Below are 56,420 nucleotides of genomic sequence, written 5' to 3'. Positions count from 1 at the left end.
TGAGTTGCAGGGCGAACTGTTTGCCTGACTGCTGTCAGTACGCATACCGCAACATCGTATGCGGTAAATGCCTCAGCACGAAGAATCCGAACAATGCCAGCAACGCCGGCAATACCAGCCACCAGACCTTGGGAGGCAAGGCGTTGAGCGGTTCCTTGCGCTGGATCAGCCACAGGCTCGCCGCACAGACACACGCCGCCAGCATCGCGCCGGCCAATACATCCGTCGGCCAATGCGCTCCGAGGTAAACCCGCGAAAGCGAAATCGCCATTGCGGGCAGGCAACCCACCAACAACCAGGTCAGGCGCATCCGGGGCGGTTGCCCACGGCCGGCCAGGACGGCGAGGGTCAGGAACAGCGCGAAAGATCCTGAAGCATGGCCGCTGGGCATGCTGTAGCTGGTCAGCGGGTCGCTCAACACTTCGGGGCGCACGCGGGCGAAAAAGTACTTGGTCGCGGTATTGGCCAGTGCCGTGAAGAGCAGCGTGCCGCCCGCGAAAATCGCGTGCCGCCATTGCCGCATCAGCAGCAGCAAACCGGTCAGCAGCGCACTGAACAGCAACATGTTGCGGAATTCGCCGACCAGCGTGAAGACCACCGCCACTTCATCCAGCATCGGGTTACGATGTTCCTGCACCAGTGTCATGACCCCTTGATCGAGTGCAGACAGGTGCGAGTAACCGATAAACAGCCCCGCCAGAATCAGCAGACTCATCCCGGTAATGAACAACGTCGCGTGGCGATGCCGACGCAGGCTGCTGGTCGCACTCAAGCCGACCATCACCGCAATGCTACCGGCAACAACCCCGGCCTGGAGCCAGAAACCTTCAGGCAGCGGCAAGCGAATGGCCGCGCCCGTGGCCCAGCCAGGCAGCAGATAAGCCACCGACCAACCCGCGCCGGCCAACAGGCTGACAGCGAAGAAACGCGGGAAAGGCATGTCGCACATGCCGGCCACCATCGGCAGCATTGGCCGCAGGGGCCCGATAAAGCGCCCGACCAGCAGGCTGGCGATGCCGTAGCGCTGGAAGTATGACTCGGCCCCGGCGATCCATTCCGGATGATGGCGCAAGCCCGGCAGGCGCCGGATGTTCTGATGGAAGTGCCGCCCCAGAAAATACGAAATGACGTCTCCCAGCACCCCGGCGACGAAACCCAGCAAGAGTGTCTCACTGAGCGTCAGCGCGCCACTGCCTGCCAGTACCGCCACGGCGAACAGCAACACCGTGCCAGGAACGATCAGCCCGGCAATCGCCAGGCATTCCACAAAGGCCACGATGAATACCGCTGCTGCCAGCCATTGCGGGTTGACCGCCAGCCATCCGGTCACGCTATCGAGCCATGGGCCCATAAAAACCACTCCATCAAATGTTCAATTTTCTACTTGTGGGAGCGAGCCTGCTCGCGATAGCGCACTTTGAGTCAACAGTGATGTTGATTGTGCTGACCTCATCGCGAGCAGGCTCGCTCCCACAGGGGATTCCTTCAGTTTCAAAATCCGGATCAATCTCAGGACAGCACAAAATAATCGCGACCTTCGATCTGGCCCCGTCGTAGCGGGTTGCGCGTGCAATAAGCCACATAGGCAGCGTCGACAAAGCGGTACATCAGGTGCTCATCGCGCCCGTGGGGAATGCCCAGCCGAGTGGTCTGGATGATGTGGGCAGGCGTCTGGCCGACGTGTTCTACCAGCAGCACTTCATGATCGAAGCGTTTGGCGTCCCACACCGGTACTTTCAGGCCCAGTGCCTTGCACAGCAGGGTTTGCCCGGCGCAGAGTTTTTGTGACGGGCGAGGGCGGCCCTGGGCATCGGGGTTGTTCAATAGCATCTGTGCCAGGCTGCCCGGTCCGCTCAATTGATCGACCCACGGGTAGGCGGATTTGATCAGCACAGCGTTACCCGGCCCTTGGGCGCTGAAATTCAGTGAATCGCCGCCCCGGGCGTAATACATATAGATGTGGCCGCCATCCAGAAACAAAGCCTTACGCTTTTCTGTGTAGCCGAGGGACGCGTGGCTACCCTTTTCTGCGCAGTAATAGGCCTCGGTTTCTATGATTCGGGCGCTGAGCCACAGATCACCAACCCGATGGCGAATGACTTTGCCCAGTAAATCCCGGGCCAGAATTTGCGCGTCACGGTCGAAAAACGCGTCCGGGAGGCCCGTAGGCAGGCTTGCGGCGGACGCTCGAACAGTCAGGTTGGACATGATGACCGGCATTTGTCAGGGCTGAATGAGTCGTGATGATAACAATTTGCAGCTTAATCCCGGCTGAACATCGGCAAATTGCCCTCATTTCGACCATCCGCCCGTCACCGCTGTTAGTCGGTGGGCGCGACAGCTATAATCTGTCGCTTTACTCTTTACCAAGACCTAATCAAAGACCACGCCAGACCATGACTGAGTCCGTTCTTGACTACATGACCCGCTTGGGTCGCGCTGCCCGCGAAGCCTCCCGCGTGATCGGCCGTGCCAGTACCGCGCAGAAGAACCGCGCCCTGCAGGCCGCCGCCAACGCGCTGGACGCTGCCCGCGCCGAGCTGACGGCGGCTAATGAGCAGGATTTGGCTGCCGGTCGCGCCAATGGTCTTGAGCCGGCCCTGCTCGAACGCCTGGCGCTGACCCCGGCGCGTATCGACGGCATGATCGTCGGCCTGCGTCAGGTAGCAGCGCTGCCGGACCCGGTCGGCGCGATCCGCGACATGAGCTTCCGTCCGTCCGGTATTCAGGTCGGCAAGATGCGCGTGCCATTGGGCGTGATCGGAATCATTTACGAGTCGCGGCCGAATGTGACCATCGATGCCGCGAGCCTGTGCCTGAAGTCCGGTAACGCGACTATCCTGCGTGGCGGTTCCGAGGCGATTCATTCCAATCGCGCCATCGCCGCCTGCATTCAGCGCGGCCTGGCCGAGGCCGATCTGCCGGCCGCGGTGGTGCAAGTGGTCGAAACCACCGACCGTGCCGCCGTCGGCGCGCTGATCACCATGCCTGAGTACGTTGATGTCATTGTGCCGCGCGGCGGCCGTGGCCTGATCGAACGCGTCAGCCGTGACGCCCGCGTCCCGGTGATCAAGCACCTGGACGGCATCTGCCACGTTTACGTGAGCGAGCACGCCGACCTGGCCAAGGCCCAGCGCATTGCGTTCAACGCCAAGACTTACCGTTATGGCATCTGCGGTGCCATGGAAACGCTGCTGGTGGATCAAGCCGTTGCCAAGGATTTCCTGCCGGCGATGGCGGCACAGTTCCGCGAAAAAGGCGTCGAGCTGCGTGGTTGCGAGCGTACCCGGGCGATCATCGATGCCGTGCCGGCCACCGAGGAAGACTGGAGCACCGAGTACCTGGCGGCAATTCTGTCTATCCGCGTGGTGGACGGACTGGACCAGGCCATCGAGCACATCAATCATTACGGCTCCCATCACACCGATTCGATTGTCAGCGAACACCAGGGCGACACCCGGCGTTTCGTGGCTGAAGTCGACTCCTCGTCGGTGATGATCAATACCCCGACCTGCTTCGCCGATGGTTTCGAATACGGATTGGGTGCCGAGATCGGCATTTCTACTGATAAGCTGCACGCCCGTGGCCCGGTGGGCCTCGAGGGACTGACCTGCGAGAAGTACATCGTGGTCGGTGACGGGCAGCTGCGCGGACAGGAGCCGGCCTGACTTGGGCGACTTCGACCCGTCAGCCCCGGTCACCGTCAGCGAGCCAGTCCCTCGCCGCATTGGCGTGCTGGGCGGAACGTTCGACCCGGTGCACATCGGCCATTTGCGCGGTGCACTGGAAGTCGCCGAAACCCTGGCGCTCGATGAGTTGCGCCTGACACCCAGTGCCAGGCCACCCCATCGAGACAAACCGCAGGTGTCGGCAAAAGACCGTCTGGCGATGGTCGAGTGCGCGGTGGCCGGTGTGGCGCCGTTGGTGGTGGACGCCCGCGAATTGCAGCGGGACAAACCGTCCTACACCATCGATACCCTGGAACTGATGCGCGCCGAACTGGCCGCGGATGACCAGGTTTTTCTGCTTTTGGGCTGGGACGCTTTTTGCGGCCTGCCCACTTGGCACCGCTGGGAAGAGTTGCTCCAGCATTGCCATATCCTGGTGTTGCAACGCCCGGATGCCGACAGCGAACCGCCGGATGCCTTGCGCAACCTGCTGGCAGCGCGCTCGGTGAGCGACCCGCTGGCCCTCAAAGGGCCGAGCGGACAGATTGCATTCGTCTGGCAGACACCGCTCGCGGTATCCGCCACCCAGATCCGTCAACTGCTGGCCAGCGGTAAGTCGGTACGTTTCCTGGTGCCCGACGCGGTCCTGGCCTACATCGATGCGCACGGACTCTACCGTGCGTCGAACTGAATAGGAGTGCCTCAAGGCACGTGGCAACAACGTGTATTGAAGCGCCCGAACAAACGAGCAAAACGAGTTTTATATGACGAGCAACAACGAAAGCAAAGTAAAACGCAAAGGCACATTCAAGAGTGCCCCGCTGCCGGAAAAGGTCTTCGCTGCCGAGCCGCCTAAAGGCGACGAGCTGGTCAAGATCGCCGTAGCCGCCCTGGAAGACGTCAAGGCCCAGGACGTGCTGGTGATCGATGTTCGCGACAAGCAGAGCATCACTGACTACATGATCATTGCCACCGGTACCTCCAACCGCCAGATCGGCGCGATGCTGGACAAGGTTCGCGAGGCCGTCAAAGCCCTGGGTATCAAGCCGCTGGGTGAAGAAGGCAAGGGCGACAGCGACTGGGTGCTGTTGGACATGGACGACGTGATCGTTCACATGATGACCTCCAACGCCCGTCAGTTCTACGACCTGGAGCGCCTGTGGAAAGGTGCCGAGCAGAGCCGTGCGGCCGATGGCAAGCACCACAGCCCTGAAGTGGGTCACGAGCACTTCAACAAGCTCAACAAAGACCAGGAATAAGGGACCGCTGTGCGACTGCGACTGATCGCCGTCGGTTCACGCATGCCCAAATGGGTGGAAGAAGGCTGGCATGAATATGCCAAGCGTCTTCCGTCCGAACTGGCGCTGGAACTGGTGGAAATTCCGCTCAATACCCGTGGCAAGAACGCCGACGTGGCCCGTTTCATCCGTCAGGAAGGCGAAGCCATGCTGGCCAAGGTCGGACCGAACGAGCGGATTGTCACTCTCGAAGTCCATGGCAAGCCCTGGAGCACCGAGCAACTGGCGGTCGAACTCGATCGCTGGCGGCTGGACTCGCGCACGGTCAACTTCATGGTCGGCGGCCCCGAAGGGCTGGCGCCGGAAGTCTGTGCCCGGGCTGACCAGCGCTGGTCGTTGTCGCCGCTGACCTTGCCGCACCCGCTGGTGCGTATCCTGATCGGCGAACAGATGTACCGTGCCTGGACCGTGCTGTCCGGTCACCCTTACCACAAGTAGCTCTGCCCTCATGTCCCAGCCGATCCGCATCAAGGACCACGAAAAAGACGCCCGTCTGGTGCGTGGCCGCGTCGTGTTCGGGGCCATTGCAGTGGTGGCGCTGATTGGGGTGCTGATCGCGCGCCTGTATTTCCTCCAGGTGATTCAGTACGAGTATCACTCGACACTCTCGGAAAACAACCGCGTCCATGTGCAGCCGATTCCGCCGCCCCGTGGGCTGATTTTCGACCGCAACGGTGTCGTCATTGCCGATAACCGGCCCAGCTTCAGCCTGAGCATGACCCGCGAGCGCTCTGGCGATTGGCAGCAAGTGCTCGATGTAATCGTCCAGGTGCTGGAGCTGACGCCTGAAGATCGGGTGGTTTTCGAGAAGCGCATGCGCCAGGGGCGTCGGCCGTTCGAGCCGGTGCCGATCCTGTTCGAGTTGACCGAAGAGCAGATCGCGCGAATTGCCGTGAACCAGTTCCGCCTGCCAGGCGTGGAAGTGGTCGCGCAACTGGTCCGTCACTATCCGCAGGGTGCGCATTTTGCGCACTCGGTGGGTTACATGGGGCGGATCAACGAGAAAGAGCTGAAGACTCTGGATCCGGTGAGTTACAGCGGCACCCATCAAATTGGCAAAACCGGCATCGAGCGTTTCTACGAGCCGGAGTTGCACGGCCAGGTGGGTTACGAGGAAGTCGAGACCAACGCCCGGGGCCGCGTACTGCGGGTGCTCAAGCGTACCGATCCGATTCCCGGCAAGGACATCGTCCTGAGCCTGGACATCAAATTGCAGGAAGCCGCCGAAGCTGCGCTCGGTGGTCGTCGTGGCGCGGTGGTAGCGCTGGACCCGAAAACCGGCGAAGTGCTGGCGATGGTCAGCCAACCGAGTTTCGACCCGAACCTGTTCGTCACCGGCATCAGCTTCAAGGCCTATTCCGAGCTGCGCGATTCCATCGACCGGCCGCTGTTCAATCGCGTGCTGCGCGGTCTGTATCCACCAGGCTCGACCATCAAGCCGGCGGTAGCGATTGCCGGCCTGGATGCCGGCGTGGTGACGGCGTCGACCCGAGTGTTCGACCCCGGTTACTACATGCTGCCCAACTACGATCACAAATACCGTAACTGGAACCGTACCGGCGACGGTTTTGTCGACCTCGATACGGCGATCATGCGTTCCAACGACACCTACTTCTACGACCTGGCCCACAAGCTGGGGATCGATCGGCTGTCGGCATACATGACCAAGTTCGGTATTGGCCAGAAGGTCTCCCTGGACATGTTCGAAGAGTCGCCGGGGCTGATGCCGTCCCGCGAGTGGAAGCGTGCGACCCGTCGCCAGGCATGGTTCCCGGGCGAGACGCTGATTCTGGGGATCGGCCAGGGCTACATGCAGTCGACTCCGTTGCAGTTGGCCCAGGCCACTGCGTTGGTGGCCAACAAAGGCATCTGGAATCGTCCGCACCTGGCCAAGACCATCGAGGGCGTGAAACCGGTGGATGAGAATCCGATGCCGGACATCATCCTGCGCGACCCGTCGGACTGGACCAAGGTCAATCACGGCATGCAGCAGGTTATGCACGGTGCCCGTGGTACGGCGCGCAAAGCCTCGATCGGCGCGCAATACCGGATCGCCGGCAAGTCGGGTACGGCCCAGGTGGTCGCGATCAAACAGGGTGAGAAGTATGACCGTTCCAAGGTTCAGGAACGCCATCGCGACCACGCCTTGTTCGTCGGCTTCGCGCCGGCCGACGACCCGAAAATCGTAGTATCGGTGATGGTCGAGAACGGCGAGTCCGGCTCCGGCGTGGCCGCGCCGGTGGTGCGTCAGGTCATGGACGCCTGGCTCCTGGACCAGGACGGTCGGTTGAAGCCCGAATACGCCAGCCCTATCAGTGCAGAGGCTACCGCCCGTGATGAATAACTTCGATCGCATGCTCTCCAGTGAGGATGTGATGCGTCGCCGTGCGACGCTGCTGCAACGCCTGCACATTGACGGCCCGCTGCTGATCCTGCTGTTGACCCTCGCCGCCGGCAGCCTGTTCGTGCTGTATTCGGCCAGCGGCAAGAGCTGGGATCTGCTGGGCAAGCAAGCCACTTCGTTCGGCATCGGCCTGGTGTCGATGATCGTCATTGCCCAGTTCGAGCCGCGATTCATGGCGCGCTGGGTGCCGCTGGGCTACGTGGTCGGAGTGATGCTGTTGCTGGTGGTGGACATCATGGGCCACAACGCCATGGGCGCTACCCGCTGGATCAACATTCCCGGGGTGATCCGCTTCCAGCCCTCGGAATTCATGAAGATCCTGATGCCGGCGACTATTGCCTGGTACTTGTCCAAACGCACCTTGCCGCCCCAGCTCAAGCATGTGGGCGTCAGCCTGATGCTGATCGGCGTGCCGTTCATTCTGATCGTGCGCCAACCGGACCTCGGCACTTCGCTGCTGATCCTGGCCGGCGGCGCTTTCGTGCTGTTCATGGGTGGCCTGCGCTGGCGCTGGATCCTCAGCGTGCTGGCCGCCGCCGTTCCCGTGGCGATTGCCATGTGGTTCTTCATCATGCACGACTACCAGAAACAGCGGATCCTGACGTTCCTCGACCCGGAGAGCGATCCGCTCGGTACGGGATGGAACATCATCCAGTCCAAGGCAGCCATCGGCTCCGGTGGTGTGTTCGGCAAGGGCTGGTTGCTGGGCACCCAGTCACACCTGGACTTCCTGCCGGAAAGTCATACCGACTTCATCATTGCCGTATTGGGCGAAGAGTTCGGCCTGGTGGGGATCTGCGCGCTGTTGCTGATCTACCTGCTGTTGATCGGCCGCGGCCTGGTGATTACCGCCCAGGCGCAGACATTGTTCGGCAAGTTGCTCGCGGGCAGCCTGACCATGACGTTTTTTGTTTATGTTTTCGTCAACATCGGTATGGTCAGTGGCCTGTTGCCGGTGGTGGGGGTGCCGTTGCCGTTCATTAGCTACGGAGGAACTTCGCTGGTGACGCTACTGTCAGCGTTTGGGGTTTTGATGTCGATCCATACCCATCGCAAGTGGATCGCGCAGGTTTGAATAAGGTGAAATTTTCAATGCAGGTAATGCGTGGCTGGGCGACTCGATACGCGCCATGGGTCGGCCTGGTAAGCATCCTAGGCACCATGCAGGAAGCGTTGGCCGGCGACTACGAAGGCTCACCCCAGGTGGCTGAATTCGTCGGTGAAATGACCCGCGACTACGGTTTCGCCGGTGAACAATTGATGGGCGTGTTCCGCGAAGCCGAGCGCAAGCAGTCGATTCTGGACGCCATCTCGAAGCCCGCCGAACGGGTCAAGCAGTGGAGCGAGTATCGCCCGATGTTCATCACCGATGCGCGCATTGCCCGGGGTGTGGATTTCTGGCGTCAGCACGAAGCGGTGTTGGCCCGTGCCGAGCAGGAATACGGCGTGCCGGCCCAGGTGATTGTCTCGATCATCGGCGTTGAAACCTTTTTCGGCCGTAATACCGGAAATTTCCGGGTGATCGATGCCTTGTCGACCCTGGGTTTCGACTATCCTCCCCGTGCCGAGTTTTTCCGCAAGGAATTGCGTGAGTTCCTGCTGCTGGCCCGTGAAGAGCAGGTCGATCCGTTGACGCTCAAAGGCTCCTACGCCGGCGCCATGGGATTGCCGCAATTCATGCCGAGCAGTTTCCGCGCCTATGCGGTGGATTTCGACGGTGATGGCCATATCAACATCTGGACCAACCCGGACGATGCCATCGGCAGTGTCGCCAGTTACTTCAAGCGTCATGGCTGGGTCGCCGGCGAACCGGTGGTCAGCCGCGCCGATGTCCGTGGCGATCATGTCGACGAAGGCTTGACCACGGGAATCGAACCGACGAAAACCGTCGGGGAGTTGCGAGCCCTGGGGTGGTCAAGTCATGATGCGCTGCGCGATGATATGCCGGTTACTGCGTTCCGCCTGGAAGGCGACAATGGCTCCGAGTACTGGATGGGCCTGAAGAATTTTTACGCGATCACGCGATATAACCGCAGCGTGATGTACGCCATGGCCGTACATCAACTGTCTGAACAGCTGGTCCAAGCACGGGGCGTCAAGTAATGCGGGCATTGCCTATCAATAAACCCCTGAAGCTGATGGCATTCGCCGCGCTGGCAATGCTGGTCGCCAGTTGTTCGACCAGCCGCGCGCCGGCCCAGAAGGCCAGCAGCACCGCCGTGCGCACGACGCCGGGGCTGGACATCAACCGCGCCCACAAGGATGGCGCGCCATGGTGGGATGTCGATGTTTCGCGTATCCCGGACGCCACGCCGACCCTGCATACCGGCCCGTACAAGGCCGCTCCATACTCAGTGCTAGGTAAAACCTACTTTCCGCTGCAAGAGTCCAAGACTTACGTGCAGTCGGGTACGGCGTCCTGGTACGGCACCAAATTTCACGGTCAGAACACCGCCAACGGCGAAGTGTATGACCTGTACGGCATGAGTGCCGCACACAAGACTTTACCGCTGCCGAGTTATGTCCGGGTGACCAACCTGGACAACAACAAGACCGTGATCCTGCGAGTCAACGACCGCGGTCCGTTCTATTCGGACCGGATCATCGACTTGTCCTACGCTGCCGCCAAGAAACTCGGTTACGCCGAAACTGGCACCGCGCGGGTCAAGGTCGAAGGCATCGACCCGCAGCAATGGTGGGCTGCCAAGGGCCGTCCGGCACCATTAATGCTCAATGAACCGAAAGTCGCGCAGAATAGCGCCCCGGTGATCACGGCGTCGGCCGGCACTGTCGAGCAATGGACGCCACCGCCGCAGCAACACGCCGCCGCCGTCGTTCCTGTTCAACTTGCCGACGCAAAAAAAAACGCTTCTGCACAAGCGTCTGGCCAGTATCTGCAGGTGGGCGCGTTCGCCAACCCGGACGCTGCAGAACTCCTGAGATCGAAGCTCAGCGGGATGGTGAGCGCTCCGGTGTTCATCAGCTCGATCGTGCGCAATCAGCAGACCCTGCATCGGGTTCGCCTGGGCCCGATCGGATCGCCGGGTGAAATCCAGCAGGTGCAGAATAGTGTGCGGCTGGCCAATCTCGGTTCGCCAAGCGTTGTAACTGAGTAATACGTAGGACTTGATTGACGGTTCATCTGCGGTTTTGGGGGGTGAACCAGGTTGTTGGCTCTTCGAAGAACAAAAGCCCGGCAAAGGGTGATTGGAGTGAGCAACTGAACACGCGATGACTCGTTAGAAAGTCATCTGATTAGTTTTGCCCTTGGGCAGTTTCCATTAGCGATTTCGAGAGACGGATGAACATCACCACCTTTGCCAAACGCCTGTTCCTGCTAGTCCCGCTGCTCCTCTCACCCGCCGCATTCGCGGTCGAGATGATGCCTTCGCCACCACAACTGGCTGCCAAGGCCTATGTGCTCATGGATGCCAGCAGCGGCAACGTGCTGGTCGAGAACAACGGTGACCAGCGTCTGCCGCCGGCCAGCCTGACCAAGCTGATGACGGCGTACATCGCTACCCTGGAAATCCGTCGTGGCCAGATCGGCGAAAACGATCCGGTGACCGTCAGCGAGAATGCCTGGCGTACCGGCGGTTCGCGGATGTTCATCAAGGTCGGCTCGCAAGTCACTGTCAGCGACCTGCTGCACGGCATCATCATCCAGTCGGGCAACGACGCCAGTGTCGCGCTCTCCGAGCACATTGCCGGTAGCGAAGACGCCTTTGCCGACCTGATGAACAAGACCGTCGCCGACCTGGGCATGACCAACACCCACTTCATGAACCCGACCGGCCTGCCGAACCCTGAGCACTATTCGTCGGCTCACGACATGGCTGTGCTGGCTCGCGCGATCATCCACGAAGACCCGGCTCATTACGCGATCTACTCGCAGAAAGAGTTCTTCTGGAACGGCATCAAGCAACCGAACCGTAACCTGCTGCTGTGGCGCGACAAGACTGTCGACGGTCTGAAAACCGGCCACACCGACGAAGCCGGCTACTGCATGGTGTCCTCGGCCGTACGTGATGGCATGCGCCTGATCGCCGTGGTCTTCGGCACCAACAGCGAAGTGGCCCGTGCCGCCGAAACCCAGAAGCTGCTGACCTACGGTTTCCGCTTCTTCGAAACCCAGACCTTCTACCAGAAGGGCACCGAGCTGGCTCAGGCTCCGGTCTGGAAAGGCTCGACCAACCAGGTCAAGGCCGGCCTGGCGCAAGACCTGACCATGACCCTGCCAAAAGGCCAGTTGAAAAAGCTCGCTGCCAGCATGACCATGAACCCGCAGCTGATCGCGCCAATCGCCAAGGGCGACGTAATCGGTAAAGTCGAAGTGAAACTGGACGACAAGGTGGTGCACAGCGCCGATCTGATCGCTCTGGACGCTGTCGAAGAGGGTGGTATCTTCCGCCGCATGTGGGATAGCATCCGTCTATTCTTCTACGGCTTGTTCAACTGATAGTGTGCACCTGCATGGCCCTGCGCTGATCCGGCGTGGGGCTTTGCCGTCGCCACGGCTTACGCTTACGAGGCCGTTACGCCATGACCGATACCGAAGTAAAGGCGCCAAAGATCGAATTCCCTGCCAATGATTACCCGGTTAAGGTGATCAGCGACACCGGCGTGGGCAACAAGGACAGGATCATCGACATCGTTCGCAAACATGCAACGATCAACGATGAGCGTGTTGACGAGCGCCAGAGCAGCAACGGTAAATACACCACCATTCAGTTGCACATCGTCGCGACCGACCAGGACCAGCTGTACAACATCAACAGCGAACTGCGGGCAACCGGTTTCGTGCACATGGTGCTGTGATGTCCGGTGTGCTGGGCTTTCGCGAGCTCGGCCAGATGGCTTACGAGCCTGTCTGGCATGCCATGCAACGCTTCACCAACGAACGCGGCAACGATGCCGCCGACGAGGTCTGGCTGGTTGAGCATCCTGCGGTGTTCACCCAGGGCCAGGCCGGCAAGGCCGAGCATCTGCTGCTTCCAGGTGATATTCCGGTGGTGCAGGTCGACCGTGGTGGTCAGGTGACCTATCACGGCCCAGGCCAACTGGTGGCTTATCTGCTGCTGGACGTGCGCAAGCTCGGGTTTGGCGTGCGCGATCTGGTCAGCCGGATGGAGCAATGCCTGATCGAGCTGCTGGCCAGTTACGGTGTCACCGCCGTGGCCAAGCCCGATGCACCGGGTGTCTACGTCGACGGGGCGAAAATCGCCTCCCTGGGTCTACGGATCCGCCATGGTTGTTCCTTTCACGGCCTGGCCTTGAATGTGGACATGAACCTGGAACCGTTTCGACGGATTAATCCCTGCGGCTACGCCGGGCTGGCGATGACCCAGCTGAGCGATCACGCAGGATCGATTGAATTTGCCGAGGTAAGTGCCCGGCTGCGTGCGCAGCTCGTCAAACACCTCGACTATGCTGAGCAGACGACCCTCACGGGCGGAATCGACTGATATGACTACTGATGCAGTGCAAACCATGATCCCGACGCTCGATGTCACCGAGCGCCCGGCCCCGCGTCCCAAGGTTGAAGCCGGCGTCAAGCTGCGCGGCGCCGAAAAGGTTGCACGCATCCCGGTGAAGATCATTCCGACCACCGAACTGCCGAAGAAGCCGGACTGGATTCGCGTACGCATCCCGGTTTCGCCGGAGGTCGACCGCATCAAGGCCCTGCTGCGCAAACACAAGCTGCACAGTGTGTGCGAAGAAGCCTCCTGCCCGAACCTGGGCGAGTGTTTCTCCGGTGGCACCGCGACTTTCATGATCATGGGTGACATCTGCACCCGTCGCTGCCCGTTCTGCGACGTCGGCCACGGTCGTCCGAAGCCACTGGACGTCAACGAGCCTGAAAGCCTGGCCATTGCCATCGCTGACCTGCGCCTGAAGTACGTGGTGATCACCTCGGTGGACCGCGACGACCTGCGTGACGGCGGTGCTCAGCACTTTGCCGATTGCATCCGTGAAATCCGCAAGCTGTCGCCGAATGTGCAGCTCGAAACCCTGGTCCCGGACTACCGTGGCCGCATGGATATCGCGCTGGAAATCACTGCCGCCGAGCCACCGGATGTGTTCAACCACAACCTGGAAACCGTGCCGCGCCTGTACAAGGCTGCGCGTCCGGGTTCGGACTACCAGTGGTCGCTGACCCTGCTGCAACGCTTCAAGCAGATGATGCCGCACATTCCGACCAAGTCCGGTCTGATGCTGGGCCTGGGCGAGACCGACGAAGAAGTCATCGAAGTCATGAAGCGCATGCGCGAGCACGACATCGACATGCTGACCCTCGGCCAGTACCTGCAACCGTCCCGCAGTCACTTGCCGGTGCAGCGTTTCGTGCACCCGGATACCTTCGCCTGGTTCGCCGAGGAAGGCTACAAGATGGGCTTCAAGAACGTTGCCTCCGGTCCATTGGTACGTTCCTCGTATCACGCCGACGAGCAGGCCAAGCTGGTCAAGGCCGAGCTGATGTCGTCCTGATCGACGCAATGAAATGAAAAGCGCCCGCACGGCACCCAGCCTCGCGGGCGTTTTTTTGCCTGGCCGGTGGCAATGGCTGTTTTTTCCTGCAACCTGCGGGGCAACGGTTCCTCTTCTGTTTGTCCCCGTTCCTGACTACTGTGTGCTGAAGATTTCACGCAGGGAGATTCACGGATGACCGCTCGACCGACCCACACCCTTTGCCCTCATGCTCCCGTCCCGGCATTGCCGTCGGAAGGCATGATCGGCGTCATCGCACCTGCCGGTCCCGCGCCGCTGGACACCGACAAGGCGGTGCAATGGATGCGCGCCCGGGGTTATTCACTGAAAGTGTATCCCGGGGTCTACGAAAAAAACGGCTACCTGGCCGGTAGCGACGAGGTGCGACTCGGCGATCTGCATGCAGCGTTCGCCGATAGGGAGGTGGATGCCATCATCTGCCTGCGTGGGGGTTACGGCACGCCGCGACTGCTCGACCGCATCGATTTTGATTTGCTGCGTGACAACGCCAAGCCGTTCGTCGGCTACAGCGACATCACTGCGCTGCATTTGGCGATCAGTCGTTATGCCGGCTTCGTGACCTTTCATGGTCCGATGCTCAATGCCGACCTGTTGGGTGACAAGCAAATACCTACGGAGTCTTCGTTCTTCAACATGCTGCGCGGGCAGGTGAGGGCGGGCACGGTGCTGGCTCATCCGGTGGCTTACCCGCTGACCACGATCGAACCGGGCGTGGCTCATGGGCGTTTGCTCGGAGGCAATCTGGCCATGATCGCCGCGACCATGGGCACGCCTTACGAGATTGACGCCGAGGGCGTCATTCTGTTGATCGAGGACATCAACGAGCCGCTGTATCGCATCGATCGGTTGCTCACCCATCTGCGTCTGGCAGGCACGTTGCACAAGCTGCGCGGTGTGTTGGTCGGGGATGTGGCGGGGGTTGAGGTGGCAGCGCTGGACAGGTTGCTCAAGCAGACCTTCGAGCCATTGAAGATTCCGGTGCTGTCCGGGTGGCGCAGCGGGCATTGCGACCCGAACCTGACGCTGCCCATGGGGGCGTTGGTCAGGCTGGATGCGGGGAGCAAGGAATTGGTGCTGGAGCAGGATGTGGTGGTCAGGCGCTAGATTTTTATCGCCTGTTAGTCAGTCATCGCGAGCAGGCTCGCTCCCACATTGATTTGTGTCGTTAATATGGGAGCGGGCTTGCCCGCGAAGCTTTTAGCGGTTACGCAAGCCTTCCAGCAACTTGTGCGTCGGATACCCGTCCGCCGGCCAGCCAAACGACTGCTGGGCGCTGCGGATCGCCTTGCGGGTGTTGGCGCCGATGATCCCGTCGGCGGTGCCGGCGTCATAGTTTTGCGCGCTCAGCAGGTTCTGCAGCTCGATCCGCTCGGTACGGCTCAGAGGCAGGTCATCCTTTGGCCACGTACCGCTGATCAGGCCCGTGCCGTTGAAGCGTTCCGATAACAGGCTCACCCCCAGGGCGTAGGACGACGAGTTGTTGTACTTGAGAATCGCACGGAAGTTGTCGAGCACCAGGAAGGCCGGGCCGCGGTAACCGGCCGGCAGCAACAGTGCGGCGGACAACTGCTCCGAGCCTGCCGGGACCTGGCCGCCGTCGGGCAGCGTAACGCCCAGTTGGCGCCATTCGGCGACACTCTTGCGAATCGTGCCATCGGCCAGCAGGTAATTGAAACCGCTCGGCAGCTGGACTTCAAAGCCCCACGGCTGTCCTCTCTGCCAGCCGGAGCTTTGCAGGTAATGCGCGGTCGAGGCCAGGGCGTCAGCCGAACTGCCCCAGATATCGCGACGGCCGTCGCCATCGAAGTCGACGGCGTGGGTGTTGTAGGTGGTCGGGATGAACTGGGTCTGGCCCATGGCGCCGGCCCAGGAACCCAGCATCTTCTCGGGTTCGATGTCGCCTTGTTGCAGGATTTGCAGGGCCGCGATCAATTGCGCGTGGGCGAAGCCGGGACGGCGGCCTTCGTAGGCCAGGGTCGCCAGCGAGTTGATCACCGACTTGCTGCCCTGGAATTGCCCGAAGTTACTTTCCATTCCCCAGACCGCCACCAGTGCCTGGCGATCGACGCCATAGCGCTGCTCGATACTTTGCAGGACGTCAGCGTACTGGTCGACCAGCGACTGGCCTTTGCGTACCCGCAGCGGCGACAAGGCACCGTCCAGGTATTCCCACACCGGTTTTGCGAATTCCGGTTGGCTGCGGTCGGCGCGAATCACGCTGGGGTCGAAGCTGACATTGGCGAAAGCGCGATCAAACAGATCGGCGCGGATACCGGCGGCCAGGGCATCCTTGCGGAAACCCGCCTGCCATTCGGCGAAGGTCTGGGTCGGCTGGATGTCGAGGTTCTCACCGGTCGGAACCACTGGCGGAACAACCGCCGGGGCGGTAGCGACAGGAAGCGTCTGAAGCGGCTGAGCGTCGGCTGCGGTCGGTTTTTCCGCACAGGCGACAAGCAAAACAAGGCTGGAGGCAGCGATCAATTGGCGTAAGTGCCAACGACGGGAAAGACAAAAGGGCATGCACGGGTCCAGGGAATACGAATCAGGTACAGACCTTAACATGTCGAAGGGGTGTTCTGCTTTATGCAGCCAGAAAGTAAGAAGCCTCCCAGCTGTCAGACTGGAAGGCTTCGCGGCGGTAACTGCCTTTGCCCTTGGCCGGGCGTTCCAGGCGGCTGCGGAACAATGGCTGGGCGATGATGGATTTGGCCTTGTTTGGGCCGTGTTTCGACGGCTTTTTGCTCATGGTGACTTCTCGCAAGTGAATGGATTTTGCGAGGCGAATCATCGGCCGAAGTTGAAAGGCTGTCCAGTCCCGATGTCTGTCTGAAAAAGCGCCGCTCTTTGTAGGAGCGAGCTTGCTCGCGAAGCACTTGAGGGCGCCGCGTTAAATCAGAACGTCTGCGTTATCGTTAACGACCTTCGCGAGCAAGCTCGCTCCTACAAGGAGCGGGGTTACTCAGCGGGCAGGGTCAGGCGCTGCCCAGCCATCAGCAACGTCAACCGGCTCAAACTCATCCACGGCGAACCGGCCGCCTGGCCCTTGATCTGCGCATCAATGCGTTGCGCTTCGAGCAGCAGTTGTGCCCAGCGTTGTGCCGAGTAGCGCTGCAGGGCTTTGCTCACCAACGGTTTACGTTTGTCCCAGACCGGCGGTTTGGCCTGACTGAAGGCCTTGTCCAATGGCGTACCCTGGCTGTATTGCAGGGAAATATTGGCCAGCAGGCGCAACTCCCGGGCCAGGGCCCAGAGAATCACCGGCGGCTCGACGCCTTCACCGCGCAACCCTTCGAGCATGCGCAACGCGTGGGCCGCTTCACCATTGAGCACCGCATCGGTCAGGCCAAAGACGTCGAAGCGCGCACTGTCAGCCACCGCGGCCTGCACGGTTTCAACAGTGATCTGGCCGCCTTCGGCCATCAGTTTGAGCTTTTCGATTTCCTGGGCGGCGGCCAGCAAATTGCCCTCTACCCGCGCCGCGATCAGCTCAACGGCGTCCTGGCTGGCGGAAAGCCCGGCCTGGGACAAACGTTGGCGGATCCAGCTTGGCAACTGGGCAACATCGACCGGCCAGATCTGCACGAACTGGGTCTGCTGTCCTTCGACCAGCGCTTTGCCCCACTTGGTTTTCTGCGCGCTGCCATCGAGTTTCGGCAAGCTGATCAGCAGTATGGTGTCGTCGGCCGGACGCGAGCAGTACTCGATCAGCGCGGCGGCGCCCTTGTCGCCGGGTTTTCCGGAAGGCAGGCGCAGTTCCAGCAGGCGCTTTTCGGCGAACAGCGACATGCTGGCACCGGCTTGCAGCAGCGTCCCCCAGTCGAAACTGGCGTCGGCGGCAAACACCTGGCGTTCATCGAATCCCTGCTGACGGGCGGCAGCGCGAACAGCGTCGGCCGCCTCCTGGCACAACAACGGGTCATCGCCGCTGATGATATAGACCGGCGCAAGGGCGCCTTGCAGGTGTTTGGCGAGTTGGGCGGGGGCGAGCTTCATAAGAGGGGGCGAACGGGGCGCCCGGGCGCCCCGTAAGTCTTACTGCTGCGGCAGTTCGACAGGCGACTGACGCGGGGTATCCGCTTCAGCCTTCTTTGCCGCTTCCAGTGCCGCGGCATCAGCCTTGGCTCTGGCTTCGGCGGTCTGCTGCAACTTGTTCAGTTGGGTCGGGCTCAGTTGTTCCAGGCGCAGCATCATGCGCTGGACCATCTCCCGGCGACCTTCTGTCCGGGCTGTTTCAGCTTCCTGGTCAGAGCCCACCAGGTTGTTGCCGTCGTGCATGTAGATTTTCTGCACTTCGATTTTGTCGCTCAGCAGTGCCAGATCACCGCGACCAAGGATGTCGTAGTTCAGCACGGTGGTGATCTGGTACTCGCCGGCATGACCGGCCCCTGCGTAACTGAGGATGCGCTGGGTTTCCTGTTCATTGGTCAGCACCAGCTTGTAAGGAGCGCCGTTATAGACCTTGACGCCGCTGCCAGTCAGTACCTGACGCAACTGGGTAACGGTTGGGCCATAAGCGTTACGTGCGCTCAGGTCGAGTTCCTTGATCGCCAGTTCATTGGTGCCGGTGCCGCGCAGCTGGAAACCGCAGGCGCTCAGCAGAACCGCGAGGCCCATCACCAGCAGATTGCGTTTGATCATCTTGTTGCTCCCCTTGAAACCATGTGGGCCGATCAAGCGGCCCGAAAGGTTTTACTCGGCGCCAGGCTCACCTGGCGCCTGATCCAATTAGCTGGCGACGATATTGACCAGTTTCCCGGGCACTACGATCACTTTACGAATGGTCAGACCGTCGACGAAGCGCAGCACGTTCTCGTTGGCACGGGCGGCGGCTTCGACTTCTTCACGGCTGGCGCTGGCCGGCATTTCGATGTGGCCACGCAGCTTGCCGTTGACCTGAATCACCAGTTGCAGGCTGTCCTGTACCAAAGCGCTGTCATCCACCACCGGCCAACCGGCGTCGATCACGGGTTCAGCGTGACCCAGTTGATTCCACAGCTCGTGGCTGATGTGCGGCGTGATCGGAGCCAGCAGCAGGGTCACGGCTTCCAGGCCTTCCTGAACCAGAGCGCGATCCTGTTCGGTGCCTTGCGCGGCTTTTTCCAGTACGTTCATCAGCGTCATCACCTGGGCGATGGCGGTGTTGAATTTGTGGTTCTGGCCGACGTCCTGGCTGGCCTGCTTGATGGCCAGGTGGATCGAGCGACGAACGGCTTTTTGCTCGTCATTCAGGCCAGCGACGTCCAGTTTGCCCGGCAGACCCTGGGTGACGTGGGCTTGAGCCAGGCGCCAGACGCGCTTGAGGAAACGGTGCGAGCCTTCGACGCCGGAGTCGGACCATTCCGCACTCATGTCGGGTGGCGAGGCGAACATCATGAACAGGCGGCAGGTATCTGCGCCGAACTGGTCGATCATCGACTGAGGGTCGACGCCGTTGTTCTTCGACTTGGCCATCTTCTCGGTGCCGCCGATTTCCACCGGCAGGCCGTCAGATTTCAACTTGGCGCTGATGACCTTGGCCTTGCTGTCACGCTCAAGCTCGACGTCCGCCGGGTTGAACCAGGTGTAAGCGCCATTGGCTTCGCGGCGATAGTAAGTCTCGGCGATCACCATGCCCTGGGTCAGCAGGTTCTTGAACGGCTCGTTGGAACTCACCAGGCCTTCGTCGCGCATCAGCTTGTGGAAGAAGCGCGCGTAGAGCAGGTGAAGGATCGCGTGTTCGATACCGCCGATGTACTGATCCACCGGCAGCCAGTGGTCGGCCGCCGATTTTTCCACCAGGCCGCCTTCAAAGTGCGGCGAGGCGTAGCGGGCGTAGTACCACGAGGACTCGACGAAGGTGTCCATGGTGTCGGTTTCACGCTTGGCTGGCTGGCCGCATTTAGGGCAGCTGCACTCGTAGAACTCGGGCATGCGCGCCAGTGGCGAACCGGCGCCGTCGGGTACGACGTCTTCCGGCAGCACGACAGGCAGTTGATCTTCCGGTACCGGCACGTCACCGCAAGTGTTGCAGTGGATGATCGGGATCGGGCAGCCCCAGTAACGCTGGCGGCTGATGCCCCAGTCGCGCAGGCGGAACTGGGTACGCGAGGCGCCCAGCTCTTTCTTGATCAGCGCGACTTCGATGGCGTCGAAGGCGCCTGCGAAGTCGAGGCCGTCGAACTCGCCGGAATTGATCAGCGTGCCGTGCTCGCCGTAGGCGTCTTGCCATGGCGCCGGGTTGCTGTCACCGGAACTGGTGCGCACGACCGATTTGACCGGCAGGTTGTACTTGTGGGCGAACTCGAAATCACGCTCGTCGTGGGCCGGAACCGCCATCACCGCGCCGTCGCCGTAGTGCATCAGCACATAGTTGGCGACCCAGACCGGCAGTTTTTCGCCAGTCAGCGGGTGCTCGACGAACAGGCCGGTCGGCAGGCCTTTTTTCTCCTGGGTGGCAACGTCGGCTTCGGCCACGCTGCCGCCCTTGCATTCAGCAATGAATGCCTGCAGCTCGGGATTGTTCTTGGCGGCGAGGGCGGCCAGGTGGTGCTCGGCGGCCACGGCGACATAAGTCGCTCCCATGAGAGTGTCCGGACGGGTGGTGAAGACTTTCAGCGCGCCGGCTTCGCCGATGGAGTCGACGTTGTACGGGAACTGCACTTCCATGCCGCGGGATTTGCCGATCCAGTTGCGCTGCATGGTCTTGACCTGTTCAGGCCAGCCAGTCAGTTCGTCGAGGCTCTCCAGCAGCTCATCCGCGTAGGCGGTGATCTTGAAGTAGTACATCGGGATTTCGCGCTTTTCGATCAGCGCGCCGGAACGCCAGCCACGGCCGTCGATCACTTGCTCGTTGGCCAGAACGGTCTGGTCGACCGGGTCCCAGTTCACGGTGCCGCTTTTTTTGTAAATCACGCCTTTTTCGAACAGGCGAGTGAACAGCCATTGTTCCCAGCGGTAGTAATCGGGCTTGCAGGTGGTCACTTCGCGGGACCAGTCCACCGCCAGGCCCAGGCTGCGCAGCTGGGACTTCATGTAGGCGATGTTTTCGTAGGTCCACTTGGCGGGCGCCACGTTGTTCTTCATCGCGGCGTTTTCCGCCGGCATGCCGAAGGCGTCCCAACCCATGGGTTGCAGAACGTTCTTGCCTTGCATGCGCTGGTAGCGGGAGATCACGTCGCCGATGGTGTAGTTGCGCACGTGCCCCATGTGTAGCTTGCCGCTGGGGTAAGGGAACATCGACAGGCAGTAGTAAGTCTCCTTGCCTGGCTGTTCACTGACTTCAAAGGACTTTTGCTCGTCCCAGAACGACTGGGCGGCGGCTTCGATTTCACGGGGCTGATATTGTTCGTGCATGGCTACTTTTGAACTGAATAGGGGTGGCCTAATCCTCTTCAATGCAACGCTGGACGCTGATCTCGCCACATTGGCGTTTTCGATGTCCAGCCGAGCTGGAAGTGGAGTTACAGGAAGCGCCGTAGCATACATGACCGCGCTCCACCGAGGGAAACCCTGATTGCTGCCGCGCGTCTCGCGAAAGCCGCCGCGAGGGCCGTTGGTCGCGGCGCTCAGCCGGTTTGTTCATGGAGGCTAAGCTCTAACTGGGGAGTAGGTCTTATCTTCCAATGAGGTGAGGGATGGTTGAGTCACAGCAAAAAGCTACGAAACCGGAGCTGTACGAAAGACTGATCGATCGTTTGGCCCTGGCCCTGGAAGCGGCAAGAACTGCTGGCCGGTTGCGTGACGTACGCCCTCTGGAGCTGGAACTGCGTGGCCTCAGCCTCGCAGAGTTTGCACTGGTCAAGGCGTATCTGGATCGCAGTGAGCGTGAGACGCACGGATGCTTGTCAGAGGCGGTAAAGCAACTCGACGCACCACGCTCCGCCAAGATCATCTGGCTCAAGGACAAGGTTCCCGGCAGAGACGCGGTAAAGGTCCGGTCTTTGCAGTTCAAATAAGACGCAGAGCCGTGCTCCATGGTTTTTTGAAGCATAGTCCTTCTGTATTGATTGTCGCATTGCGCTAACCCACTTAGGCTTCGGGCATCTCCAGGAGATGCTCGATGCCTTTTCGTTACTTTGTAAAACAACTTCTATTGCCCCCCGGCATTCTATTGCTGCTGCTTTTGCTTGCCTGGTGGTTGCGCCGCTCAAGGCCAAGGCTTGCCGGTGTGTGCTTTGCACTGGGGCTGGGTGGTCTTTGGCTGATGAGCCTGCCGGTGGTGGTGCAGTGGGGTGCCGGCCTGCTCGAACGTGAGCCACCGCTGGCTCGCGACGAATGGGCGGTGCTGGGGCAGCGCGCGGACGCCATCGTTGTTCTTGGTTCCGGGCGCGAGCGTGGTGATGTGGCCTGGGGTGCCGACCAGCCAACGGGTATCGGCCTGGAACGCCAGCGCTTTGCCGCTCGGCTGGCCAAGGCTTCCGGCCTGCCGGTACTGACCAGCGGCGGCTTGCATTACGGCACTCCGCCAAGCGAGGCGCAGATGATGGCTGACTCCTTGCGTGACGATTTTGGCGTGACCGTGCGCTGGCAGGAAGGACGCAGCCGCACGACCTGGGAAAATGCCCGGTTCAGCGCCCAGGTGTTGCTGCCACAGGGTATCAAGCGCGTGGTGCTCGTGACTCATGCCGGGCATATGCCACGGGCGGTCTGGAGTTTCCGCAAGGCCGGGTTCGAGGTGGTACCGGCGCCGGTAGGGTTTCTGGGCGGCGACAATGCGCGGCCACTGGGTGGCTGGATGCCGGAGTACAAGGCGATCTGGCAGAACGGACAGTTGATGAACGAGGCGGTGGGGCAGATCGGTTATTCGTTGTTCTACCGATAACCGAACGGTTACCCACGTCCTGTAGGAGCGAGCTTGCTCGCGATGGTGTGTCAGTCAACACAGCGGCGCCTGGTACACCTTCGCGAGCAAGCTCGCTCCTACAGTTTTTATGCGGTGTCAGTTCAGACGGTCTTGGCCATCCGGCTCGCAATCAGCGCCCAGCCAAACAACAACACGCAGAGAATGAGCAATGGCCACGAACGCCATTCCAGGTACGGCGTGAGGTTGTGCATCGGCACCACTTCGCCATACAGGATGCCGCGTTCGAACTGCGGGATCTGATCGGTAATCTGACCAAACGGGTTGATCAGGCCGGACACGCCGTTGTTGGTGGCGCGGATCATCCAGCGGCCAGCCTCCAGCGCACGCATCTGCGCCATCTGCAGGTGTTGCAGCGGGCCGATGGAGGTGCCGAACCAGGTGTCGTTGCTGATGGTCAGCAACAGGTCGCTGCGGGCGGCAAGGCTGGCGGCGAATTCCGGGTAAACCACCTCATAACAGATGTATGGCGCGATCTGATAACCCTTGGCTTGCAGCAGCGGCTGGTCAGCCGGGCCGCGGGCGAAGTCCGACATTGGCAGGTCGAAGAAGGCGATCAGCCCGCGCAACACATCCTGCAGCGGAACATACTCGCCAAACGGCACCAGTTTTTGCTTGAGGTAAGTGCCGTCGCCTTCGCCGACAACGGTGATGCCATTGAAGAAGCGCTTCTCGTGGTGGACCTCCATGCGGACCGGGACGCCGGTAATCAGCGCCGATTTACGCTCGGCCGCGAAGCTGCCCATCATGTTCAGGTAGCCCTCGGCGGACTCCTTGAGCACCGGGATCGCCGTTTCCGGCCAAATGAGAAGGTCGACTCGCCTGGAGCTGAAACTCATGTCGCGGTACAACGCCAGTTGCGCGTTGAGCTGCGCCGGGTCCCACTTCATGCTTTGTTCGATGTTGCCCTGAATGGCGGCGACGCTCAGTGGCGGGCCCGATGGGCTGGTCCAGGCATGATGTTTGAGGGTCATGCCGACCAGCCATGGCCCGACCAGCAGCAATGCGCCGGCGGCGATGAAGCCTTTGCGCCCCGTGCGAACCAGGCGCAAGCCGTTGTAGATCAGCGCGGCCGTCAGGGCCAGGGTGAAGGAAATCAGCCACATCCCGCCGATAGGCGCGAGCCCGGCCAGCGGACCATCGAGCTGGCTGTAACCGGAATACAGCCACGGGAACCCTGTCAGGAACCAGCCGCGGAAGGCTTCCTGGCCGACCCACAGTGCCGCGAAGGCCAGGGCGTCGGCCAGCGGCGCTTCATTTCGGCGCAGCCAGCGCGCCCAGATCCAGGCGGGCAGGGCAAAGAACCAGGCAATCGCCGCGGTGAAGAGCAGCATCAGGAAGCCGGCCAGCAAGACCGAGGCGCCGCCGAAGTGGTGAATGCTGTAGTAGATCCAGCTGGTGCCGGCACCGAACAGGCCGAAACCGAAACACCAGCCGCGACCCAGTGCCTGACGCGGGCTCAGCTCGCGCAGGCCCGCATAGAACAGCCCGACGGCGAGCAGTGCCAGTGGCCAGATATCGAACGGCGCCAGGGCCAGTGTGGTGATTGCACCGGCCGCCACGGCCAGCAGGTTACCGGGCCAGCCGGGGCGGGTTGTCCAGCGCATTTCAATCCTTAGCGAGCAATGGGCGTCAGGCGAAGCAAGTGAATCCGACGGCTGTCGGCGTTCAGGATGCGGAAGCGGTACGGGCCGATTTCAGTGATTTCGTTACGTTTTGGCAAATGCCCGAACGCGCTCATCACCAGGCCGCCAACGGTGTCGAATTCGTCGTCGGAGAACTCGCTGTCGAAAAACTCGTTGAAGTTCTCGATCGGTGTCAGGGCCTTGATCAGGAAATCACCGCTGGGCAGCGGCTTGATGTAGCTGTCTTCTTCGACGTCGTGTTCGTCTTCGATGTCGCCGACGATCTGTTCCAGCACGTCTTCGATGGTCACCAGGCCTGCCACGCCACCGTACTCGTCGATGACGATGGCCATGTGGTTGTGGTTGGCGCGAAATTCGCGCAGCAGCACGTTAAGGCGCTTGGATTCCGGCACGAAGGTGGCCGGGCGCAGCAGGTCCTTGATGTTGAAATTGTCGCCGTTCTCCTTGAGGATCAACGGCAGCAAGTCCTTGGCCAGCAACACGCCCATCACGTCATCGTGGCTTTCGCCGATCACCGGGTAGCGGGAGTGGGCCGAGTCGACCACGGCAGGCAGGAACTCGCGGGGTGTCTGGGTCGCCTTGATGCTGACCATTTGCGAGCGCGGGACCATGATGTCCCGGACCTGCAAGTCAGCCACCTGGATGGCGCCTTCGACAATGGCCAGCGCTTCGCTGTCCAGCAGTTTGTTCTGGTGTGCATCGCGCAGCAGCTCCAGCAGCTCCTGGCGGTTTTTCGGCTCGTGGGCAAAAGCCTGGGTGAGCTTCCCCAGCCATGACTTCTGCCCGTTGCTCGATCGATCTTCGCTCATAGCGATTACTCTGAATCCTTTGTTGTTTCGGTAGGGAGTGCGTCGGTTTCGTCGTCCGCGTACGGATCGGGAAAGCCCAGTTCTGCAAGCAACGTTCGTTCCAGTGCTTCCATTTCTTCGGCTTCCTCGTCATCAATATGGTCGTAACCAAGCAGATGCAAGCAGCCGTGAATCACCAGATGCGCCCAATGGGCCTTGAGTGCCTTGCCCTGTTCAGCGGCTTCGCGCTCGACCACGGCTACGCAGATCACCAGATCGCCCAGCAGCGGGATGTCGAGGAACTCATCCGGCACGTCGGCCGGGAATGACAAGACGTTGGTTGCGTAGTCCTTTTGCCGCCAGGTGTGATTCAGCTCGCGCCCTTCGGCTTCGTCGACCAGACGAATGGTCATCTCCGAGTCGGCGGTGCGCTGGCGCAGGGCCAGTTCGCACCACTGGCGGAACTCCGCTTCGCCGGGGGCGCAGGCTTCGGTAGCGATTTGCAGGTCAAGCTCAAGCATCGCGGCGGCTATCCTTGGCGGCGGCATCTTCGGCCGCTTTGGTTTCGAAGCGCTCATAGGCTTCGACGATGCGCTGCACCAGTGGATGGCGCACGACGTCCTTGGGCTGGAAATGGGTGAAGCTGATCCCCGGTACATCCTTGAGCACTTCAATCACGTGATGCAGGCCGGACTTGGTGCCGCGTGGCAGGTCGACCTGGGTGATGTCCCCGGTGATGACGGCCGTGGAACCGAAGCCGATCCGGGTCAGGAACATCTTCATTTGTTCGACCGTGGTGTTCTGGCTTTCGTCGAGAATGATGAAGCTGTTGTTCAGCGTACGGCCGCGCATGTAGGCCAGCGGCGCGACTTCGATCACCTGGCGCTCGATCAGCTTGGCGACGTATTCGAAGCCGAGCATTTCGTAAAGCGCGTCGTAGAGCGGGCGCAGGTACGGGTCGATTTTTTGCGACAGGTCGCCGGGCAGGAAGCCGAGTTTTTCACCCGCTTCGACCGCCGGACGAACCAGCAGGATGCGGCGAATCTGCTCGCGCTCCAGTGCATCCACCGCGCAGGCCACGGCCAGGTAGGTCTTGCCGGTACCGGCCGGGCCGATGCCGAAGTTGATATCGTTACCGAGGATTTCCTTCACGTAGCGCACTTGATTCAAGCCGCGTGGGCGAATCATGCCTTTCTTGGTGCGCAAGGCCACGGACGGTTCGGCGGGGGAGTGGTTGTCCAGCTGCTCGACGGCCGATTCCTGCAGGAACAGGTGCACCATGTCCGGCGACAGCTCGGTACCCTTGGTTTCCCGGTACAGGCGGCGCAGGAGGTTTTCCGCGGAGGTGGTGTGTTTGGGTTCGCCGATCAGCTCGAACTGGTTTCCGCGATTGCGGATCTCAATGGTCAGGCGCTGTTCGATCAAGCGCAGGTGCTCGTCGAATTGCCCGCACAGATTGGCGAAGCGACGAGCTTCAAAAGGCTCGAGGATGAAACGATGTGGTTCTATGGGTGCGTTCAAGGTCGTATTTAGCCGCCCTGGGGCAATAGTGATGAATCAAGGATAGCGCCAGTGGCGTGGGTGCGAAAGCTCTTAAATATTGCAATCCGATCCTTGCGTCTGGCGCGGCCCCTGTGGGAGCGAGCTTGCTCGCGATGACGGCCTGACATTCAATAAATGAGTTGTCCGGCCTGACGCTATCGCGAGCAAGCTCGCTCCCACAGGGATCTTCGGTGTTATTGGATCAGCGAACCCCGTAACGAGTGCGGCTGCGCGGCATCGATGTGCACATCCGCGAACTGGCCGATCAGGGTCGGATTGTCGCAGCGGAAATTGACGATACGATTATTCTCGGTCCGGCCTTGCAGCTCGCCCGGGTCTTTTTTCGAGTAATCGGTCACCAGGATCCGCTGGATCGAACCGACCATTTGTCGGCTGATCTCGAAACCTTGCTGGTTCAAGCGATGTTGCAGTGCGTTCAGGCGTTCTTTCTTCAGATCTTCCGGGGTGTCGTCCGCCAGGTCGGCGGCCGGAGTGCCCGGACGCTGGCTGTAGACGAACGAGTAGGAGAAATCGAAGCCGACGTCGGCAATCAGCTTCATGGTTTGTTCGAAATCTTTCTCGGTCTCGCCGGGGAAGCCGACGATGAAGTCCGAGCTGATACAGATTCCCGGCACGGCGGCGCGCAGCTTGCGCAGCTTGGATTTGTATTCCAGCGCGGTGTGGTTGCGCTTCATCGCGGCGAGGATGCGGTCCGAGCCCGATTGCACCGGCAAGTGCAGGTGCTTGACCAGTTCCGGCACGTCGGCGTGGGCCTGGATCAGGCTGTCGGAGAATTCCAGCGGGTGCGACGTGGTGTAACGGATGCGGTCGATGCCCTCGACCGCAGCGACCACGCGGATCAGCTCGGCCAGGTCGGCCAGGCGCCCATCGTGAGTAGTCCCGCGATAGCCGTTGACGTTTTGCCCCAGTAGCGTCACTTCCCGCACGCCGTTTTCGGCCAGGTGAATGATCTCGGCAAGCACATCGTCGAACGGCCGGCTGACCTCCTCGCCACGGGTGTAGGGCACCACGCAGAAGGTGCAGTATTTGCTGCAGCCTTCCATCACCGACACGTAAGCGCTCGGGCCGTCGATGCGGGGCTCGGGCAAATGGTCGAATTTTTCGATTTCCGGGAACGAGACGTCGACTTGCGGCAGCTTGGTGATGCGCGCGGCGTCGATCATTTCCGGCAGGCGGTGCAGAGTCTGCGGGCCGAAGACCACGTCGACGTACGGCGCGCGATCGCGGATGGCGGCGCCTTCCTGGCTGGCCACGCAACCGCCGACGGCGATCACCATGTCAGGGTTGGCCAGCTTCAGTTCGCGCCAGCGGCCGAGCTGGGAATAGACACGGTCCTGTGCACGTTCGCGGATCGAGCAGGTGTTGAGCAGGATCACATCGGCGTCTTCAGCGCGGGCGGTGACTTCCAGGGCCTGATGTTCGCCCAGCAGATCGACCATGCGCGAGCTGTCGTACTCGTTCATCTGGCAACCGTGGGTTTCGATGTAAAGCTTCTTGGCCATGGAATAGAGTCATCACGTGATTCAAAGAACCGCGCATTATAGGGAACATGTACCCAGGTTCCTACCGCTGCGCGTCCAATGGCTATGCTATAGTTCGCGCCCTCATTTTTATCCCCCGATGTGTTGCTCGCCCGCCATGACCAAACGTGAAGCTCCAATCTACAAGGTGATTTTCCTCAACCAGGGCCAGGTGTTCGAAATGTACGCCAAGCAGATCTATCAAAGTGATCTGTGGGGCTTTCTGGAAGTGGAAGAGTTCGTCTTTGGCGAGCGCACGCAAGTGGTCGTCGATCCGAGCGAAGAAAAACTCAAGGCTCAGTTCGAAGGCGTGGTGCGCAGTTTTGTGCCGATGCATTCGATCGTGCGTATCGACGAAGTCGAGCGTATGGGAACACCGAAAATCAGCGAAGCCCGTGGCGCGGTCGGCAATGTCATGCCGTTTCCGATGCCGATGCCTGAGAAGTAAGTCGCGAGACCTAGTCACCCCCAATCGCGAGCAGGCTCGCTCCTACAGTTGGTCTTCAGTGTTTGGAGGTTCCAGTGTAGGAGCGAGCTTGCTCGCGATGGGGCCAGTCAGATCAAGCCAAGAATCAGGGCAGTGGCGCGAACGGCGTACGCCCGTCAGCGCTCTGCAGTTCCATCAAGTATTTACGGAAGATTTGCCCGAGCACCTGGGTAGCAAGCTCCAGCTCTTCGCGGGGCATCTTTTCGGTGACTTCGTCGGCGGTGTCCAGGGCCTCTTCGGCGCCATTGACCGCCGCCATCTTCAGCAGGATGTACGCCTGAACGTTATTGGCCGGCACGCCTTCGCCGTGGAAGAACATGGTGCCGAGTTTGAATTGTGCCTGGGCGTGGCCTTGCAGCGAGGCTTTTTCGAAATAGCTCAGGGCTTGATTGAGGTCGCGCGGCGTGTTTTTGCCTTCGTAGTAGAACTCACCCAACTCGTATTGCGCTTGCGCATCCCCTTCTTCCGACGCTTTCTGGCAGGCGGTGAGCGCCTGTTCCAGGTCTTGCGGCTGGGTATTGAGGGTGCAGCGACCCATCGCTGGGATTAACAACGAGTTGCCGCCTGCTTGTGCGTGCGCGAGCAGGGGCTGAAGAAGCAACAGGCAGCCCAGTGCAAGGGTGCGGCCGGTGCGGTTCATGGGAATCGACTTACCTCTGAAGGGCGCGCGGACCCATCGAGGGGATCCAATAAGCGCGCATTATGAAATAAGCAGGGCCAACCTTACAAAGTCTTTACTCGTTTTTCTGCTGCGCGGGAAATTTATCACCCACTTTGCGGGGGATTATCAGCAGAGGAGCAGGAAAAAACGTGGGAATGCAGGCGAAAGCCGACGCTGGCAAGGGCCAGCGTCAGCATTTGAGCGTTACTTCAAGGCCGCGAAGGCGCGCTCGGCGGCGTCCAGGGTCAGCTTCAGTTCAGCTTCGCCGTGGGCGATCGAAGTGAAACCGGCTTCGAATGCGCTCGGTGCCAGGTACACGCCACCTTCGAGCATCAGGTGGAAGAAACGACCGAACAGGGTTGCGTCGCTGGCCATGACGTCATCGAAGGTGACGATATCGTCGGCACCGCTGAAGTACAGGCCGAACATGCCGCCGGCCTGGGTGGTCACGAACGGAATGCCGGCCGCATCGGCGCGCTGTTGCAGGCCGTCGAGCAGGCGAGTGGTGTAGTCGGTCAGCTCGGCGTGGAAGCCCGGGCGGCTGATCAGGCGCAGTGTGGTCAGGCCGGCGGCCATCGCCAGCGGGTTGCCGGACAGCGTGCCTGCCTGGTAGACCGGGCCCAGTGGGGCGATGCGCTGCATGATTTCACGCTTGCCGCCGAAGCAGCCGACCGGCATGCCGCCACCGATGATCTTGCCGAAGGTGGTCAGGTCCGGCGTCACGCCGTAGTACGCCTGGGCGCCGCCGAGGGCGACTCGGAAACCGGTCATCACTTCGTCGAAAATCAGCACCACGCCGTGCTTGTCGCACAGGGTCCGCAGGCCTTCGAGGAAACCCGGTGCCGGCGGCACGCAGTTCATGTTGCCGGCTACTGGCTCGACGATGATGCAGGCCACGTCCTGGCCGACTTCGGCGAGCATGGTTTCTACCGCGTCGATGTCGTTGAACGGCAGGGTCAGGGTGTGTTTGGCGAATGCCGCCGGTACACCGGCCGAGCTCGGTACGCCCTGGGTCAGTGCGCCGGAACCGGCCTTGACCAGCAGGCTGTCGGAGTGACCGTGGTAGCAGCCTTCGAATTTGATGATGCTGTCGCGGCCTGTGAAGCCACGGGCCAGGCGAATGGCGCTCATGGTCGCTTCAGTGCCGGAGCTGACCATGCGCACCATTTCCATCGACGGCACCAGAGAGCAGACCAGGTCGGCCATCTGGGTTTCCATCTCGGTCGGGGCGCCGTAGGACAGGCCGTGCTCAAGCTGCTTGCGCACGGCGTCCAGTACGTCCGGGTGGCTGTGGCCGAGAATCATCGGACCCCAGGAACCGACGTAATCCACATAGCGCTTGTCGTCTTCGTCGGTGACGTAGGCGCCTTCGGCGTGTTTGAAGAACAGCGGAGTGCCGCCGACACTTTTGAACGCGCGAACCGGCGAGTTCACGCCACCGGGAATGTGTTTCTGGGCATTGGCAAACAGGGTTTCGGAACGAGACATGATCGGGCTCTCAAATCAGATTTAAAGCTTAAATAGAAAACAATTCGTTGAAGGCGCGGGCGCGGCGGGTGACCTCAGCCGTGCTCTCGGCGCCAAACAGGCCATGCACCACCGCCAACAGATCGACGCCATGGGCCACCAGCGGGGCGGCGTTATCCAGGGTGATGCCGCCGATCGCGCAGATCGGCAAGTGCAACTGCTTGCGGGCCTGGTCGAGCAGGTCGAGGCTGCAGGTCGGGGCGCCGGGCTTGGTGTTGGAGTTGAAGAAGCGGCCAAAGGCGACATAGCTGGCACCTTCCTTGGCGGCCTGCTCGGCCAGTTCGAGCTGCGCATGACAGGTTGAACCGATGATCGCCTGGCGCCCGAGCAGTGCGCGGGCCGGAGTCAGCGGGCCGTCGGTCTGGCCCAGGTGCACGCCCACGTTCAGGCGTGCCGCCAACTCGGCGTCGTCGTTGATGATCAACTGCGTCTTGTAGCGTTCGCACAACCCGCGCAAGGCTTCGGCCTCACGCAGGCGACGGGCGTCGTCGCTGCTCTTGTCGCGGTATTGCAGCAAGGTGACGCCGCCTTCGAGCGCCGCCTCCACGTACTTGAGCAACTTACCGTCCAGCAAATGGCTGTCGGTAATGGCGTACAGGCCACGTAGTTTCATCGGACAAGCCTCACCGCATTACAAAGAGAAGTTACGAACAGAAATCCAGTGGCAAGCGGCGCGGCACGAACTGGCCTTTGCCCAGTTGCTCGGCATCACGCAGGGTGCGCCATGTGTAGTTAAGCGCGGTCTGCACGGCACTGGCGAGGTTTTCGCCCTGGGCCAGACGACCGGCCAGGGCACTGGCCAGGGTGCATCCGGAACCGTGATAACTGCCCGGCAAACGCTGGCAGGTATAGGTTTCGCGCAGGCCATCGCGGCTGTACAGGCGATTGTGGATTTCAGTTTCGTCGCCATGGCCGCCGGTGATCAGCAGGTGTTTGACGAACGGCAGGAGTTTTTCAGCGCACTCGTCCGCGGTGCCGTCGGGCAGTTCGGCGAGGATACGGGCTTCGGGAAGGTTGGGGGTCGCTATGATCGACAGGGGCAGCAGGCGTTCGCGCATGGCGTAGCCGACTTCATCCTTGCCCAGGCGTCCGCCGCCGCCGGCGCGCAGCACCGGGTCGCAGACCACCGGCAAGTGCGGGTGCGCCGAAAGCAGTTCGACCACGGTGTCGACCATTTCCAGAGAACCGAGCATGCCCAGCTTGACCGCCGCGACTTCGGAATCGTTGAGCACGGCATTGGCCTGGGCCAGTACCCACTCACGGTCCAGGACGCGGAAGTCCGTGACATTGACGGTGTCTTGCACGGTCAGGGCGGTGACGGCCGGAGCCGCATGGCAACCCTGAGCGAGCAGGGCTTCGATATCTGCCTGCAAGCCGGCGCCACCACTTGGGTCGTGGCCGGAGAGACAGAGGACAACGGGGCGAGAACTGTAGATATTCATGGTGCGCGAGCTTACCACCAAACCTGTTTTTCGGGTGTTGTGGCGGTGTGTTTGGTCGATACATTGTGGTGGGGGGACTTGCCCCCTCGCCATGGTGATTTTTTTGCCATTGATAATCGTTCAGTGGTGTCGCTGAAATGCCCGTCCTAGAGCCTTTTCATGAAAAATTTCAATGGTATTCAATGGCCATCAGCGGCTATGCTAGAGTGGATCCAAACCAATAACAGGTGATGCCGGTTTTACGTCTGCTCAAAAGGAATGGGGGGCTTCCTGACAGAACCGGACAGGCCACGCTGGGGCTTCAATGCGCTATTTGCTGATGTTGCTGTTGTGTTTGCCCCTCCTGGCAAACGCCGTCGAGTTCGACGAGTTCACTCAAAGCCTCCCCTTGGGTCGAACCCTGCAGGTCTATGAGGATGCAGGTGGTCAGGCGACTATCGCGGATATCCGTGCGCAAGCGGCGGCCGGCAACTTCAAACCGCACCACAAGGACACGCTCAACGCCGGGTACTCACGTTCGGTGTTCTGGCTGAAAATCGACCTGCATTACCGTCCGGCCAATCCGGCGGCGCAAAGGACCTGGCTGCTGGAACTGGCCTATCCGCCCCTCGATCGTCTCGATCTCTATTTGCCGGATGCGGCGGGCAACTATCAGTTGGTCAGTCAGACCGGCGATGCCTTGCCCTTCGCCAGCCGCGAGATTCGTCAGAATAACTATCTGTTCGACCTGACGTTCAAGCCGGACCAGGCCGAAACCGTTTTCATGCGCTTGCAAAGCGAAGGCTCGATCCAGGCGCCCGTCACCTTGTGGTCGAGCACCGCCTACCTCGAAGAGCAGCCCGTGCGCCTCTACGTACTGGGGCTGATCTACGGGGTGCTGTTGGGAATGCTGGTCTACAACCTGTTCATCTACCTCAGCGTGCGCGACACCAGTTACCTCTACTACATCTTCTATATCGCCTCGTTCGGCTTGTATCAGCTGTCGGTAAACGGTGCGGCGGTGCAGTATTTCTGGCCGGACAATCCATGGTGGGCCAACGCCGCTACGCCGTTTTTCATCGGTTGTGCGGGGCTGTTCGGCAGTCAGTTCGCCCGCAGTTTCCTGCAAATGGCTACCCACAGTCGCTGGCTTGACCGCCTGTTGCTGGCGCTGGTTGCCTTCAGTGCGCTGGTGGTCGGCCTATCATTGATGACCAGCTACGCCCTGGCCCTGCGCCTGGCCACGGCCCTGGCGCTGACGTTCACCGTGGTGATTTTTGCCGCCGGGATCTTTGCCTGGCTGCGAGGGCTGCGGGTGGCGCGGTATTTCATCATTGCCTGGTCGGCGTTTTTGCTCGGCGGCATCATCAATACGCTGATGGTGCTGGGGTACTTGCCGAACGTGTTCCTGACCATGTATTCCAGCCAGATCGGCTCGGCCATCGAAGTGGCGCTGCTGTCCCTGGCGCTGGCCGACCGCATCAACGCCATGCGCGAGCAGCAGGCTCAAACCCTGTTCGACGCCAGCCAGAAGCTTGAAGTCCTCAACCAGCAACTGGCCCGCAGTAACAAGCTCAAGGACGAGTTCCTTGCCACCCTGACCCACGAATTGCGCACGCCCATGAACGGTGTGATCGGTTCGCTGGAACTGATGCAGACGGTCGAGATGGACCCGGAGCTTGAGCAGTATCAGCAGACGGCGTCTGGATCGGCCCGGGACATGATGCGCATGGTCAACGGCATCCTCACCCTCACCGAATTGCAGGCCGGCAAACTCAAGGCCTCGGCCGACACCTTCAGCTTGCGTGGCGTGGTCGAGGCTCTGCGCACGCAGTTCGAGGGCAACGCGTCGAGCAAGTCGCTGGACTTCAAGGTCGATGTCGCGCCAGGTGTGCCGGATCGCTTGCACGGCGATAACGTCAAGATTGCGCAGTGCCTGGAATGCCTGCTGGATAACGCCATCAAGTTCACCAGGGTCGGCGGCCTGGCCCTGCGGGTGAGCGGCAAGGCCATTGAGCCCGACCGTCTGGCCTTGACCTTTGCAGTGATCGACACGGGCATTGGCTTCACCGATTTGGGGGAGGCCACGATGTATCAACGCTTCTTCCAGCTCGACGGCTCGATGACCCGTGAATACGGTGGCCTGGGGGTTGGCCTGGCGATCTGCCGACAGTTGGTCGAATTGCTCGGTGGACGCCTGACTCATCGCTCCGAGCCAGGACGCGGCAGCCGGTTTCAGCTGGATGTGGAAGTCGGGCTGCCGCTGGCCGAGCGTCCGGTGACGCCGTTGATGACCAGGGATTTTCCGCGCCTGCGCTTGCCTCAGGATTGTGCCGTGCTGTTGGTGGATGACAACGGCATCAGCCAGTTGGTGATGCGCGGCATGTTGCTCAAGCTGGGCTTTCGCGTACGTACGGCCGACAGCGTCGATGCCGCGCTCGGTCTCTTGCGGCGCGAAGTGTTTGACGCGGTGCTGGTCGATTGTCAGTTGCCACCGCAGGACGGTGAGTCGGTGTGCTGCCGGATCCGCGCGTTACCCGGTTATGCCGAACTGCCGTTGTTCCTGATCGCCCTGGGCGGTGACCGTGAGCGCTGCCCGACCGGCGCGGTGATAGATCACTTGAACAAACCGGTGAAATTCGAAGACTTGCAGGCCGCTCTCTACCGCCGCGTGCTCTGCTCACAACAGGGCGAAAGCGCCGACAGTTAGGCGGATATGACACTTTGATCGGCCGAGGGGCGGTGCTTAACTGAAGTCCCTTGGCCGACCAAAGGAGCCCTGTCATGAACCTGCATCAGTTCGCCGAAACCCACGAAGTCACCAACCAGCCTCCGTCACTGGACGGCGCCAACCTGTACCGCATCGACTTGCCGTTGCAGGAGTGGTCGCGGCGGTTCGGGGCCGGTTGGGCCGAATCGCGGATCGACGCCTATGGCGCGCTGGCCGGTGGCCCGTTGATGGAGGCCGGGTTCCTGGCCAATCAGAACAAGCCGGTGTTCAACAGCCATGACCGGTTTGGTCATCGCATCGACCTGGTGGAATTTCATCCGGCCTATCACGAGCTGATGCGCACGGCGGTTGAGCACGGCTTGACCTCATTGCCCTGGGCTCATCCGCAGTCCGGCGCCCACGTGGCCCGCGCTTCCATGACGTACTTGCACAGCCAGGCCGAAGCCGGCAGCGGCTGCCCGCTGACCATGACCTTCGCCAGCGTTCCGGCCATGCGGCTGCAACCAGACCTGGCGGAAAAGTGGCTGCCGAAAATCCTCGCCACCGAATACGACCCGCGCAATGTCGGCATGGCCCACAAGGCCGGGGTCACCATCGGCATGGCCATGACCGAGAAGCAGGGCGGTACCGATGTGCGGGCCAATACCACCAAGGCGTATCCGGTCGGTGCCAGCGGTCCGGGCCAGGCTTATGAACTGGTGGGGCACAAATGGTTTTGCTCGGCGCCGATGTGCGACGCCTTCCTGACCCTGGCGCAGACCGACAAGGGCCTGACCTGTTTCCTGCTGCCGCGCCATCGTCCGGACGATACGCGCAATCAGTTCTACATCCAGCGCCTGAAGAACAAGCTCGGCAATTGCTCCAACGCCTCCAGTGAAGTGGAGTTCCGTGGCGCACTGGCATGGATGGTCGGTGAAGAGGGCCGTGGCGTTCCGACGATCATCGAGATGGTCGCCATGACCCGCTTCGATTGCATGGTCGGCTCCAGTTCGCTGATGCGTCAGGCGCTGACCCAGGCCAGCCATCACTGCGCTCACCGTTCGGTGGGCGGCAAACTGCTCAGCGAACAGCCGTTGATGCAGAACGTGCTGGCGGATCTGGCGCTGGAAAGCGAAGCCGCCTTGGCCTTGAGCCTGCGCATGGGCCGGGCGCTTGATCATCTGGACGATTCGCAGGAAGCCAAATTCGCTCGGCTGGTGACGGCGGTGGGCAAATACTGGATCTGCAAGCGGGCGCCGGCCATGATCAACGAAGCGGCCGAATGCATGGGCGGCGCAGGTTATGTCGAAGACAGCATCCTGCCGCGCCTCTACCGTGAAGCGCCGGTGAATTCGACCTGGGAAGGCTCCGGCAACGTGCAATGCCTGGATGTGCTGCGTGCCCTGTCGAAAGAACCGGGTGTGCTCGATGCGCTGTTCAGCGAGTTGGGCGATGGCCATGGCGACAAGCGTCTGGCTGCGCACATCAATCAGTTGCAGGCGGCCTTCAAGGACACCAGCGACATTCAGTACCGTGCCCGGCAGTTGACCGAGGACATTGCGCTGGGGTTGCAGGCCAAGCTGTTGCTGGAAGCCGGGAATGCGGTGGTCAGTGATGCGTTTATTACCAGTCGTCTGGATGGCGGCGGCCGGGTGTACGGCGCATTGCCGCGCGGCCTGGACGTGGAAGCCATTGTCGCCCGCTCGACTCCGCAAGCACTGTAAAGAACCTGTAGGAGCGAGCCTGCTCGCGATGACGGAGTAACATTCAACATTTGTGTTGGCTGATACACCGCTATCGCGAGCAGGCTCGCTCCTACAGTTGTTCTGTGTATACCTCAATGATGCATTGCCAGCACGCTACTGTTCCCGTGAAGCGTCGATGCAGGCAAGATGAAGGTCTGCAAGTCAGAACACAGGATGCTGATCGTGACCGAAGCTTTTATTGTCGTTCAAACCGCCGAGCAAGCCGTGGACCGGCTTGCTCACTTGCACAATCGTGCAACCACCGCGCTGAGCCAGGCGCTCAAGCGTTACCTCAAGGATCGTGTCGAGCCCGATGCCGAACAGCGCTCGATGTTCCGCTATCCCGAATTGCGCCTGACCTACCACTGCCAGGGCGAAGTCCCGCAGACCACTCGCGCATACGCCAAGGTTCAGTTGCCGGGCACCTACAGCGTCACCGTCACCCATCCGTCGGCTTTCCGTAAATACCTGCTGGAACAGCTCGTTCCGTTGATGCACGACTTCACCGTGACCGTGGAAGTCGGTGTCAGCCAGCAGAACATCCCGTATCCGTATGTGGTCGAGCAGGGCGATGAGCTGGCCGGTTCCGGTGTCACCGCCGCCGTGCTGGCACGGGTGTTCCCGAGTACCGACCTGTCGGCGGCGACCGATGGCATTGCCGACGGTCTGTACGATTGGGAAAACACCGATCCATTGCCGCTGGCCCTGTTCGATGCCGCCCGGGTGGATTTTTCCCTGCGCCGGCTGGTGCATTACACCGGCAGCGACTGGCGGCACGTGCAGCCGTGGATCCTGCTGACCAACTATCACCGCTACGTCGATCAATTCATCGTCCATGGCCTGGAGCAACTGCGCAGCGATCCGCGTTTCGTGCGCATGGTGCTGCCGGGCAACGTGATCATCGACAAGAGCATGGACCACGGCGAAGCCTCGGCGATTGCCGCCGGGGTGGTCTGGCACCGCTACCAGATGCCCGCCTATCACCTGATCGCCAGCGATGGCCACGGCGTGACCCTGATCAACATCGGTGTCGGCCCGTCCAACGCCAAGAACATCACCGACCACCTCGCCGTTCTGCGCCCGCATTGCTGGTTGATGATCGGTCACTGCGGCGGCCTGCGTCAGTCGCAGACCATTGGCGATTACGTGCTGGCCCACGCCTACATGCGTCGCGACGGGATTCTCGACCGGGTAGTGCCGCCGAACATTCCGATTCCAGCGTTGGCCGAAGTACAGCTCGCGCTTCAGCAAGCAGCGGCCAACGTCACCGGCGAGAAGGGCGACGAACTGAAGAAACGCCTGCGTACCGGCACCGTGCTGACCTACGACGACCGTAACTGGGAGCTGCGCTGGGCGCAGGAGCGGCCGCTGATCAACCTGTCCCGCGCCGTAGCGGTGGACATGGAAAGTGGCACCATCGCAGCCCAGGGTTATCGTTTGCGGGTGCCGTACGGCACGTTGCTATGCGTCTCGGACAAACCACTGCACAGCGAAATCAAGTTGCCGGGCTCGGCCAACGCCTTCTATGAACGCGCGGTCAGCCAGCACTTGAAGATCGGTATCGAGGCGGTGGATCTGTTGCGCACCGAACTCAACTCGCTGCACTCGCGCAAACTGCGCAGCTTCGACGAGCCGCCGTTCCGCTGATTCGCGATGGTTATTTAGCGGTCGGGGCACTAGCATTGTCAGCCCTGATCGCTAGATTTTTTTCGCCATGTCCCGTCCTCAACGTCCCGTTTCCCGTCGCCCTGGCGCGAAACCTTCACCTTCAGCCCCTCGCCGTGTCGCCAAGGCACCACCGGCCGAGCCAAAGCTGATCCTGTTCAACAAACCTTTCGATGTGCTGACGCAATTCAGCGACGGCGAAGGGCGCGCGACCCTCAAGGATTACATCGATGTACCGGGAATCTATCCGGCCGGACGGCTGGACCGCGACAGTGAAGGCTTGTTGCTGCTGACCAACGACGGCCAGCTTCAGGCGCGGATCGCCGACCCGAAACACAAGCTGGCCAAGACCTATTGGGTGCAGGTCGAGGGCGAGCCGAGCACTGAGCAGTTGCAGCGCTTGCGTGACGGTGTCGAATTGAATGACGGCATGACCTTGCCCGCCGAGGCGCGGCAACTGGACGAGCCCGAGCTGTGGCCGCGCAATCCGCCGGTGCGCTTTCGTAAAAGCGTGCCGACCAGTTGGCTGGAGTTGGTGATTCGCGAAGGGCGCAACCGGCAGGTGCGGCGCATGACGGCGGCGGTCGGGTTACCGACCTTGCGTCTGGTGCGGGTCAGAATCGGCGACTGGACGATCGAAGGGCTCGATCAAGGGCAGTGGAAAGAAGTACCGGCGAGCTTATAAGGCGCCGGATTCGATCAGGCCGATCACCACGCTCTTGATGATGAACGCCGCCACGCCCAGGCCCAGTACGAAGAACAGAATGAACGAGCCAAAGCGCCCGGCCTTGGACTTCTTTGCCAGATCCCAGACGATGAAACCCATGAAAATGATCAGGATGCTGACCAGACCGGTCATCATCCATTCTTCGAAAACGGCAGGATCCATCGAACATCTCCAGCGCGGGCGTGGCTAAAAGGGCGCGGGGAGTATACGCCTGCGCGGGTTCGCGCTGTATTGACCTGCGTCGGTGTGTCGCAGTCATTCGTCGCCTGTGCAGGCCTCTTCGCGAGCAGGCTCGCTCCCACAGGGATCTCACATGCGCTGGAGATTCATTGTGGGAGCGAGCCTGCTCGCGAAAGCGTCTTCAGCTACGCAGATGAGTCAAAGGCAGTTCGGTGCTGTTCAAAACCTGATTCAATACAAAACTCGAGCGCACGCTGGTCACGCCTTCAATCCGCGTCAGATGCCCCAGCAGCAGTTTCTGGTAGTGGTCCATGTCCGGCACCACGACCTTGAGTTGATAGTCGGCATCCATCCCGGTCACCAGGCTGCATTCGAGCACCTGGGGCAAGGTGCGGATGGCCGCTTCGAAATTCTCGAAACGCTCCGGCGTGTGACGGTCCATGCCGATCAGTACGTAAGCGGTCAGGCTCAGGCCGAGCATCTTGCGGTCGAGCAGGGCGACCTGGCGGGAAATGTAGCCGTCGTCTTCCAGTTGCTTGACCCGCCGCGAGCACGGCGAAGGCGACAGGCCAATGCGCTCGGCCAGCTCCTGGTTGGAGATGCGTGCGTCGCGCTGCAATTCCGCCAGAATACTCAGGTCGTAACGGTCGAGCTTGCTCATCAAACGGTCCTTTGTCGTAACTATTGCGGAGGATTATGTATCCTGGGTTAAAAATTGCGCAAGTGATGTTTAATTAAGCAATCTTCGCAATCCTCTGCCGACGCTCCCGGCCTATTCTTATCACCAGAATCACTGCTCGGACAAACAGTCCAGTGCGGCTCGCCGAATCAGGCCCGCCGCGGTCGCCACCCCCACCGGGGATGTGCCGGCCCCCGAGCTACACACTGTCCAGAAGACGGCGTGAGGTGAGCCGACGCCACAAGTGTCGAGCCAGGACGAAGTTCTCCAAGGGGAGGCCGACGGGTCTCCCCTTTTTCTTGCGTGTGGAATTTGCTGCCGTGAATTGAAGAGCCGGCCTCAAAAAATAAGTTGCGTGACAGATAACCTGTCGCAGAACCGGCCACTGCTTTCCCAGTCTTACGTACAGGCCCTTACCCGAAATGAGGTAAAGCATGAAATCGCGCATCTGGCGTTTGGCCGGCGTTGGTTTGCTGTGTGTCAGTGTCTGCGCGCAAACGATGGCCGATGAGCAGCAAAACCGTGGCCATGATGGCGGGCAACACGGCCAGGATGGTCATCAGGGCGATAACCAGGGCCATGGCGGCGGCAACCAGCCGCATCCGCAAAACGGCCAGCAGCAGAATCAACCCCGGGCGCAGAACAACGACAATCGCCAATACGAGCACCGCGGCCAGGATCAACGTCAAAACAATGACCAGAGGCAGAGCCGTCCAGCGCCGGATTTCAACAGCCAGGTGCGCTCGCCGCTGCCAATGCCACAGATACCGGCCACTGACATGCCAATCCAGCCCCGGCCCGACACCGTGCACCAGACCCAGCAGCCGCAGCGCGGTTACTTCCAGGATCAGCCGCGTCGCAACGATTACAACCAGCGCTGGAATGGCTACACAATCGCACCGTCCTATGATAATCACAGGCAAGGGCACCCGAGTGACCATGGTAACGGCTGGGGGCCAGGCCCCAGGTATCGCCCCGGCCAGGTGATCGACCGCTTCCCCGAGCGCAACTATCGCGTGCCTTACCGTGGCATGGATTACTACTATTCCGGTGGCTACTGGTATCGACCGCTGGGCCCTCGTTATGAGGTGGTAGAGCCACCGCGCGGGATTCGCGTCAGATACCTGCCCGATTACGCCCAGCAAGTGTGGATCGGCGGGGTATTGCTGTTCCTGGCGGCGGGTTCCTATTACGCCTATCAGGAAAGCACTCAGGACTATGTCGTGGTCGAACCGCCGGTTGGCCAACCGCAACCGCCCGCCGGCAACAATGGTTATGACGTGGTGGCGTATCCAGCCAATGGTCAGTCGCCGGAGCAGGTCAGTCGGGATGGCTACGAGTGCTATCAATACGCGGTGCAGCAGAGTGGTTTCGATCCACGAACCGCCACCTACCAGCCAGACCCGTCGGTGGTGCAAACCTACCGACAGGCCCAGGGCAACTGCCTGAGCAGTCGCGGTTATCAGGTGACTTACTGATCCTTGGCGGCTTTCACCACTTCCTGCGGGTCGGCGTGCACCAGCACTTCGGCTCGCGGGTAGGCGGTATGAATCGCTGCGGCCGCCTGATCGCTGATGCCGTGGGCAACGGATAACGTCAGCTCCCCCGGCAGCTCCAGATGCAACTGCACAAACCACTGGTTGCCGGAGATCCGCGTGCGCAGGTCATGGGCACCCAGCACACCGGGCACGCTGCATGCCAATTCCAGCATGTGCTGGCTGACCTCCGGCGGCAGTTCTTCATCCATCAACACCGCAAAGCTCTCCCGGGCGATCTGTACCGCGCTCCAGAGAATGTAGGCGGCGATCCCCAGGCCAAACCAGGGGTCGACCTGATGCAGTCCAAACCCGGCCAACACCAGTGCGATCAGAATGCTGCCGTTGAGCAGCATGTCCGAGCGGTAGTGCAGGGAGTCGGCGTGCACCGCGTTGGAGCCGGTGGCCTTGACCACCTTATGTTGAAACATCAACAACGCCAGGGTCAGGACGAGGGAGAACACAATCACGCCGATACTGATCCACGGCGCGCCGACCGGTTCGGGATGTTTGAGCCGATCATAGGCCTGCAACGCGATCAGCACCGCACTGCCGCCAATGAACAACGCTTGGGCCATGCCCGCCAATGACTCGGCCTTGCCGTGCCCGTAGCGATGATCATTGTCGGCGGGGCGCAGGGCGTAATGCACCGCCAGCAGGTTGAGCAATGACGTGACGCCGTCGAGTGTCGAGTCGGTGAGCCCGGCAAGCATGCTCACCGAGCCGCTCAGCCACCAGGCGATGGCCTTGGCGACGATCAGGATGCACGCCACCGCCACCGAGGCACGGGTCGCCAGCCGCAGCAGGCGGGCGTGTTCGGAGCTGGAGGTCATAGGGGCCATCATTCCTTGAAGAGTCCTTTCGCGCGTAGGGATTACGCCGCTGGTTGCAGGCCGAACATCGCCAGTTGCCGGGCGCTGCCTTTGCTCTGGATCAAGCGTGGATCGTCCAGCGGGAAGCTGCGGCCCAGTTCGCTTTCCAGAATAGTCTGCAACTTGCGGTTATCGACTTTGCCGTCGGGACCGATGGCGTCCTTGAGTTTTTGCGGGTCGACCTGGGCGGTCTCTCCAGGCGCGTAGTAAATCGCACCGGTGGCGAAGTCCACGGCAAACGCGATCAGGCCGGGGATGATGTAGAACAGCAGGCCCACGGCGTCGAGCGCGGCGATGGCCGGGTCGATCTTGCCTTCGATCTGGCCCCGGCGATCCGGGTAGAAGATCGACCCGCAGGCGGTCACTTGAGTCAGCAAGGTTGCGACCAGAACACCGCCAATCAGGCGAAAGGGAGCACGCATATGAAATCTCCTGAGTAGAACGCCAATAACGTTACTGGTTAGAGCCCAGACTACGCCAAACAGTTCGCCGTTATACTCGCCGCTCTGTTTGGGAGCCAGCATGATTTCTTTGCCGATCGATGAAGTTTTACCCGCCCTGCGTGAAGCCCTCGCTACACGCCACGAAGCCGTGCTCGAAGCGCCGCCCGGCGCCGGTAAAACCACCCGGGTGCCTTTGGCCTTGCTCAACGAACCGTGGCTGGCCGGGCAGACCATCCTGATGCTCGAGCCCCGCCGGTTGGCCGCACGTGCAGCGGCGGAACGGCTGGCCAGCGAGCTGGGGGAGAAGGTTGGCGAAACCGTGGGCTATCGCATTCGGCTCGACAGCAAGGTCGGCCCCAACACTCGTATCGAAGTGGTCACCGAAGGCATCCTCACCCGGCGTTTGCAGGACGACCCGGCTTTGGAAGGCGTGGGCCTGCTGATCTTCGACGAATTTCACGAACGCAGTCTCGACGCTGATCTGGCGCTGGCCCTGAGTCTCAATGGCCGCGAACTGTTCCGTGACGATCAACCGCTGAAAATACTCTTGATGTCCGCCACGCTCGAAGGCGAACGCTTGGCCGGGTTGCTCGACGACGCGCCGATCCTGCGCAGCGAAGGGCGCATGTACCCGGTGGCGATGCGCTGGGGGCGGCCGTTCCAGTCCGGTGAGTTCATCGAACCGCGTCTGGTGCAGACCATCCTCGAAGCCTTGAACGACGAGACCGGCAGCGTGCTGGTGTTCCTGCCGGGGCAGGCAGAAATCCGTCGAGTGCATCAGCAACTGGCCGATGCCTTGGGCGAAAGCACTCAGGTTCTACTGTGCCCATTGCACGGTGAACTGGACCTCGCCGCGCAACGGGCCGCGATCGATCCGCCACCGGCGGGCAAACGCAAAGTGGTGCTGGCCACCAACATCGCCGAAACCAGCCTGACCATCAACGGCGTGCGCGTGGTGATCGATGCCGGGCTGGCACGGGTGCCGCGTTTTGACCCCGGCAGCGGCATGACCCGCCTCGACACCCAGCGCATTTCCAAGGCCAGCGCCACCCAGCGCGCGGGCCGGGCCGGGCGTCTGGAACCGGGCGTGTGTTATCGCTTGTGGTCCCAGGACCAGCACGAGCAACTGGCGGCCTATGGCAGTGCGGAAATCCTTTCGGCGGACCTCGCCGGGCTGGCCTTGCAACTGGGACGTTGGGGTGTGACGCCCGGGCAATTGGTGTGGCTTGACGTACCCCCGGCCGCCGCTTATGCACAGGCTCAGGATCTGCTTGAACGTCTGGGGGCTCTGGAAGGTGAAGCGCTGACCCGTCACGGTCAGGCCATGGCCGAACTGCCGGCGCATCCGCGTATCGCCCATTTGCTGTTGCGCGGCCAGGCACTGGGTCTGGCGGACATGGCCTGCGACGTTGCGGCGTTGCTTGGCGAGCGGGATATCTTGCGCGGTGCCGGGGCGGACTTGCACAGCCGACTGGTACTGCTATCTGGCGAAGAACGCGCCGCACGGGGTGCCCAAGGCGGGGTGCAGCGCGCACGGCAACTGGCGCGGCAGTATCGTGGTTACCTGCGCGGCAAAGCCTCGGAGCCGGTCAGCGATCCCGAACATCCGCGCTGGCTCGGCGCGTTGCTGGCACTGGCCTATCCCGACCGGGTCGCCCAGCAACGGCGCGCCGGTGGTGCGGAATATCGCTTGGCCAACGGACGTGCCGCACTGTTCGCCGAGGCCGACAGCCTGATGAAGCAAGCGTGGCTGGTGATCGCCGATCTGGGGAGTCGCCAGGGCCAGCGCGAGGAGCGGATTTATCTGGCGACGGACTTCGACCCGGCGCTCTTCGATTCAGTGCTGGCCGAGCAGGTTCGCTGTGTCGATCAACTGGATTGGGATGAACGTGAAGGCGTGCTGCGGGCCGAGCGTCAGCGTAAGGTGGGCGAACTGATCCTCAGTCGCGAGCCACTGACCGGCCTCGACGAAACCGCTCGCAGCCAGGCGCTGGTGAACCTGGTGCGGCGCAAAGGCCTGGAACTGTTGCCGTGGACCCCGGAGCTGCGTCAGTGGCAGGCGCGGGTCGCGTTGTTGCGGCAACTGGACCTCGCCGGCAAAGGCGAGAGCGAGTGGCCGGATGTCAGCGACGCGGCATTGATCAAGAGTCTGGAGCATTGGCTGATGCCGTATCTGGGCAAGGTTTCGCGGCTCAGTCACTTCGCCAATCTCGACCTGTCGAGCATCGTGCGCAATCTGCTGCCGTGGCCGTTGCCGCAACGGCTGGACGAACTCGCGCCACATCATTTGAGCGTGCCGTCGGGCTCCTCGATTCGTCTGGACTACAGCGAACAGCCGCCGATTCTGGCGGTGCGATTGCAGGAGTTATTCGGTCTGGCCGAAACCCCGCGCATCGCCGGCGGCCGGCAGGTGGTCAAGCTGCACCTGTTGTCCCCGGCGCGCCGGCCGGTGCAGGTGACTCAGGACCTGGCCAACTTCTGGCGCAGCACCTATGCGGAGGTGAAGAAGGATTTGAAGGGACGCTATCCCAAGCATTACTGGCCGGATGATCCGCTGGTGGCCGAAGCCACCGCGCGGATAAAGCCGCGAAAGTAGTTATGAGGTAGGTCTTTCAGCCTTGGCGGTCAGTTGTTCGCGACAATAGTCAGCAAACATCTGAGCCGGTTTAGTCAGTTGCCCGCGCTTGAGCCATGCCGCCACCAACCCGGACCCAGTGATGTCTTCGGCGATGTCCACGCACACCACTTTCTGCCCGTCGTAAGTGCACTCAGAATGCGGTTTGGTCACCAGGATCGAGAACCCGAATCCCTGGCCAACCATGCCGCGCACCATCTCGATCGATGGCGAGCTGAAGGCGATGCGTGGGGTCAGGCCCAGCTCATCGAACAGGCTGACGAAGTAGGTCCGGCTCGGCTGCACATCCAGAAGAATCATCGGCTCCAGGCACAAATCCCGCAGCGATACCTGCGCCTGCTGGGCAAAGCGGTGATCCGCCGGCAGCAGCGCGTAAGGTCGTTGCGCCGGCATCAGCGGTTCGGTCTGGATGGTGCCGTCGAGGTCGTGCTCGTAGAGGATCGCCAGATCGAAGGCGCCGGAGGTCAGGCCCTGCACCAACTCTTGTTGCTCGCCGTCACGGATGCGGATTTCCACCCCCGGATACAACGCCGAAAAACCGGCGATCAATTGCGGCAGGTACAGCGGCGCAACGGTTTCGAAACAGCCGATATCGATCTGCCCGGACACCACATCGTTGTCGGCCAGGGCGTTCTGCTCGAACTCCTTGGCCATGCGCAGCAGTTCCTGGGCCTTGCGATAGAAACGTGCACCGCTTGGGGTCAACGACACGCCCTGTGCATGGTGGCGAATCAGCAGTTGCACGCCGAAACTGTCTTCCAGCCCTTTGATGGCCGTGGAGATCGAAGGCTGGGCGATGTACAGCTTGCGCGAGGCCTCGGCGACGCTGCCGCACTCGACGGTGGTGATGAAGTATTTCAGTTGACGCAGATTGTAGGCAGCCACAGCAAACCTCGGGGGAGAACGGACCAGGCATCCTGGCAATTTGCGCGCCACCCCTATCCGCTCGGGTAGCGATTTGTTGTGTTTGAACAATAACCACATGCTGCGCCAGAAGGGAGATTGGCTACGTAGTTTTTTCTTGGCCTGCGAACACATTTTTACTGGTTTTCCACCGTCCGGGCCTGAGCGACTATCCAATACACAAGAATGTCCTCTGGAGCATCTGAACGTGTTCGAGCTTGAGTATTGGCAACGCAAGGCCGCTTCCCTGCGGTTTCCCGATCAGGCCGTGATCGACGGCCAGCGCCGCGCGGCGCAGTCGGGGCAGACTTTCGCCGCGATCAACCCTGCCACCGGGCAATGCCTGGCCAACGTTGCCGCCTGTGGCGAAGAAGACGTGAACGCGGCGGTGCACAATGCGCGGCAGGTCTTTGAGGCTGGCACCTGGGCTGCGCGCTCGCCGACCGAACGCAAGCAAGTGCTGTTGCGCCTGGCCGACTTGATCCTCGAAAACCGTGAAGAGCTGGCGCTGCTCGATTCGCTGAACATGGGCAAGCCCGTCACGGACGCCTACAACATCGACGTGCCGGGTGCCGCAGGCGTGTTCCGCTGGTACGCCGAAAGCCTCGACAAACTCTACGACCAGATCGCCCCCAGCGCGCAGAACGTGCTGGCAACCATTACTCGTGAAGCCCTCGGCGTGGTGGCTGCCGTGGTGCCGTGGAATTTCCCTCTGGACATGGCGGCGTGGAAACTCGCCCCGGCGCTGGCCGCCGGTAACTCGGTGATTCTCAAACCGGCCGAGCAGTCGCCGTTTTCCGCCCTGCGCCTGGCTGAGCTGGCGCTGGAGGCGGGGGTTCCGGCAGGCGTGCTCAACGTACTGCCGGGCCTCGGCGAACAAACCGGCAAGGCCCTCGGTCTGCACCCGGACGTCGATTGCCTGGTGTTCACCGGCTCCACCGAAGTCGGCAAATATTTCATGCAGTACTCGGCCCAGTCGAACCTGAAACAGGTGTGGCTGGAGTGCGGCGGCAAGAGTGCGAACCTGGTGTTCGCCGATTGTCAGGACCTCGATCTGGCAGCGGAAAAAGCCGCGTTCGGCATCTTCTTCAATCAGGGTGAAGTGTGCTCGGCCAACTCGCGGTTGCTGGTGCAGCGTTCGATCCATGACGAGTTCGTCGAGCGCCTCAAGGCCCAGGCCGAACGCTGGTTGCCGGGCGATCCGCTGGACCCGTCGAGCGCCGCCGGAGCCATCGTCGACAGCCGTCAGACCGCGCGCATCATGAAGTTCATCCAGCAGGCCGAACAGCAAGGCGCGACCAAAGTCTGTGGCGGTCGGCAGTCGATTTTCAACGGTTCGGACAACTTCATCCAGCCGACGATTTTTACCGGCGTGACCCCGGACATGCCGCTGTTTCGCGATGAAGTGTTCGGCCCGGTGTTGGCGATCACGCCATTCGACGACGAGGCCCACGCCTTGCAGTTGGCCAACGACAGCGTCTACGGTCTGGCGGCTTCGCTGTGGACCGACGACCTCAACCGCGCCCACCGTGTGGCGCGACAATTGCGGGCCGGTACGGTGTCGGTCAACAGCGTCGATGCGCTGGACGTGACCGTGCCTTTTGGCGGCGGCAAGCAGTCGGGTTTCGGCCGCGACCTGTCCCTGCATTCATTCGATAAATACACCCAGTTGAAGACCACCTGGTTTCAATTGCGCTGATAACAAAACGGAGAACTGGCGATGACCACACCACGTGATACCCGCGACTACCAGGCCGCCGACGCTGCGCACCACATCCATGCGTTCGTCGATCAGAAAGCCCTCAACGACGAGGGGCCACGGGTGATGGTCCGTGGCGAGCGCCTGCACCTGTGGGACAACGATGGCCGGCGTTACCTCGACGGCATGTCCGGGTTGTGGTGTACCAACCTCGGTTACGGGCGCAAGGACCTTGCCCTTGCTGCGAGCCAGCAGCTGGAACAGCTGCCGTACTACAACATGTTTTTCCACACCACCCACCCGCAGGTGATCGAGCTGTCCGAGCTGTTGTTCAGCTTGCTGCCGGCTCACTACAGCCACGCGATCTACACCAACTCCGGCTCTGAAGCCAACGAGGTGTTGATCCGCACGGTGCGTCGTTACTGGCAGGTACTCGGCAAGCCCGAGAAGAAAATCATGATCGGCCGCTGGAACGGTTACCACGGTTCGACCCTGGCCGCGACGGCGCTGGGCGGCATGAAATTCATGCACGAAATGGGCGGCATGATTCCGGACATCGAGCACATCGACGAGCCGTACTTCTTCGCCCACGAAGGCAACCTGACCCCGGCCGAATTCGGTCTGCGCGCGGCACAGCAACTGGAAACGAAGATTCTCGAACTGGGGGCGGACAAGGTCGCGGGCTTCATCGCCGAACCTTTCCAGGGCGCCGGCGGCATGATCTTCCCGCCGGAAAGCTACTGGCCGGAAATCCAGCGCATCTGCCGCAAGTACGACGTGCTGCTGTGCGCCGATGAAGTGATCGGCGGCTTCGGTCGTACCGGCGAATGGTTCGCCCACGAGTATTTCGGGTTCGAGCCGGACACCCTGTCCATCGCCAAGGGCCTGACCTCGGGCTACATCCCCATGGGCGGCTTGATCCTGTCGAAGAAAATGGCCTCGGTGCTGGTGGAGCAGGGCGGCGTGTTTGCCCACGGTTTGACCTATTCGGGACACCCGGTGGCGGCGGCGGTGGCGATTGCCAACCTCAAGGCGTTGCGTGATGAAGGTGTGGTGACGCGGGTCAAGGACGACATCGGCCCGTACCTGCAACAGTGTCTGCGCGAAGTGTTCGGCAAGCACCCGCTGGTGGGTGACATCCAGGGCACCGGCATGGTCGCGGCGCTGCAACTGGCCGAAGACAAATCCACTCGCAAGCGTTTCGCCAACGAGAACGACATCGCCTGGCGCTGCCGCACGATTGGTTTCGAGGAGGGGGTGATCATTCGCTCGACGTTGGGGCGGATGATCATGGCGCCGGCGCTGATTGCCAGCCGTGAAGAGATTGATGAGCTGATCGGCAAGACCTTGAAAGCGATGGATCGCACGGCGCAGGAATACGGCCGGCTCTGATATCGCCTGAAGGTCCTGCGGCTTATCGCGAGCAGGCTCGCTCCCACATTGGATTTGTGTCGATCATCGGAAACGAGGTCGACATAGATCCCTGTAGGAGCGAGCCTGCTCGCGATTGCTTTTGTCGATTCAACAGACCTCTCAAGTCTTGCACCCATGTCGGGCATCCCCGCCCACAACGCCCTTTCACAGTGCTCACTAACCAGCTTTTTCATCACTCGCATCCACATATTTCCTCGTTTTCCTGATCCCGCCCTTGGGCCAACATCGATCTCGCCAGCCCGCCGAATGCTGCCCGCCGAAGGGTCCCCGAGAGACCACAGGTCGCAGCCGATTCAGGGCTCGCCGTACTGCCCATGACAAAACTAAATCAACAGCTTTGGGAGTGCTCCATGATCAAGTCCTTGCTTACCCGCGTTGCCCATCCACTGGCGGTCACCGCCATCGCCGCGACGGTCGCCACCAGCGCCCAGGCCGGCACCCTGTCCATCGGTCATACCACCTGGGTCGGCTACGGCACCCTGTACCTGGCCCAGGACCTTGGCTACTTCAAGGAAAACGGTTTGACCGTCGAATTGCCGGTGGTCGAAGAAGCGGCGATGTACATGGCCGCACAAGCGTCCGGCGAGTTGTCCGGCTCGGCGTCGACCATCGACGAAGTGCTCAAGTACCGTCCGCAATTCTGCTTCAAGGCTGTTGCAGCATTGGACGACAGCCATGGAGGCGACGGCGTGCTGGTGGGCAAGGATGTCAAGAGCCTGCAGGAACTCAAGGGCAAGGCCGTTGCGGTCAACGAAGGTTCGACCTCGCAGTTCTGGCTGTCGTATCTGCTGAAAAAACACGGCATGAGCATGAGCGACATCACCGTGCAGAACATGACGGCCGACGACGCCGCCACTGCGTTCATCGCCGGTCGAGTACCGGCCGCCGTGACCTGGGAGCCGCACTTGTCGATGGTTCGCGACAAAAAACAGGGCAAGGTACTGATCGACAGCAGCAGCACGCCGGGGGTGATCGTCGATGTGGTCGCACTGAACTGCAGCGTGATCGAAAAGCAGCCGGAAGACGTCAAGGCCCTGGTGGCCGGTTTGTACAAAGCCGTGCAGTACACCAAGGATCATCCGCAGGAAGCCTACAAAATCATGGCCAAGGGTGTTGGCGGTTACCTGGCCGATCCGAAGGAAATGGAGGCCGCAGCACAAGGCGTGCGCTTCTACGATCAGGCCATGAGCGAAAAACTCCTGGGCTCGCCGGGTAAACCGGGTGACAGCGCACCGCTGATCAAACTGGCCAACGAGACCGCCAGCGAGCTGCAAGGCAAGCCCTACAACGTCAGCAATGACGACCTGATCGACAACCGCTTCGTCACCCCGCTCTAGGAGGCTGCATGTTCAAGCGCAATTCATGGCTGAGCCGCTGCATCACGCCCAAGACCGGTTTGCCGGTCTCGGTGATCTGGAGCGCAAACGGCCTGGCCTGGGTGCTGTTGGTCGGCCTGTGGGCCGGCTTGTCCTACGGTGGCGTGGTGCCGGGCATGTTCCTGCCGACGCCGGGCGCGGTGGTCGAGGCCGCCGTGCGCCTGGGTCGCGACGGCACCCTCGGCCAGCATGTGTGGGCCAGTGTCGAAGTGGTGATGGTCGGTTTCATCGTGTCGTCCCTGGTGGCGGTGCCGCTGGGACTGTTGATGGGCAGTTTCCGCATCGTCCAGGCCTTTCTTGAACCGCTGGTGAATTTCATTCGTTATCTGCCGGTGACCTCGTTCGTGCCGCTGTTCATCCTGTGGATCGGCATCGGTCTGGAGCAGCGGGTGTCGGTGATCATCTTCGGCGTGTTCTTCCAGCAACTGGTGATGATCGCGGACGTGTCCAAAGGCATCTCCAAGGACCTGATCAACGCCTCCTACACCCTCGGTTCGAACCGTCGTGATGCGGTGCTGCACGTCATCGCCCCGGCGTCCCTGCCGGGCGTGCTCGACACTTTGCGGGTGACCATGGGCTGGGCCTGGACTTACCTGGTGGTGGCTGAACTGGTCGCCGCTTCCAGTGGCCTGGGTTACCTGAGCCTCAAGGCCATGCGTGGCTTCCAGGTGGATGTGATTTTCCTCGCCATCGCGATCATCGGCCTGCTGGGCCTGGTCACCGATCAACTGTTCCGTTTCCTACGTCTGAGGATCACCGCATGGGCTCAGTAACCGCCGCCACTCATCGTTTTGTCGCCCCTCAGGCTGCCCCGGTGAACGCGCCACGGCTGAAGGTGGACAAGGTCAGCCTGCGTTACAGGAAACCCGATGGCGGTACCTTTACCGCGTTGGAGCAAGTGTCGTTCGAGGTGCCGGACCAGCAATTTGCTGTATTGGTGGGGCCTTCAGGTTGCGGCAAGTCGAGCCTGCTGTACCTCACCGCCGGCCTGGCCGAACCGACCTCAGGCGAGATTTACGTCGGCGGCCAGCAGGTGGAAGGCCCCGGTGCGGATCGCGGCATGGTGTTCCAGAGCTACACGCTGTTCCCGTGGCTGACGGTGCGCCAGAACGTCGAGTTCGGCCTCAAGCGGCGCGGCATGCCGGCGGCGCAACGCAAGGACATCGTCGATTACTACGTCAACGAAGTGGGCCTGAGCGGCTTTGCCGACAACTACGCCAAGCAGTTGTCCGGCGGCATGATGCAGCGTGTCGCCATCGCCCGGGCGTTGGCCAACGATCCACAGATCCTGCTGATGGACGAGCCCTTCGGCGCCCTCGACAGCCAGACGCGCCTGCAAATGCAGCAGCTGTTGCTGCGGGTGTGGGGCAACAGCAAGAAGACCGTGTTGTTCGTGACCCACGACATTGACGAGGCGATCCTGCTCGGCGACCGGGTCTACGTCATGGGCGCCCGGCCTGGGCGGATCAAGCAGATTCTGGATGTGCCGATCGAACGTCCACGCAACCTCGATATGGTCATGGAGCGCTCGTTCATCGAGATGAAGCGCGAGATCTTCGGGTTGTTGCATGATGATCTGGAGGAGGTGCATTAAACCTGATTTCAGCCCATGCATGACCCCTGTGGGAGCGAGCCTGCTCGCGAAGGCGTAGTGTCAGTCAATATTGATCTGTCTGACACACCGCAATCGCGAGCAGGCTCGCTCCCACAGGTTTTATGTGGATTCGGAACTAAGGCGCAGCCGGCAACAGGAACCGCGCAATCACCGGCAGGTGATCGGAGATACGCAACGTATCATCCTGCCGCACCATCGCCTCGACCCGTTTGATCCGCGGGCTGTAGAACAGGTAGTCGACAGTCCGGTCCGGACCGTTCAGCCCGGGATCGTTCGGGTAATGGGTCAGCCAGCGTTCGCGGTCGATACCACTGGCTTCGTTGTTGGTCGGGATCATCGGGTACTTGTCCCACAGCAGGTGCAACGGGCTGTCGGCAGAGTAGGGCGCGCGTTGTGCGTCGGACAGGCGTCGATACTGGCCCAGCGGCAACAGGTTGAAATCCCCACCGATCAGCCACGGCGTGCCACGGCTTTCGAGTTTATCGAGGGTCCTGGCCACGGCGTTCACCTGGTTTTGCAAGGTGTTGTCGGCTCGATTGGCGCGGTCCAGATGGGTATTGAGCACCGCTATTTGCCCGCCATCACTCAACGGCAAGTAGCTCACCAGCAAGGCATCTCTGGGTTTGAATTGGCGGCTGAGTGGATTGCCCGAGGTGATGGGCAGTTGCAGCCGTTCGGCATGTTCGATCTGGTAACGGCTCAGGGTCGCCAGTTGCCGGCCGACACTGCCGAAGATGTGCGGGTTCGGCACGAAGTCAGCCTTCCAGTCGAACGCGCTGGTGCCACACGGATACAAGTCGGCGAGCCGTTCTTGCAGCAGTTTGAACTGGTGCTGGTAATCGCTGGCCTTGGCGCCGTCGTCCAGTTCCTGCAACAGCACGATGTCCGGTTGTTCGTCGCGAATCACCCGCGCCACTTCGTCGAGGCTGAAAGCCATGTCTTCCGCTGTGGGACGTTCGTCGGTACCAGCGGCCAGGTCATTCCAGAATACGTAACGCTTGCCGGCCAGGTATTGGACGTTCCAGGTCATCACTTTCAACGCCTGCCCGGGGACCAGGGAGGGGGCCTGGGCACTGCAACTGACGGGCAATACTTCTTTGGCATCGGGGCGCCAGGTCAGGCTGTAGATCATTACGGTGATCAGGCCGATCACGATCAGCAGGCCCAGCAGGGTGTAGCGCAGTAGACGGGTCATGGCTCGGCTTATTAGCGTTACAGGATTGTTCCCGAGGATACCCGAGAGCGATGGTCGCGCCCAACGTCAGAGCGAGTTGTCATTTCTCTCAGGCAGCGGGTTGATCAGCATGAACAGCCGGAACAGCACCACGCTGGTAAACAGCTGAAGGAAGCTGTGGGCACTGTCGATCAATAGTGAGATCACCGGGTTCTGCGGTTCCGGGTACGCCGCCAGTGTCACGCCTTTGAGCAGCCACAACGGCCCCATCACACTCAGAATGCACAGCAGGATGCGCAGGAAATGACCGCTGGTCAGGCGCAGACTTTCCTTCATGGCCGCCAGCGGCGCCAGGCCGCGCAACACCAACAGGTATTCGCCAAACGCCAGGGTCACCATCAGGTAGATGCCCGGCAGGAAATACAGCGACAGGCCCAGCAGGATCAGCACGGTATTGAGCACCGTCAGCAGGGCGAAGCGCGGCCACAGGTAGGCGGACCTGGACAGCAGTTCGCGGTTGCTCGGCGATTCTCCGCGGCTGCGAGCATCGAGAAACAGAATCAGCGCGGCGGTATACAGCGGGTACACCAGCAAGCCGACAATCACGCTGATGCCGGGGAAACTGTCCGGCTCCGTGGAGTGGTCGACCACTTGTTGCAGCAGAGCCTCAAACATCACCAGCGGCAGGCACAGCTGCACGATCTGGCTCAGATTGCGCTTGAAGAAATACAGGGAGTCACGCAGCACATCTAACGGATTCATCAGTGGGTATCGCAGGTTGGAAGCAGTGGCTCACTTTAACCGATCAAGCGCAGGGGGAAGCAAACGTAAACGTTCGGTAAAGGACATTGAAACATCTTGTTTCAGCCTCCATTAAGGTTGAGCGCCTTATCCTCATTGGATAAAGGCAACGATTTCCCCGGCAATCTACGAGGTCGCCATGAACAGCGAAGAACAAACCCTGATCGATGGACTGTTTTCCCGGCTGCAGCAGGCCGAAACGGACTCAGCCCCGCGCGACGCCCAGGCCGAGGCGCGGATCAAGGAACACCTGACGCGCCAGCCCGCGGCAGGTTATTTCATGACCCAGGCGATTCTGGTGCAAGAGGCGGCGATCAAGAGCCTCGATGAGCAGAACAAACAACTGACCCAGCAAGTCCAGCAATTGCAGGCTGAACTGCAACAGGCCAAGGCCCAGGCGACCCCGGCTCCTGCGCCGAGTGGCGGTGGCTTTTTGTCGAGCATCTTTGGCGGCAACTCCCGCGAGCCACAGCCCGCGCCAACCCAGAGCGCACCGCCGTCGAACGGTGGCTGGCGTGAGCCGGGACGCTCGTCGTTCGGTTCGCAGCCGCCACAGCAGAGCTTCGGTGCCCCGCAACAGAACTTTCCACAGCAGGGCTATGCGCCGCAACAACAGGCTCCGGCAGCGGCTGGCAGCAGTTTCCTTGGTGGTGCGCTGAAAACCGCCGCCGGCGTGGCGGGTGGCGTAATGCTGGCACAGGGCATCAGCAGCCTGTTCCATCACAATCAGCAACCGGAAGTCGTCGAAGTCATCAAGGAAGAGCCGGCCCAGGTCAACGACCAGAGCAACAATGGCTGGGGCGATGACCAGCGCATGGCCGGTAACGATACCTACAGCAACGATCAGGGCGGGATCAGCGACGCCGACTACAGCGATGACAACTCATCGTTCTTCGGCGACGACGATTCCTTCGTCTGATACGCCATTCGTCCGGAGCGCAACCGCGCTCCGGGCCGATTATTCGCGGAACAATCCTTCGGGCTGGCATACTGGGCGACTTTTCGGGCCTGGTGCCTGATTCAGCCTTGAGGAAAGCCGGTGAAAAAAATCGCAGTGTTCGCCGATGTCCAGAACCTCTACTACACCGTGCGTCAGGCCTATGGTTGCCACTTCAACTACGCCGCACTGTGGGCTGACATCAGCAAACAGGGCGAGATCGTCGAAGCCTACGCCTACGCCATCGACCGTGGCGACAGCAAACAGCAGCAGTTCCAGCAGATCCTGCGCAACCTCGGTTTCACCGTGAAGCTCAAGCCGTACATCCAGCGCAGCGACGGCTCGGCCAAGGGCGACTGGGACGTGGGCATTACCCTCGACATCATGGACGCCGCCGACCATGTCGATGAAATCGTCCTGGCCTCCGGCGACGGTGATTTCGACATGCTGCTCGAACGCATCATCAGCAAACACGGGGTGCAAGCGGTAGCCTACGGTGTGCCGGGCCTGACCGCCAACTCGCTGATCCGCGCCGCCAGCCGCTACGTGCCGATCGAAGGCGCGTTGCTGCTCAAGAATTGATTTTTACGGAGTTGAACCAGGTTTGGAACGCATAGCAGTCATCGACTTTGAAACCACCGGGATCTCCCCGAGCAGCAACTGCCGGGCCACGGAAATCGCCGTGGTGATCCTTGAGCAGGGGCGCATCGTCGAGCGTTACCAGAGCTTGATGAACGCCGGCGTACGTGTCCCGGCCTTCATCGAACAACTCACCGGCATCAGCAACGCCATGCTGCGCACCGCGCCGTCGGCCGAGCAGGTGATGAACGAGGTCAACGAATTCGTCGGCACCACGCCATTGCTGGCGCATAACGCCGCGTTCGACCAGAAGTTCTGGGACTTCGAACTGGGGCGAATCAAACGCACCCGCTTGCAGAACTTTGCCTGTTCGTTGCTG

The 56,420-nt window shown here is 61.2% G+C and carries 54 protein-coding genes (2 of these 54 only partly in view); 31 read left to right on the top strand and 23 right to left on the bottom strand.

Annotated elements, in window-relative coordinates; genetic code table 11:
- A protein-coding gene (locus ACM6J5_RS06365; RefSeq protein ID WP_053162726.1) for an LON peptidase substrate-binding domain-containing protein crosses the window boundary here: on the top strand, positions 1–28 show its 3' portion. 563 nt of this gene lie to the left of the window's left edge; 28 of the gene's 591 nt are visible here — the last part of the coding sequence; its start codon lies off the left edge, out of view; its stop codon occupies positions 26–28.
- A gap of 6 nt (positions 29–34) precedes the next feature.
- Here ACM6J5_RS06365 and ACM6J5_RS06360 read toward each other — a convergent pair whose 3' ends face one another.
- Both ACM6J5_RS06360 and ACM6J5_RS06355 read right to left on the bottom strand, forming a co-directional pair.
- Entirely contained in the window at positions 35–1,351 is a 1,317-nt protein-coding gene (locus ACM6J5_RS06360) for a bifunctional DedA family/phosphatase PAP2 family protein (protein WP_414928022.1), read from the bottom strand.
- 158 nt (positions 1,352–1,509) lie between these two features.
- Entirely contained in the window at positions 1,510–2,208 is a 699-nt protein-coding gene (locus tag ACM6J5_RS06355) for a DNA-3-methyladenine glycosylase (RefSeq protein WP_224790005.1), read from the bottom strand.
- A gap of 188 nt (positions 2,209–2,396) precedes the next feature.
- Here ACM6J5_RS06355 and ACM6J5_RS06350 point away from each other — a divergent pair, with 188 nt between their 5' ends.
- The 13 genes from ACM6J5_RS06350 to ACM6J5_RS06290 all read left to right on the top strand — a co-directional run bounded on the left by ACM6J5_RS06350 (position 2,397) and on the right by ACM6J5_RS06290 (position 14,984).
- Entirely contained in the window at positions 2,397–3,668 is a 1,272-nt protein-coding gene (locus ACM6J5_RS06350) for a glutamate-5-semialdehyde dehydrogenase (protein ID WP_095941977.1), read from the top strand.
- Between the two features lies 1 nt (position 3,669).
- Positions 3,670–4,359 (top strand): nicotinate-nucleotide adenylyltransferase, encoded by a 690-nt coding sequence (gene nadD, locus ACM6J5_RS06345; RefSeq protein ID WP_095941978.1) that lies wholly within the window; start codon positions 3,670–3,672, stop codon positions 4,357–4,359.
- A gap of 73 nt (positions 4,360–4,432) precedes the next feature.
- Positions 4,433–4,927, top strand: a complete 495-nt coding sequence (gene rsfS / locus ACM6J5_RS06340) for a ribosome silencing factor (RefSeq protein ID WP_095941979.1) — start codon at positions 4,433–4,435, stop codon at positions 4,925–4,927.
- 9 nt (positions 4,928–4,936) lie between these two features.
- A complete protein-coding gene (gene rlmH / locus ACM6J5_RS06335) occupies positions 4,937–5,404 on the top strand; it encodes a 23S rRNA (pseudouridine(1915)-N(3))-methyltransferase RlmH (protein WP_008052376.1) in 468 nt (155 codons plus the stop codon).
- Between the two features lie 10 nt (positions 5,405–5,414).
- Positions 5,415–7,310 carry a penicillin-binding protein 2 gene (mrdA, locus tag ACM6J5_RS06330; protein ID WP_095941980.1) on the top strand — a complete coding sequence of 632 codons (1,896 nt, stop codon included), beginning with the start codon at positions 5,415–5,417 and terminating at the stop codon, positions 7,308–7,310.
- Positions 7,311–7,341: 31 nt separating this feature from the next.
- Entirely contained in the window at positions 7,342–8,445 is a 1,104-nt protein-coding gene (rodA, locus tag ACM6J5_RS06325; protein WP_056728863.1) for a rod shape-determining protein RodA, read from the top strand.
- Positions 8,446–8,462: 17 nt separating this feature from the next.
- Positions 8,463–9,473 (top strand): lytic murein transglycosylase B, encoded by a 1,011-nt coding sequence (gene mltB / locus ACM6J5_RS06320; RefSeq protein WP_095941981.1) that lies wholly within the window; start codon positions 8,463–8,465, stop codon positions 9,471–9,473.
- Positions 9,473–10,486, top strand: coding sequence for a septal ring lytic transglycosylase RlpA family protein (locus tag ACM6J5_RS06315; protein ID WP_095941982.1), 1,014 nt, complete (start codon positions 9,473–9,475; stop codon positions 10,484–10,486). Before mltB ends, ACM6J5_RS06315 begins: the two co-directional genes overlap by 1 nt.
- Positions 10,487–10,671: 185 nt before the next feature.
- The gene (locus ACM6J5_RS06310) at positions 10,672–11,829 is read left to right on the top strand and encodes a D-alanyl-D-alanine carboxypeptidase family protein (RefSeq protein ID WP_095941983.1); all 1,158 of its coding nucleotides are present in this window, start codon (positions 10,672–10,674) and stop codon (positions 11,827–11,829) included.
- An 83-nt stretch (positions 11,830–11,912) separates the two neighbouring features.
- Positions 11,913–12,188: a DUF493 domain-containing protein gene (locus tag ACM6J5_RS06305; protein WP_095941984.1), complete on the top strand. Its 276-nt coding sequence runs from the start codon at positions 11,913–11,915 to the stop codon at positions 12,186–12,188.
- A complete protein-coding gene (lipB, locus tag ACM6J5_RS06300) occupies positions 12,188–12,835 on the top strand; it encodes a lipoyl(octanoyl) transferase LipB (protein WP_095941985.1) in 648 nt (215 codons plus the stop codon). The genes ACM6J5_RS06305 and lipB overlap by 1 nt, the downstream gene beginning before the upstream one ends.
- Before the next feature lie 25 nt (positions 12,836–12,860).
- The gene (gene lipA, locus ACM6J5_RS06295) at positions 12,861–13,859 is read left to right on the top strand and encodes a lipoyl synthase (protein ID WP_162130289.1); all 999 of its coding nucleotides are present in this window, start codon (positions 12,861–12,863) and stop codon (positions 13,857–13,859) included.
- Between the two features lie 174 nt (positions 13,860–14,033).
- Complete coding sequence (locus tag ACM6J5_RS06290; protein ID WP_095941986.1) at positions 14,034–14,984, top strand: S66 peptidase family protein; 951 nt, start codon at positions 14,034–14,036, stop codon at positions 14,982–14,984.
- Positions 14,985–15,077: 93 nt separating this feature from the next.
- Here ACM6J5_RS06290 and ACM6J5_RS06285 read toward each other — a convergent pair whose 3' ends face one another.
- The 5 genes from ACM6J5_RS06285 to leuS all read right to left on the bottom strand — a co-directional run bounded on the left by ACM6J5_RS06285 (position 15,078) and on the right by leuS (position 21,212).
- The gene (locus ACM6J5_RS06285) at positions 15,078–16,400 is read right to left on the bottom strand and encodes a lytic murein transglycosylase (RefSeq protein WP_095941987.1); all 1,323 of its coding nucleotides are present in this window, start codon (positions 16,398–16,400) and stop codon (positions 15,078–15,080) included.
- A gap of 61 nt (positions 16,401–16,461) precedes the next feature.
- Positions 16,462–16,626 carry an alternative ribosome rescue factor ArfA gene (gene arfA, locus ACM6J5_RS06280; protein ID WP_095942068.1) on the bottom strand — a complete coding sequence of 55 codons (165 nt, stop codon included), beginning with the start codon at positions 16,624–16,626 and terminating at the stop codon, positions 16,462–16,464.
- A 209-nt stretch (positions 16,627–16,835) separates the two neighbouring features.
- Positions 16,836–17,873, bottom strand: coding sequence for a DNA polymerase III subunit delta (gene holA / locus ACM6J5_RS06275; protein ID WP_150672678.1), 1,038 nt, complete (start codon positions 17,871–17,873; stop codon positions 16,836–16,838).
- 39 nt (positions 17,874–17,912) lie between these two features.
- Positions 17,913–18,518 (bottom strand): LPS assembly lipoprotein LptE, encoded by a 606-nt coding sequence (gene lptE / locus ACM6J5_RS06270; RefSeq protein ID WP_095941989.1) that lies wholly within the window; start codon positions 18,516–18,518, stop codon positions 17,913–17,915.
- 87 nt (positions 18,519–18,605) lie between these two features.
- Positions 18,606–21,212, bottom strand: a complete 2,607-nt coding sequence (leuS, locus tag ACM6J5_RS06265) for a leucine--tRNA ligase (protein WP_095941990.1) — start codon at positions 21,210–21,212, stop codon at positions 18,606–18,608.
- 281 nt (positions 21,213–21,493) lie between these two features.
- On the opposite strand from leuS, the gene ACM6J5_RS06260 reads away from it, so the two are divergent.
- Together ACM6J5_RS06260 and ACM6J5_RS06255 are read left to right on the top strand one after the other, a co-directional pair.
- The gene (locus ACM6J5_RS06260) at positions 21,494–21,814 is read left to right on the top strand and encodes a hypothetical protein (RefSeq protein WP_095941991.1); all 321 of its coding nucleotides are present in this window, start codon (positions 21,494–21,496) and stop codon (positions 21,812–21,814) included.
- A 104-nt stretch (positions 21,815–21,918) separates the two neighbouring features.
- Entirely contained in the window at positions 21,919–22,680 is a 762-nt protein-coding gene (locus ACM6J5_RS06255) for a YdcF family protein (protein ID WP_414928021.1), read from the top strand.
- 122 nt (positions 22,681–22,802) lie between these two features.
- On the opposite strand, the gene lnt is transcribed toward ACM6J5_RS06255, so the two are convergent.
- The 5 genes from lnt to miaB form a co-directional block, all read right to left on the bottom strand.
- Complete coding sequence (lnt, locus tag ACM6J5_RS06250) at positions 22,803–24,326, bottom strand: apolipoprotein N-acyltransferase (protein ID WP_414928020.1); 1,524 nt, start codon at positions 24,324–24,326, stop codon at positions 22,803–22,805.
- A gap of 8 nt (positions 24,327–24,334) precedes the next feature.
- Positions 24,335–25,174, bottom strand: coding sequence for an HlyC/CorC family transporter (locus ACM6J5_RS06245; RefSeq protein WP_008022962.1), 840 nt, complete (start codon positions 25,172–25,174; stop codon positions 24,335–24,337).
- A gap of 5 nt (positions 25,175–25,179) precedes the next feature.
- Positions 25,180–25,674: an rRNA maturation RNase YbeY gene (ybeY, locus tag ACM6J5_RS06240; RefSeq protein ID WP_095941994.1), complete on the bottom strand. Its 495-nt coding sequence runs from the start codon at positions 25,672–25,674 to the stop codon at positions 25,180–25,182.
- Positions 25,667–26,674 (bottom strand): PhoH family protein, encoded by a 1,008-nt coding sequence (locus ACM6J5_RS06235; protein ID WP_095941995.1) that lies wholly within the window; start codon positions 26,672–26,674, stop codon positions 25,667–25,669. Before ACM6J5_RS06235 ends, ybeY begins: the two co-directional genes overlap by 8 nt.
- A 215-nt stretch (positions 26,675–26,889) precedes the next feature.
- Complete coding sequence (miaB, locus tag ACM6J5_RS06230; protein WP_150672681.1) at positions 26,890–28,218, bottom strand: tRNA (N6-isopentenyl adenosine(37)-C2)-methylthiotransferase MiaB; 1,329 nt, start codon at positions 28,216–28,218, stop codon at positions 26,890–26,892.
- 136 nt (positions 28,219–28,354) lie between these two features.
- Between miaB and ACM6J5_RS06225 the strand changes: the two genes are divergently transcribed.
- Positions 28,355–28,684: a DUF1820 family protein gene (locus ACM6J5_RS06225; protein WP_008052403.1), complete on the top strand. Its 330-nt coding sequence runs from the start codon at positions 28,355–28,357 to the stop codon at positions 28,682–28,684.
- 124 nt (positions 28,685–28,808) lie between these two features.
- On the opposite strand, the gene ACM6J5_RS06220 is transcribed toward ACM6J5_RS06225, so the two are convergent.
- The 4 genes from ACM6J5_RS06220 to ACM6J5_RS06205 form a co-directional block, all read right to left on the bottom strand.
- Positions 28,809–29,363, bottom strand: coding sequence for a tetratricopeptide repeat protein (locus ACM6J5_RS06220; RefSeq protein WP_095941997.1), 555 nt, complete (start codon positions 29,361–29,363; stop codon positions 28,809–28,811).
- Positions 29,364–29,588: 225 nt separating this feature from the next.
- Complete coding sequence (gene hemL, locus ACM6J5_RS06215; RefSeq protein WP_414928019.1) at positions 29,589–30,872, bottom strand: glutamate-1-semialdehyde 2,1-aminomutase; 1,284 nt, start codon at positions 30,870–30,872, stop codon at positions 29,589–29,591.
- A 28-nt stretch (positions 30,873–30,900) separates the two neighbouring features.
- Positions 30,901–31,524, bottom strand: a complete 624-nt coding sequence (gene thiE, locus ACM6J5_RS06210; protein ID WP_095941998.1) for a thiamine phosphate synthase — start codon at positions 31,522–31,524, stop codon at positions 30,901–30,903.
- 31 nt (positions 31,525–31,555) lie between these two features.
- Positions 31,556–32,353, bottom strand: a complete 798-nt coding sequence (locus tag ACM6J5_RS06205) for a hydroxymethylpyrimidine/phosphomethylpyrimidine kinase (RefSeq protein WP_095941999.1) — start codon at positions 32,351–32,353, stop codon at positions 31,556–31,558.
- 304 nt (positions 32,354–32,657) lie between these two features.
- Between ACM6J5_RS06205 and ACM6J5_RS06200 the strand changes: the two genes are divergently transcribed.
- From ACM6J5_RS06200 to ACM6J5_RS06185, 4 genes are all read left to right on the top strand, one after another.
- Positions 32,658–35,042, top strand: coding sequence for a 7TM diverse intracellular signaling domain-containing protein (locus tag ACM6J5_RS06200; RefSeq protein ID WP_414928018.1), 2,385 nt, complete (start codon positions 32,658–32,660; stop codon positions 35,040–35,042).
- Positions 35,043–35,116: 74 nt separating this feature from the next.
- A complete protein-coding gene (locus ACM6J5_RS06195; RefSeq protein ID WP_150672683.1) occupies positions 35,117–36,766 on the top strand; it encodes an acyl-CoA dehydrogenase family protein in 1,650 nt (549 codons plus the stop codon).
- A gap of 168 nt (positions 36,767–36,934) precedes the next feature.
- A complete protein-coding gene (amn, locus tag ACM6J5_RS06190; protein WP_172435290.1) occupies positions 36,935–38,434 on the top strand; it encodes an AMP nucleosidase in 1,500 nt (499 codons plus the stop codon).
- A 67-nt stretch (positions 38,435–38,501) separates the two neighbouring features.
- Positions 38,502–39,137 carry a pseudouridine synthase gene (locus ACM6J5_RS06185; RefSeq protein WP_095942002.1) on the top strand — a complete coding sequence of 212 codons (636 nt, stop codon included), beginning with the start codon at positions 38,502–38,504 and terminating at the stop codon, positions 39,135–39,137.
- Here the strand turns inward: ACM6J5_RS06185 and ACM6J5_RS06180 are convergent.
- Both ACM6J5_RS06180 and ACM6J5_RS06175 read right to left on the bottom strand, forming a co-directional pair.
- Entirely contained in the window at positions 39,132–39,341 is a 210-nt protein-coding gene (locus ACM6J5_RS06180) for a DUF2788 domain-containing protein (RefSeq protein ID WP_003228500.1), read from the bottom strand. The genes ACM6J5_RS06185 and ACM6J5_RS06180 overlap by 6 nt on opposite strands.
- A 199-nt stretch (positions 39,342–39,540) precedes the next feature.
- Complete coding sequence (locus ACM6J5_RS06175) at positions 39,541–40,020, bottom strand: Lrp/AsnC family transcriptional regulator (RefSeq protein WP_007937367.1); 480 nt, start codon at positions 40,018–40,020, stop codon at positions 39,541–39,543.
- Between the two features lie 452 nt (positions 40,021–40,472).
- On the opposite strand from ACM6J5_RS06175, the gene ACM6J5_RS06170 reads away from it, so the two are divergent.
- Positions 40,473–41,516, top strand: coding sequence for a DUF6515 family protein (locus ACM6J5_RS06170; RefSeq protein ID WP_414928017.1), 1,044 nt, complete (start codon positions 40,473–40,475; stop codon positions 41,514–41,516).
- On the opposite strand, the gene ACM6J5_RS06165 is transcribed toward ACM6J5_RS06170, so the two are convergent.
- Positions 41,510–42,406, bottom strand: coding sequence for a cation diffusion facilitator family transporter (locus ACM6J5_RS06165; protein WP_095942004.1), 897 nt, complete (start codon positions 42,404–42,406; stop codon positions 41,510–41,512). The genes ACM6J5_RS06170 and ACM6J5_RS06165 overlap by 7 nt on opposite strands.
- Positions 42,407–42,447: 41 nt before the next feature.
- Positions 42,448–42,867, bottom strand: coding sequence for a polyribonucleotide nucleotidyltransferase (locus ACM6J5_RS06160; protein WP_095942005.1), 420 nt, complete (start codon positions 42,865–42,867; stop codon positions 42,448–42,450).
- A 100-nt stretch (positions 42,868–42,967) separates the two neighbouring features.
- On the opposite strand from ACM6J5_RS06160, the gene hrpB reads away from it, so the two are divergent.
- Complete coding sequence (gene hrpB, locus ACM6J5_RS06155; RefSeq protein ID WP_414928016.1) at positions 42,968–45,484, top strand: ATP-dependent helicase HrpB; 2,517 nt, start codon at positions 42,968–42,970, stop codon at positions 45,482–45,484.
- Here the strand turns inward: hrpB and ACM6J5_RS06150 are convergent, their stop codons facing one another.
- On the bottom strand, positions 45,485–46,408 hold the full coding sequence (locus ACM6J5_RS06150; protein WP_414928015.1) for a LysR family transcriptional regulator: 924 nt from the start codon (positions 46,406–46,408) through the stop codon (positions 45,485–45,487).
- Positions 46,409–46,634: 226 nt separating this feature from the next.
- Here ACM6J5_RS06150 and ACM6J5_RS06145 point away from each other — a divergent pair, with 226 nt between their 5' ends.
- The 5 genes from ACM6J5_RS06145 to ACM6J5_RS06125 all read left to right on the top strand — a co-directional run bounded on the left by ACM6J5_RS06145 (position 46,635) and on the right by ACM6J5_RS06125 (position 52,529).
- Positions 46,635–48,125 carry an aldehyde dehydrogenase gene (locus ACM6J5_RS06145; protein ID WP_414928014.1) on the top strand — a complete coding sequence of 497 codons (1,491 nt, stop codon included), beginning with the start codon at positions 46,635–46,637 and terminating at the stop codon, positions 48,123–48,125.
- Positions 48,126–48,146: 21 nt separating this feature from the next.
- Entirely contained in the window at positions 48,147–49,517 is a 1,371-nt protein-coding gene (locus tag ACM6J5_RS06140) for an aspartate aminotransferase family protein (RefSeq protein WP_414928013.1), read from the top strand.
- 392 nt (positions 49,518–49,909) lie between these two features.
- Positions 49,910–50,896, top strand: coding sequence for an ABC transporter substrate-binding protein (locus ACM6J5_RS06135; protein WP_150672692.1), 987 nt, complete (start codon positions 49,910–49,912; stop codon positions 50,894–50,896).
- An 8-nt stretch (positions 50,897–50,904) separates the two neighbouring features.
- Complete coding sequence (locus ACM6J5_RS06130; protein WP_414914838.1) at positions 50,905–51,708, top strand: ABC transporter permease; 804 nt, start codon at positions 50,905–50,907, stop codon at positions 51,706–51,708.
- The gene (locus ACM6J5_RS06125; RefSeq protein ID WP_095942016.1) at positions 51,696–52,529 is read left to right on the top strand and encodes an ABC transporter ATP-binding protein; all 834 of its coding nucleotides are present in this window, start codon (positions 51,696–51,698) and stop codon (positions 52,527–52,529) included. Before ACM6J5_RS06130 ends, ACM6J5_RS06125 begins: the two co-directional genes overlap by 13 nt.
- 136 nt (positions 52,530–52,665) lie before the next feature.
- On the opposite strand, the gene ACM6J5_RS06120 is transcribed toward ACM6J5_RS06125, so the two are convergent.
- Both ACM6J5_RS06120 and ACM6J5_RS06115 read right to left on the bottom strand, forming a co-directional pair.
- Positions 52,666–53,745: an endonuclease/exonuclease/phosphatase family protein gene (locus ACM6J5_RS06120; RefSeq protein WP_095942017.1), complete on the bottom strand. Its 1,080-nt coding sequence runs from the start codon at positions 53,743–53,745 to the stop codon at positions 52,666–52,668.
- A gap of 66 nt (positions 53,746–53,811) precedes the next feature.
- Positions 53,812–54,486, bottom strand: coding sequence for a YciC family protein (locus ACM6J5_RS06115; RefSeq protein ID WP_095942018.1), 675 nt, complete (start codon positions 54,484–54,486; stop codon positions 53,812–53,814).
- Positions 54,487–54,664: 178 nt separating this feature from the next.
- Between ACM6J5_RS06115 and ACM6J5_RS06110 the strand changes: the two genes are divergently transcribed.
- The 3 genes from ACM6J5_RS06110 to ACM6J5_RS06100 all read left to right on the top strand — a co-directional run.
- A complete protein-coding gene (locus ACM6J5_RS06110; RefSeq protein ID WP_095942019.1) occupies positions 54,665–55,444 on the top strand; it encodes a DUF2076 domain-containing protein in 780 nt (259 codons plus the stop codon).
- Between the two features lie 120 nt (positions 55,445–55,564).
- The gene (locus tag ACM6J5_RS06105; protein ID WP_007990686.1) at positions 55,565–56,044 is read left to right on the top strand and encodes an NYN domain-containing protein; all 480 of its coding nucleotides are present in this window, start codon (positions 55,565–55,567) and stop codon (positions 56,042–56,044) included.
- A 22-nt stretch (positions 56,045–56,066) separates the two neighbouring features.
- Positions 56,067–56,420: the 5' portion of a PolC-type DNA polymerase III gene (locus ACM6J5_RS06100; RefSeq protein WP_414928012.1), read on the top strand. The gene runs 252 nt beyond the window's last position; 354 of the gene's 606 nt are visible here — the first part of the coding sequence; it begins with the start codon at positions 56,067–56,069; its stop codon lies off the right edge, out of view.

The sequence above is a fragment of the Pseudomonas sp. IT-P74 genome (assembly GCF_949768175.1).
Lineage (GTDB): Bacteria > Pseudomonadota > Gammaproteobacteria > Pseudomonadales > Pseudomonadaceae > Aquipseudomonas.
Note: the sequence above shows the minus strand (reverse complement) of the source record. Positions and strands in the feature narration are given on the sequence as shown.

Excerpts from the sequence above, each read along its gene's own strand:
- ACM6J5_RS06360 (WP_414928022.1), bottom strand. The coding sequence starts at position 1,351 with ATGGGCCCATGGCTCGATAGCGTGACCGGATGGCTGGCGGTCAACCCG.
- ACM6J5_RS06355 (WP_224790005.1), bottom strand. The coding sequence starts at position 2,208 with ATGTCCAACCTGACTGTTCGAGCGTCCGCCGCAAGCCTGCCTACGGGC.
- ACM6J5_RS06350 (WP_095941977.1), top strand. The coding sequence starts at position 2,397 with ATGACTGAGTCCGTTCTTGACTACATGACCCGCTTGGGTCGCGCTGCC.
- rsfS (WP_095941979.1), top strand. The coding sequence starts at position 4,433 with ATGACGAGCAACAACGAAAGCAAAGTAAAACGCAAAGGCACATTCAAG.
- mrdA (WP_095941980.1), top strand. The coding sequence starts at position 5,415 with ATGTCCCAGCCGATCCGCATCAAGGACCACGAAAAAGACGCCCGTCTG.
- rodA (WP_056728863.1), top strand. The coding sequence starts at position 7,342 with ATGCGTCGCCGTGCGACGCTGCTGCAACGCCTGCACATTGACGGCCCG.
- mltB (WP_095941981.1), top strand. The coding sequence starts at position 8,463 with ATGCAGGTAATGCGTGGCTGGGCGACTCGATACGCGCCATGGGTCGGC.
- ACM6J5_RS06315 (WP_095941982.1), top strand. The coding sequence starts at position 9,473 with ATGCGGGCATTGCCTATCAATAAACCCCTGAAGCTGATGGCATTCGCC.
- ACM6J5_RS06310 (WP_095941983.1), top strand. The coding sequence starts at position 10,672 with ATGAACATCACCACCTTTGCCAAACGCCTGTTCCTGCTAGTCCCGCTG.
- ACM6J5_RS06305 (WP_095941984.1), top strand. The coding sequence starts at position 11,913 with ATGACCGATACCGAAGTAAAGGCGCCAAAGATCGAATTCCCTGCCAAT.
- lipB (WP_095941985.1), top strand. The coding sequence starts at position 12,188 with ATGTCCGGTGTGCTGGGCTTTCGCGAGCTCGGCCAGATGGCTTACGAG.
- lipA (WP_162130289.1), top strand. The coding sequence starts at position 12,861 with ATGATCCCGACGCTCGATGTCACCGAGCGCCCGGCCCCGCGTCCCAAG.
- ACM6J5_RS06290 (WP_095941986.1), top strand. The coding sequence starts at position 14,034 with ATGACCGCTCGACCGACCCACACCCTTTGCCCTCATGCTCCCGTCCCG.
- ACM6J5_RS06285 (WP_095941987.1), bottom strand. The coding sequence starts at position 16,400 with ATGCCCTTTTGTCTTTCCCGTCGTTGGCACTTACGCCAATTGATCGCT.
- arfA (WP_095942068.1), bottom strand. The coding sequence starts at position 16,626 with ATGAGCAAAAAGCCGTCGAAACACGGCCCAAACAAGGCCAAATCCATC.
- holA (WP_150672678.1), bottom strand. The coding sequence starts at position 17,873 with ATGAAGCTCGCCCCCGCCCAACTCGCCAAACACCTGCAAGGCGCCCTT.
- lptE (WP_095941989.1), bottom strand. The coding sequence starts at position 18,518 with ATGATCAAACGCAATCTGCTGGTGATGGGCCTCGCGGTTCTGCTGAGC.
- leuS (WP_095941990.1), bottom strand. The coding sequence starts at position 21,212 with ATGCACGAACAATATCAGCCCCGTGAAATCGAAGCCGCCGCCCAGTCG.
- ACM6J5_RS06260 (WP_095941991.1), top strand. The coding sequence starts at position 21,494 with ATGGTTGAGTCACAGCAAAAAGCTACGAAACCGGAGCTGTACGAAAGA.
- ACM6J5_RS06255 (WP_414928021.1), top strand. The coding sequence starts at position 21,919 with ATGCCTTTTCGTTACTTTGTAAAACAACTTCTATTGCCCCCCGGCATT.
- lnt (WP_414928020.1), bottom strand. The coding sequence starts at position 24,326 with ATGCGCTGGACAACCCGCCCCGGCTGGCCCGGTAACCTGCTGGCCGTG.
- ACM6J5_RS06245 (WP_008022962.1), bottom strand. The coding sequence starts at position 25,174 with ATGAGCGAAGATCGATCGAGCAACGGGCAGAAGTCATGGCTGGGGAAG.
- ybeY (WP_095941994.1), bottom strand. The coding sequence starts at position 25,674 with ATGCTTGAGCTTGACCTGCAAATCGCTACCGAAGCCTGCGCCCCCGGC.
- miaB (WP_150672681.1), bottom strand. The coding sequence starts at position 28,218 with ATGGCCAAGAAGCTTTACATCGAAACCCACGGTTGCCAGATGAACGAG.
- ACM6J5_RS06225 (WP_008052403.1), top strand. The coding sequence starts at position 28,355 with ATGACCAAACGTGAAGCTCCAATCTACAAGGTGATTTTCCTCAACCAG.
- ACM6J5_RS06220 (WP_095941997.1), bottom strand. The coding sequence starts at position 29,363 with ATGAACCGCACCGGCCGCACCCTTGCACTGGGCTGCCTGTTGCTTCTT.
- hemL (WP_414928019.1), bottom strand. The coding sequence starts at position 30,872 with ATGTCTCGTTCCGAAACCCTGTTTGCCAATGCCCAGAAACACATTCCC.
- thiE (WP_095941998.1), bottom strand. The coding sequence starts at position 31,524 with ATGAAACTACGTGGCCTGTACGCCATTACCGACAGCCATTTGCTGGAC.
- ACM6J5_RS06205 (WP_095941999.1), bottom strand. The coding sequence starts at position 32,353 with ATGAATATCTACAGTTCTCGCCCCGTTGTCCTCTGTCTCTCCGGCCAC.
- ACM6J5_RS06200 (WP_414928018.1), top strand. The coding sequence starts at position 32,658 with ATGCGCTATTTGCTGATGTTGCTGTTGTGTTTGCCCCTCCTGGCAAAC.
- ACM6J5_RS06195 (WP_150672683.1), top strand. The coding sequence starts at position 35,117 with ATGAACCTGCATCAGTTCGCCGAAACCCACGAAGTCACCAACCAGCCT.
- amn (WP_172435290.1), top strand. The coding sequence starts at position 36,935 with ATGAAGGTCTGCAAGTCAGAACACAGGATGCTGATCGTGACCGAAGCT.
- ACM6J5_RS06185 (WP_095942002.1), top strand. The coding sequence starts at position 38,502 with ATGTCCCGTCCTCAACGTCCCGTTTCCCGTCGCCCTGGCGCGAAACCT.
- ACM6J5_RS06180 (WP_003228500.1), bottom strand. The coding sequence starts at position 39,341 with ATGGATCCTGCCGTTTTCGAAGAATGGATGATGACCGGTCTGGTCAGC.
- ACM6J5_RS06175 (WP_007937367.1), bottom strand. The coding sequence starts at position 40,020 with ATGAGCAAGCTCGACCGTTACGACCTGAGTATTCTGGCGGAATTGCAG.
- ACM6J5_RS06170 (WP_414928017.1), top strand. The coding sequence starts at position 40,473 with ATGAAATCGCGCATCTGGCGTTTGGCCGGCGTTGGTTTGCTGTGTGTC.
- ACM6J5_RS06165 (WP_095942004.1), bottom strand. The coding sequence starts at position 42,406 with ATGACCTCCAGCTCCGAACACGCCCGCCTGCTGCGGCTGGCGACCCGT.
- ACM6J5_RS06160 (WP_095942005.1), bottom strand. The coding sequence starts at position 42,867 with ATGCGTGCTCCCTTTCGCCTGATTGGCGGTGTTCTGGTCGCAACCTTG.
- hrpB (WP_414928016.1), top strand. The coding sequence starts at position 42,968 with ATGATTTCTTTGCCGATCGATGAAGTTTTACCCGCCCTGCGTGAAGCC.
- ACM6J5_RS06140 (WP_414928013.1), top strand. The coding sequence starts at position 48,147 with ATGACCACACCACGTGATACCCGCGACTACCAGGCCGCCGACGCTGCG.
- ACM6J5_RS06135 (WP_150672692.1), top strand. The coding sequence starts at position 49,910 with ATGATCAAGTCCTTGCTTACCCGCGTTGCCCATCCACTGGCGGTCACC.
- ACM6J5_RS06130 (WP_414914838.1), top strand. The coding sequence starts at position 50,905 with ATGTTCAAGCGCAATTCATGGCTGAGCCGCTGCATCACGCCCAAGACC.
- ACM6J5_RS06125 (WP_095942016.1), top strand. The coding sequence starts at position 51,696 with ATGGGCTCAGTAACCGCCGCCACTCATCGTTTTGTCGCCCCTCAGGCT.
- ACM6J5_RS06120 (WP_095942017.1), bottom strand. The coding sequence starts at position 53,745 with ATGACCCGTCTACTGCGCTACACCCTGCTGGGCCTGCTGATCGTGATC.
- ACM6J5_RS06115 (WP_095942018.1), bottom strand. The coding sequence starts at position 54,486 with ATGAATCCGTTAGATGTGCTGCGTGACTCCCTGTATTTCTTCAAGCGC.
- ACM6J5_RS06110 (WP_095942019.1), top strand. The coding sequence starts at position 54,665 with ATGAACAGCGAAGAACAAACCCTGATCGATGGACTGTTTTCCCGGCTG.